This is a genomic window from Streptomyces sp. PH9007, from assembly GCF_059813725.1.
Window position 1 is genome coordinate 115344 of record NZ_CM187440.1, and the last position, 55692, is coordinate 171035.

Sequence of the window (55692 nt, forward strand, 5' to 3'; positions counted from 1 at the left end):
TGGTCACGGTGATGCGCGCGGCGGTGAACCAGGTGGGGACGGCGTGCGGAAGGCCTACCTTGACGTAGGCCGTCCATGCGGAGCCGCCGAACGCCCGGCACACGTCCAGATCGGTCCGCGGGGCGGCCCGCAGCCCCTGCAGCATCGTCAGCAGGGCGGGGACGAAGACGACCGCGGCGCCGATGAAGGCCGTCCCGGCCGTGCCGCGCCCCAGGGCCAGCACGATGATCGGGGCAAGCGTCACCATGGGTATGGCCCGCAGCGTGGTCAGGGTCGGGAGGAACATCTCCTCCAGGGGGCGGGAGAAGGCCAGGAGTGTGGAGACGGCGGCGGCCAGCAGCAGCCCGGAGGCGAAACCGAGGGCGGCGTCCGTGAGGGTGCGCCCCAGCAGCGGCCACATGGCGGCGCGGTGCTCCGCGACGGACAGGTAGTTCCACACGTCGAGCGGCGACTTGGCGACGTACGGGCTCACGTCCACCGTCCGCAGGAAGATCATCCAGCCGGCGACGATGGCGGTCAGGCTGCCGAGGAGGACGAGGGTGCCGCGCGCGGTCCGGCCGGCGGCCCGGCGGAGCCGGCTCTGGAGGGACGGGGTGATCATGACGCCTCCCGGGCCTGCGCGGCCCACGGGGTGGCGAGGCGTTCCACGAGGCCGACCGCGAGGAACGCGATCAGCGCCACCGTGGCGCACACGAGGGTGATGCCCCAGGTGCGTTCCACGTCGCTGGTCTGCTGTGCGACGACGAGTGCCGCGCCCAGGCCGCGTTCCTGGCCCATGAACTCACCGATCACCGTGCCCAGCAGCGCGGCGGGTACCGCGATGCGCAGAGCGGTGAGCATGCCCGGCAGCGCGGCCGGCGACTGGACCTTGCGCAGCACCAGGTAACGCCCGCCTCCGTAGGCCCGCACCAGGTCCTCACTGGTGCGGTCCGCCCGCCGGAGACCGTTGACCGTGCTGACCAGAGTGGTGAAGAAGACCGACAGCCCCGCCATGATCGCCGAGGTCCCCGGACCGCTGAACATCGCGGCCAGGATGGGCGCCACGGCGATCAGCGGGACGCAGGCCGAGGCGATCCCCACGTGCAGGATGACCTTCTCCATCCAGGGGACGGCGATGACCGTCGCAGCGCAGGCGATGGCGATCAGATTGCCCCACAGGTAGCCGACGGCCGCGGACTGGAGCGTGATGGGGATGTGCGCACCGTAGAAGGCGGCGCCGTCGGACAGCATGCCGGAGACGATCTGCGTGGGCGACGCGATCGCCGGTCCCATGACGCCCGTCACCCCGGCGGCCTGCCAGGCGAGGAGTACCAGTGCGGTGCCGGCCATGCGCAGCGCCGGTGCCACGCTCACCGGGGACCGCCCGCCCCTGCGGTCGTGCGGGTGGCGTCGCCCGCGTCCTGGAACAGGAGGGCGGAGAGCCGGTCCACGTAGCCGTGGAATTCCGGGGTGCGCGTCAGCCCGGCCGTCCGCGGACGGGGGAGGTCGATGCGTACCTCCTCCTGAACCCGCCCCGGACGGGCCGACATCACGACCACGGTGTCGGAGAGGAACACCGCCTCGGCGATGCCGTGGGTCACCATCAGCGTGGTGGCCGGCCGCTCGGTCCAAATGCGCAGCAGCTCGTGGTTGAGGTTCTGCCGGGTCATGTCGTCGAGCGCCCCGAAGGGTTCGTCCAGCAGCAGGATCCGGGGCTTCACCACCAGGGCACGGGCGATCGCCACCCGCTGGCGCATGCCGCCGGAGAGGTGGCCGGGACGGGCGTCCTCGAATCCGGTGAGGCCCACCAGGTCGATCAGCTCCTGGATCAGGCCGTCGTCCTCCCGGCGGCGGGCGATCTCCAGCGGCAACCGGATGTTGGAGCGCACGGACCGCCATGGCAGCAGGGCGCTGTCCTGGAAGGCGATGCCGAGATGGTGGTGTTTGCGCATCTCGGCAGGGGTCTCGCCGTGCACCAGCGCCTCGCCGGACGACTGCGACTCCAGCCCGGCCAGGATGCGCAGGATGGTGCTCTTCCCGCACCCCGACGGCCCCAGGAGGGAGACGAATTCTCCCTCCCGGGAGTGAATGCGGACGCCGTCCAGGGCGCGGACTTCGCGACGTCCGGCGCGGAATGTCTTCGTGAGGTTCTCGAGGTGAATCCCGGGGGCCGTTGGCGGAAGCATGTCCCTCCTCGCTTTGGATCCAAGATTGGATCCAAAAGCTACGAGGCGCGTATTACAGGCGAATGACACGGCGAGCGGTGCGTGTAACGGTTTCCCGCGTGCGGTCATGACCGGCGCGGGAGCGAGGTGAGGGGGCCCGGTGGGCTCGCCCGTCACCGCCGGCTACAGCACCGCGATGTCCAGGGGGCGGTGGCCGGCCGGGAGTCGCCGGGTGGTGCCGGCGGCCAGGTCGACGACCGTGATGCCGTCCCAGTGGCCGTCGCGGGTGAAGCCGCCGGTGACGAACGCGGTGCCGCCGTCCGCCGAGAGCACGACGTTCTCGTGCGGGCCCTCCAACGGGATCAGCCGTTCGCGGCCGTCCGGTGCGCGGACGGTGAGGCTCGGCTCGACCGTGGCGGCACCGATGGGACCGGTGCCCACCACCAGCAGGGTGCCGTCCGGTGCCACGGTGACGCCGTGCTGGTGAGTGTCGGCAGTCATCGGCTCGACCGTCGACTCCTCGGTGTGCGGGTCGACAACAACGAGCCGTTCGCCTTCGAAGGGCAGCAGCAGATGTCCGTCACCGGGGCGCACAGCGGCGTAGTGCGGCTTGAGCCAGGAGGCGAGGCCGCCCTCGGTGCCGTAGGGCGCGACCTCGATGCGGCGCGGAGGGGAACCGTCCGCACGCACGACCGTCACGTCGAACGAGTCGTGATTGGTGACGTACACCTGCGACCCGTCCTGCGCCACGTCGACGTCGAAGGGCCGCCGGCCGACCGGGACAGTGCGGGTGACCTGGAGCGAGGCGGTGTCGATCGTCTCCAGGACTCCGCTGTCGCCGGGCACGTTCACCCCGACATGAACTCGCGACCCGTCGGGGGAGAGCGCGATGCCCATACCGCCACCCCGGTACTCACCGGTGGCCGGCGGCCCGGTCGGTGTCCGGTACGGGACGAGGGCCAGCCGCTTCCGGTCACGGGTGTCGACCACCGCGACTCCTTCCGCGGTCGCGACCCAGGCCCGGCCGTCCCCGCCGACGGCCAGGCCGTACGGCGCGGTGCCCACCCGCACGGAGTCGCTGTCTCCCGTGGCGGGGTCGACGAACGACACACTGTCGCTCCCGAAATCGGTGACGAGCAGCGTGCCGGCGGCGGCTGTTTCCCCCGGTGTGGAGGGGAGGGCCGCCGACTGCGGGTCGGCGGACGTCACCGGGCGCGGTGGCTCCCCGGCGCATCCGGCGAACAGCACTGCGGCCGCGGCGAGGAGCAGTGCCCACCTCATCCGCCGGCCTCGCGCAGCAGGGCCGCCAGGGAGGAGAATCCCCGGTGCTCGGCGTGCTCCAGGGGCGTGCGACCCTCGCCGTCGGGCAGGCCGGGGGTCGCGCCGGCGGCGAGCAGCAGGCCGACGATCTCCTCGTACGCAGAACCCCCGTCGCCCAGGATCACCGCCTCCAGCAGAGCGGTCCACCCCAGCCGGTTGACATGGTCGACATCCATCTCCGTCTCCCGCAGCACGGCCCGTACGTACGCCGTGTGACCGCGTTCGCACGCGGGGATCAGGGCGATGCCCCCGAAGCGGTTGGTCCGCTTCAGGTCGGGTCCGGCCGGCAGCAGGGTCCGCATCATCGCGACACTGCCGGTCACCCCGGTCACCAGCCAGGCGCTGTCCCGGCGATCGTCCTGCGCGTTCGGGTCCGCTCCTGCCGCGACCAGGGCCCGTGCCACGTCGACACGGTCGGCGAGCGCGGCGAGCAGCAGGGGCGTGCGCCGGTGGTCGTCGGTGACCTCCAGCGGGGCACCGGCGCGGATCGCCGCGCTCACCGCAGCGATGTCTCCGCGGTGAGCGGCTTGGAGCAGGTCATGGCCTTCGGCGTGCACAGGACGTCCCTTCGGGTGCGGGTGGAACCGGGCTCAGCGGAGACCGAGCGCGGCGGCGCCGGCGCGCGCGAACTCCTCGTCGAGATCGCCCCTGGGCGCGCCCGCGACGCCGATGCCGGCGACGGGGCCCCCGTCGGCGGTGACGGGCACGCCGCCGGGCAGGAACAGTGTCCCCGGGATGTCCCGCAGCGTGGGGGCGCCCTCCAGGCGCTCCACGAGATCCGAGGTCGGGGAGTTCCAGGACACCGCCGTGTACGCCTTCCGCTCCGCGGACTCGTAGGACTGCGGCCCCGCGCCGTCGCCCCGCAGCGTCACGACGGTGTTGCCGTCGCGATCGACCACCGCGACCGTCACCCGCTGGTCCGCCTCCTCGGCGGCGTCCAGCGCGGCCTGGGCGGCGAGGGTGGCCGCGGCGACGGTCAGGCGTTCGCTCTCCCGGAGGTGCCGGTCGTCGGCCCCGTCGCGCTGGGGGGCCGCGGGGGAGGCGGCGTCGGCCGGGGCATCGGCTTGGGCGGCCACGATGCCCATGGTTCCGGCGGCCAGGGCCACCACGGTGACGGTGACGGTCAGCGCACGCTTCATGTCGGGGTCTCTCCTCGTCCTGCGCGGCGGTGGCCCGCTGCCGTCCGCCCGCCGTCGATCCTCCGGCCCTTCCCACCCCCGCCGGGTCGTCCGATCGGATGACCCGGCGGCGCGCGGTACACGGCACCATGGGAGTGTTTGCGCAGTTCGGGCGAGTGGGGCGGAGGAACCGGTGACGCACGAGGAGGCCGCAGCGGAAGCGGACACCCGCCGGCTCGCGGCCGTCATGCACACGGCGTTCGCGCTCCTGCTGAGCGCTTCGCTGGTCCGGTTCCTGCTGCGCCACCCCGGCGAGCCGCGCACGCCGTGGATCATCGCGCTTTCGCTCACCCTGGCCGTTCTGTACGTGCTCGGCTCCCTCCCCGGCCTCCCCGCGGGCAGCCGGCTGGCCCGGCTGGCCGCCGTGGTGGCCGTCTGGGCGGTGCTCGTCGTCCTGGCGCCGAGCTTCGCCTGGTGCGCGGTACCGCTGCTGTACACAGGGTTGCGTGTGCTGCCCCCGCGTCCCGCGCTCGCCCTGGTCGGCCTGCTGACCGCGCTCGTCGTCGCCGCGCAGCTCCGGCTCGCCGACCGGCTCGACCCCACCGTGCTGCTGGCCCCGCCGGCGATCGCCGCCATCGCCACTGCCGTCTTCGAGCAGATGCGGCGGCAGGCCGTCCGGCAGCGCGAGCTCATCGGAACGCTGCTCCGCACCCGCCGCGACCTGGCCGCGACCATGCGCAGGGAGGGGATCCTCGCCGAACGCCAGCGCCTGGCCATGGAGATCCACGACACCCTGGCCCAGTCCCTGTCGAGCCAGCGGATGCTGCTCCAGGCGGCCGACCGCCTCTGGGAGACCGACCGGGCCCAGGCACGTGCCCACGTCCGCACCGCCGGGACGGTCGCCGACCACGGCCTCACCGAGGCGCGGCGCTTCGTCCACGACCTCGCCCCCGCCGACCTGGCCCGGGCCGACGGCCTGCCCGAGGCGCTCGGCGCCCTCGCCGCCCGTACGAGCGGGCCGGAGCTGAGCGTCCACTGCCACATCGAGGGCGCCCGCGACCTCCCGGACGACGCGCAGTCCGCGCTGCTGCGCATCGCCCAGGGCGCCCTCGCCAACGTCCGCGAGCACGCCGGCGCGACCACCGCCGTACTCACCCTCACTTTCCTGGAGGACCGTGTGCTGCTCGACGTGGCGGACGACGGCCGCGGCTTCGACCCCGCCCTCGCCCGGCCCGGCGAGGGGCCGGCACCGCGTGGTCACGGTCTTCCCGCGATGCGGGCTCGGGCCGGGCGGCTCGGCGGCACCCTCACCATCGAATCCGCGCCGGACCGGGGCACGGTCGTGTCCGTCACCATCCCCCTGGAGGCGACGCGGTGAGCGACGGGCCCCTCGCTGCCGTGTCAGGGACGAGCGTGCGCGTTCTGGTGTGTGACGACCACGCCGTGGTACGCGCTGGGCTGCTCGCCCTGCTGGGCAGCGCTCCCGGGCTGGAGGTCGTGGGTGAGGCCGCCGGCGGCGAGGAAGCCGTCGCGGTGGCCGCCCGGCTGCGGCCGGACGTCGTGCTGATGGACCTTCAGCTCGGTGGCGGGATCGACGGCACCGAGGCCACCCGCCGCATCACGGCCACCCCCGGCCACGGCCGCGTCCTGGTGCTGACCACCTACGACACCGACGCCGACCTGGCGCGCGCCATCGAGGCCGGGGCCACGGGCTACCTGCTGAAGGCCGAACGTCCGGAGGAACTGTTCGCCGCCATCCACGCCGCGGCCACCGGGCGCACCGTCCTGTCCCGGCCCGGTCCCGGCCGCGCCGCGGGCCGGGACCGGGCCACGCGTCCGCCGCTCACCGCCCGTGAACGCGACATCCTCGCCCAGCTCTCCCAGGGCCTGGGCAACCGGGACATCGCCCGCGCCCTCTTCATCAGCGAGTCCACGGTCAAGACCCATCTGGGCCGCATCTACGACAAGCTCGGCGTCGACACCCGCGCCGGTGCCGTGGCGGTGGCCAAGGAACAGCGGCTCCTCCCCTGACCGCCGCGGCCTCTGTGGCGCGGCACGGTCGGGCGGTTGCCGGCTGGAGCGCCTCCTGGCTCGGCGGGCTCCTGTGTGGGCGGGGCGCTTCGGGGCCCGGTGGTTCATGGCGCCGGCGGGATTCCGCGGTGATCGGCCCGGGCCGGGTACGAATCATCACCGGCCGGAACCGTGTAATGGGGCAACCCACGCTCCGGTTGCCGGCTCGTGTGCCGTTCGCTCCCGGTGTACCGCCCGTGGCCCAAGGAGGTGCCGTCGGCCGCGGGGTCGAGTCCCACCCGCCCCACATCAGAATGATCAGGGTCATCCCAGGAAGGTCAGGCGGACTTGGCGGTGGAGGTTGTCCTTGTTGGTGTCCACCAGGCAGACCGACTGCCACGTGCCCAGTTGGAGGCGGCCCGCCAGGACCGGGAGGGTGGCGTGCGGTGGGACCAGGGCGGGCAGGACGTGGTCGCGGCCGTGGCCGCGGGAGCCGTGGCGGTGGCGCCAGCGGTCGTCCGCCGGGAGCAGGTCATTGAGGGCGGCCAGCAGGTCCTCGTCGCTGCCCGCGCCGGTTTCCAGGATGGCGACGCCTGCGGTGGCGTGCGGGACGAAGATGTTGAGGAGTCCGTCCGAGCCCGGTGCGACGTCGGCGAGGAATTTGTGGCAGCGGTGGGTCAGGTCGATCACCGCCTCGGCGGATCCGGTGGTCAGCTGGAGCACGCTCGTGTGGAAGAAGTCGCTCATGATCCACACGCTAGAGCCTGAGCGCCCGGCGCGGGACAGGCGGGTGAGGCGCTCGGAGTACCGGGGGCGTACGCCGGGCGCGGGCGTCAGGTCTCAGTGATGCGGCGCCAGGGTGGAGTCACGGATGATGAGTTCGGGCTCAAGGACGATGCTCTGGTGCCGGTGACGGTCGGCCTCGTCGCCGGTCTCCTCCAGCAGGAGTTCGGCGGCCTGGCGGCCCATCCGGACGGCGGGCTGGCGTACCGAGGTGAGCGGCACGGCGGCGGCCGCGGCGAACTCGATGTCGTCGTAGCCGACCAGGGCGACGTCCTCGGGCACCCGCACGCCCTCGGCGAACAGGGCCTGGAGCACGCCCAGGGCCAGCAGGTCGTTGGCGCAGAAGACGGCCGAGGGCCGGGGGTCCATGCCCAGCAGCCGGGCGCCGGCGTCGCGGCCCTCGGGGACATCGAGGCGATCGGCCTCCACCACGCGCAGCGCCGACGCGTCGAGTCCGGCGTCGGTCAGCGCGGCGAGGGCGCCGTCGCGGCGGTCCCGGCACTGCTGGAGCGACATCGGGCCACTCACATAGGCGATCGACGAGTGCCCCTGGTCCAGCAGGTGCTGGACGGCCAGCCGGCCGCCCAGGATGTCGTCGACGGAGACCGAGCAGCCCTCGGCGCTGGGCAGCACGCGGTCCACCAGGACGAAGGGGATGCGGTGCCGGCGGAACTCGGCGAAGTTGCGGCCGGTGAGATCGGCCGGGGTGACGAGGACGCCGCGCACCCGCTGTTCGGCGAAGAGCGAGAGGTAGTCGGCCTCCTCGGTGACGCTCTGGGCGCTGTTGCACAGCATCACGCCCAGCGAGGCGCCGCGCGCGACGCGTTCGGCGCCGGAGGCGACGTCCACGAAGAACGGGTTCGCCATGTCCAGCACGAGCAGCGAGATGATGCGGCTGCGGCCGGCCCGCAGCTGGCGGGCGGACTCGCTGCGGACGTAGCCCAGCTCGCTGATCGCGCCGAGCACCCGCTCGCGGGTCTCCTCGGCGACCATGTGGGGGCGGTTGATCACGTTCGAGACGGTGCCGACCGACACCCCCGCATGCCGGGCGACCTCTTTGATGCCCACCGTCTGTGCCATCCGACCTGCCCCGTTCTTCGCTCCGCCGCTCCCTGCCGCCGGGCCATGGTATGTGCTCAGGGGAGGTGGAAGACCTCGGTGAGCGGGCGCATCGCCTCGTCGGGCCGGGCGCCGTCCAGCGCTTCGAAGTACTCCCCCATCGCCGCCTGCCAGCGGGCGTTGACCTCGGTGGCGGCCATGGCGCGCTGGGCCGCGGCGAAGTCGTCGGTCTCCAGGTAGCCGACCAGCAGCCCGTCCTCCCGCAGGAACAGGGAGTAGTTGTGCCAGCCGGACTCGGAAAGCGCCTGCTTCATCTCGGGCCACACGTCGGCGTGCCGTTCGCGGTACTCCTCGGCGCGGTCCGCGCGCACCTTCAGCAGAAAGCACACTCGTGGCATGGACCCGACCTTCCTGAAAGGTTTCATATTGGCTCTCGGCAAGCTAGTCATCCGCTCCCCCGGCGTCAAGATCGTGGCCTGCCGTTCCCTTGACAGCGATCGAGGCGCCTCATAGCGTCTCTATGAAACGATTCACAGCTGCCCGGGAGCCCTGATCGCATGACCGCTCCATCCGCCGTCAAGGCGGCCCTGACCACGCAGTCCATCGAGACCCCGTCGTGGGCTTACGGAAACTCCGGCACCCGCTTCAAGGTGTTCGCGCAGCAGGGTGTGCCGCGCACCCCGCGGGAGAAGCTGGACGACGCCGCCCAGGTGCACCGGTTCACCGGTGTGGCGCCCACCGTGGCGCTGCACATCCCCTGGGACACGGTCGACGACTACGCCGGCCTCGCCGCGTACGCGGGCGATCTCGGGCTGCGGCTCGGCGCCATCAACTCCAACGTCTTCCAGGACGACGACTACAAGCTCGGCAGCGTCACCCACCCCGACGCCGCCGTGCGCCGCAAGGCCCTGGACCACCTCCTGGCCTGTGTCGACATCATGGACGCCACCGGCTCGCGGGACCTGAAGCTGTGGTTCTCCGACGGCACCAACTACCCGGGGCAGGACGACATCCGGCTGCGCCAGGACCGGCTCGCCGAGGCGCTGGCCGCGGTGTACGAGCGGCTCGGGGACGACCAGCGGATGCTGCTGGAGTACAAGTTCTTCGAGCCCGCCTTCTACACCACCGATGTGCCGGACTGGGGCACCGCGTACGCGCACTGCCTGAAGCTGGGCCCCAAGGCGCAGGTGGTGGTGGACACCGGGCACCACGCCCCGGGCACCAACATCGAGTTCATCGTCGCGCTGCTGCTGCGCGAGGGGAAGCTGGGCGGCTTCGACTTCAACTCCCGCTTCTACGCGGACGACGACCTGATGGTGGGGGCGGCCGACCCCTTCCAGCTCTTCCGGATCATGTACGAGGTGGTGCGGGGCGGCGGCTTCACCAGCGACGTGGCCTTCATGCTCGACCAGTGCCACAACATCGAGGCGAAGATCCCCGCGATCATCCGCTCGGTGATGAACGTCCAGGAGGCGACGGCCAAGGCGCTGCTGGTGGACGCGGCGGCCCTCGCGGCGGCGCAGACCTCCGGTGATGTGCTGGCCGCCAACGCCGTGCTGATGGACGCCTACAACACCGACGTGCGGCCGCTGCTGGCCGAACTGCGTGAGGAGCAGGGTCTCGACCCGGACCCGATGGGCGCCTACGCCCGTTCGGGCTGGGCCGAGCGCATCGTCGCCGACCGCCAGGGCGGTCAGCAGGCCGGATGGGGGGCCTGATCACCATGACGCACTCGGACATCGTGGCGCAGCTGCTGGAGCGTTCGCACCGGCTGGGCGCCGATCCGCGCAACACGAACTACGCGGGCGGCAACACCTCCGCCAAGGGCACCGCGAGCGACCCGGTCACCGGCGGCGACGTGGAACTGATGTGGGTCAAGGGCTCGGGCGGTGATCTGGGCACCCTGGCCGAGGGCGGTCTGGCGGCCCTGCGCCTGGACCGGCTGCGGGCCCTGAAGGACGTGTATCCCGGTGTGGACCGGGAGGACGAGATGGTGGCGGCCTTCGACTACTGCCTGCACGGCCGGGGCGGGGCGGCCCCCTCCATCGACACCGCCATGCACGGTCTGGTGGAGGCGGCGCACGTGGACCATCTGCACCCGGATTCGGGGATCGCGCTGGCGTGTGCGGCCGACGGCGAGGCGCTGACCAAGGAGTGCTTCGGCGACAAGGTGGTGTGGGTGCCGTGGCGGCGGCCCGGTTTCCAGCTGGGTCTGGACATCGCGGCGGTACGGCGGGCGCACCCCGAGGCGATCGGCTGCGTCCTGGGCGGGCACGGGATCACCGCCTGGGGCGCCACCAGCGAGGAGTGCGAGCGCAACTCGCTGCACATCATCAGGACCGCCGAGGCCTTCCTGGCCGAGCGCGGCGCGGCGGAGCCGTTCGGGGCCGAGCTGCCCGGGTACGGGGCGCTGCCGCAGGACGAGCGCCGGGCCAGGGCGGCCGCGCTGGCGCCGGTGATCCGCGGGCTCGCCTCCACGGACAAGCCGCAGGTGGGTCACTTCACGGACTCCGAGCCGGTGCTGGACTTCCTGGCCCGTGCCGAGCACCCGCGGCTGGCGGCGCTGGGCACCTCCTGTCCCGACCACTTCCTGCGCACCAAGGTCGCGCCGCTGGTGCTCGACCTGCCGGCGGACGCCCCGCTGGAGGAGGCCGTGGCGCGGCTGAAGGAGCTGCACGCCGCGTACCGCGAGGAGTACCGGGCGTACTACGAGCGGCACGCCGAGCCCGGTTCGCCCGCGATGCGCGGCGCGGATCCGGCCATCGTGCTGGTGCCGGGGGTGGGGATGTTCTCCTTCGGCAAGGACAAGCAGACCGCGCGGGTGGCGGGCGAGTTCTATGTGAACGCGATCGCCGTGATGCGCGGGGCCGAGGCGGTCTCCCGCTACTCCCCCATCGAGGAGTCGGAGAAGTTCCGCATCGAGTACTGGGAGCTGGAGGAGGCCAAGCTGCGGCGGATGCCGCCGCCGGCTCCGCTGGCGACCCGCGTCGCGCTGGTGACCGGTGGTGGCAGCGGCATCGGCCGGGCGACGGCGCTGCGGCTGGCGGCCGAGGGCGCGTGCGTGGTGGTCGCCGACCGGGACGAGGCGGCGGCGCGTGCGGTGGCGCAGGAGCTGGGCGGCGCGGACCGGGCTGTCGCGGTGGCCGTCGATGTGACCTCCGAGGAGCAGATCGCGGCGGCCTTCGAGGCGGCGGCGCTGGCGTTCGGCGGGGTGGACCTGGTGGTCAACAATGCCGGGATCTCCATCTCCAAGCCGCTGCTGGAGACCACGGCGGCCGACTGGGACCTGCAGCACGACATCATGGCGCGCGGTTCGTTCCTGGCCTCCCGGGAGGCGGCGCGGATCATGATCGCGCAGGGCATGGGCGGTGACATCGTCTACATCTCGTCGAAGAACGGGGTGTTCGCGGGGCCGAACAACATCGCCTACGGCGCGACCAAGGCCGACCAGGCGCACCAGGTGCGGCTGCTGGCGGCGGAGCTGGGTGAGCACGGCATCCGGGTCAACGGCATCAACCCTGATGGTGTGGTGCGCGGTTCCGGCATCTTCGCCGGTGGCTGGGGTGCCAAGCGGGCCGCCGTGTACGGCGTGGACGAGGAGAACCTGGGCGCGTTCTACGCCCAGCGGACCCTGCTCAAGCGGGAGGTGCTGCCGGAGCACGTGGCGGCGGCGGTCTTCGCGCTCACGGGCGGGGATCTCACCCACACCACAGGTCTGCACATCCCGGTCGACGCCGGGGTGGCCGCGGCGTTCCTGCGCTGAGTCCCATCAACCCCTGAGGAGAGTTGTGTCCGCCTCTTCCCCCACCGGCGCCGCGCGGGATTTCGCCGCGGTGGATCTCGGTGCCTCCAGCGGCCGGGTGATGCTCGCGCGGGCCGGCGGCGGTGAGCTGTCGCTGCGCGAGGCCCACCGGTTCGCGAACCGTCCGGTACGGGTCCTGGGCACCTTGCACTGGGACGTCCTGGCGCTGTGGGACGGGGTGCTGACCGGGCTGCGGGCGGCCGGCCGGGAGGCCGGCGGCCCGCTGGCCGGGGTCGGCATCGACTCCTGGGCGGTCGACTACGGGCTGCTGGACGCCTCGGGCGCGCTGCTGGGCAATCCGGTGCACTACCGGGACGGCCGGACGGACGGGGTGGCGGCCCAGGTGGCCGGTGTGCTGCCGCCGCGTGAGCTGTACGCGGCCACCGGCCTGCAGGAGCTGCCGTTCAACACCGTGTACCAGCTGGTGGCGGCGCGGGGTTCGGCGCAGCTGGCGGCGGCGCACCGGCTGCTGCTGATACCGGATCTGATGGCCTACTGGCTGACGGGCCGGGCCGGCACCGAGCTGACCAATGCCTCCACCACGCAGCTGATCGATCCCCGGACCCGGACCTGGTCGCCGGTGGTGGCCGAGGCGCTGGACATCGATCAGGGGCTCTTCCCGCCGCTGCGGCTGCCCGGTGATCCGGCCGGGGAGCTGACGCCGGAGGTGCTGGCGGAGACGGGCCTGGCGGGCCCGGTGCCGGTGTGGGCGGTGGCCTCGCACGACACGGCCTCGGCGGTGGTCGGGGTGCCGGCGGAGGGGGAGCGGTTCGCGTACATCGCCACCGGTACCTGGTCGCTGGCTGGCCTGGAACTGGACGCGCCGGTGCTGTCGCAGGAGAGCCGCCGGGCGAACTTCACCAATGAGCTGGGCGTGGACGGCACGGTGCGCTATCTGCGCAACATCATGGGTCTGTGGCTGCTCCAGGAGTGTCTGCGGGAGTGGGAGCGCACGGGTACCCCGTACGGGCTGGAGCCGCTGCTGCGCGACGCCGCCCGGGCCGAGCCGCTGCGTTCGGTGGTGGACGCGGGTGATCCGGAGTTCATCGCGCCCGGGGACATGCCGGGCCGGATCGCGCGGGCCTGTGCGCGTACGGGTCAGCCGGAGCCGAGAGACGCGGCCGAAACCGTACGCTGTGTGCTGGATTCGCTGGCGCTGGCCCACCGGGTGACGGTGCGTGAGGCGCAGCGGTTGTCGGGGCGGAGTGTGGACACGGTGCATGTGGTGGGCGGCGGGGCCAGGAACGAGTTGCTGTGCCAGCTGACGGCGGACGCCTGCGGGCTGCCGGTGGTGGCGGGTCCGGCGGAGGCGGCGGCGCTGGGCAATGTGCTGGTGCAGGCCAGGGCGGCGGGGGTGCTCGGTGGTGGACTCGCCGAGCTGCGGGGCTTGCTGCGCGCCACCGCGCCGCTGCGGCACCATGAGCCCATGGGTGACGCGGGCGCGTGGGACCGGGCGGCGGCCCGGATCTCCGGCGGCCGGGAGGTGGGGCGGTGATGCGGGTCGCGCTGTTCGTCACCTGTGTGAACGACACCCTGTATCCGCAGACGGGGCGGGCGGTGGTCACCCTGCTGGAGCGGCTGGGGGTGAGCGTGGACTTCCCCGTGGAGCAGAGCTGCTGCGGGCAGCCGCAGTTCAACACGGGCTACCGGTACGAAAGCGAGCCGCTGGTGCGCCGCTACGCCAAGGCGTTCGAGGGGTACGACTACATCGTGGCGCCCTCGGGTTCGTGCGCGGCGATGGTGCGGGACAACTACCCGCGTATCGGCAGCAAGGCGGCGGCGGAGGGGCGTGGCGGGGAGCTGGCCGAGCTGGCGGCCTCGGTGGTGCCCAGGACGCTGGAGCTGACGGAGTTCCTGGTGGATGTGCTGGGGGTGACGGATGTGGGGGCGTACTACCCGCACCGGGTCACGTACCACCCCACCTGTCACGGGCTGCGGATGCTGGGTCTTGGCGAGCGGCCGCGCCGTCTGCTGTCGGCGGTGCGGGGGCTGGAGCTGGTGGAGCTGCCCGGGGCGCAGGAGTGCTGTGGTTTCGGCGGCACGTTCGCGGTGAAGAACGCGGCGGTGTCGGCGGCGATGGGCGCGGACAAGGCCCGCAACATCGAGACGACCGGTGCCTCGGCGGTGTGCACGGTGGACAACTCGTGCCAGATGCACATCGGGGGCACGCTGTCCCGGCTGGGTTCGCGGGTGCGGCCGGTGCACATCGCGGAGATTCTGGCGAACACCGAGGAGGTGCCGTTCCGGTGAGCGGTGGTACGGGGACGTATCTGGGCATGCCGCCGTTCCCCCGGGCGGCCAAGGACGCGGTGGGCAACACGACGCTGCGGGGGAATCTGCGGCACGCCACGCACACCATCCGCGACAAGCGGGCGGCGGCGGTCGCCGAGTTGCCGGACTGGGAGCGGCTGCGGGCGGCCGGGGCGGCGATCAAGGACCGCACGCTGCGCCATCTGGACCGCTATCTGGAGCAGTTGGAGGCGTCGGTCACGGCGGCCGGCGGGATCGTGCACTGGGCGGCGGACGCGGCGGAGGCCAACCGGATCGTCACCGATCTGGTGCGGGAGACCGGGGAGCGGGAGGTCATCAAGGTCAAGTCGATGGCCACCCAGGAGATCGGTCTCAACGAGGCGCTGGAGGCGGCCGGCATCCGTGCCAACGAGACGGATCTGGCCGAGCTGATCGTACAGTTGGGCGACGATCTGCCCTCGCACATCCTGGTGCCGGCCATCCACCGCAACCGGGGCGAGATCCGGGACATCTTCACGGAGAAGATGGCGCGCTGGGGGCGGGCGGCGCCCGAGGGGCTCACGGATTCCCCGGCGGAGCTGGCGGAGGCGGCGCGGCTGCATCTGCGGGAGAAGTTCCTGCGCGCCAAGGTCGGGATCTCCGGGGCGAACTTCATGGTCGCCGAGACCGGCACGCTGGTGGTGGTGGAGTCCGAGGGCAACGGCCGGATGTGCCTGACGCTGCCGGAGACGCTGATCTCGGTGGTGGGGATCGAGAAGGTGATTCCGTCCTGGCAGGACCTGGAGGTGTTCCTGCAGACGTTGCCGCGCTCCTCGACGGCGGAGCGGATGAATCCGTACACCTCGATGTGGACGGGGACGACGGACGGGGACGGGCCGCGGGTCTTCCATCTGGTGCTGCTGGACAACGGCCGCACCGACACGCTGGCCGACGAGGTGGGCCGGCAGGCGCTGCGCTGCATCCGCTGTTCGGCCTGTCTGAATGTGTGCCCGGTGTACGAGCGGGCCGGCGGGCACGCGTACGGGTCGCCGTACCCGGGGCCGATCGGGGCGATTCTCACCCCGCAGCTGCGCGGGACGGCCAGTGAGCTGGACGCGTCGCTGCCGTACGCCTCCTCGCTGTGCGGGGCGTGCTACGAGGTGTGCCCGGTGGCCATCGACATCCCGGAGGTGCTGGTGCATCTGCGGGAACGGGTGGTGCAGGGCGGTCCGGTGACGGTGCGGGGCACCCGGACCCGGATCCGTCCGGCGAAGGGGCACGCGGCGGAGCGGGCGGCGCTGCGGGCGGCGACCTGGGCGCTGGACCGTCCGGGGGCGCTGCGGGCCGGTCAGCGGCTGGCGGGACGGGCGCGGCGGCTGGTGCCGCGGCGGCGGCTGCCGGGGCCGGGACGGGCGTGGACGGCGAGCCGGGACGTGCCGGCGGTGCCGGCCGAGCCGTTCCGTGACTGGTGGCAGCGGCGGACGCGAGAGGCGGGCGGGGAATGAGCGCGCGGGAGATGGTGCTGGCGCGGGTGCGGCGGGCGCTGGCGGACGTGCCGCGCGAGGAGACGCCGGATCAGGTGCCGGTGGTGCGGGACTATCTGGCCAGTCACTCACCGGCCGACCCGGTGGGCATGCTGGCGGAGCATCTGGCGGACTACCGGGCGCTGGTGCACCACACGGACGAGGCCGGGCTGCCGGCGCTGATCGGCGGGCTGCTGACGGCGCGCGGCGCGCGGTCGGTGGTGGTGCCGCAGGGGCTGCCGGATGCGTGGCTGGTGGCGGACGGGGTGCGGCAGGTGCCGGACACCGTGGAGCTGACCGCCGCCGAACTGGACGCGGTGGACAGTGTGGTGACGGGCTGCGCGGTGGCGATCGCGGAGACCGGGACGATCGTGCTGGACGGCGGGCCCGCGCAGGGGCGGCGCCGGATCACGCTGGTGCCGGACCATCACGTGGTGGTGGTGCGGGCGCCGGAGCAGGTGGTGGACTCGGTCGGGCAGGCGCTGCCGCGGCTGGTACCGGGCCGGCCGCTGACGTGGATATCGGGTCCTTCGGCCACCAGTGACATCGAACTCGACCGGGTCGAGGGCGTACACGGGCCGCGCACGCTCGAGGTGGTGCTGGTCCGGGGGTGACGTTTGCGGGGGGTATCACACACACGCGACAAGGAGGTACCCCATGCGGCTGACGGAAGCCTATGAGCGGGCGCTGGCGGGGTTCGACCGCCGGGTGCGGCTGGTCGGCGCCGGGCAGTGGGACGCGCCCACGCCGTGCGCGCAGTGGTCGGTGCGGGATCTGGTCAACCATGTGACCGGGGAGCAGTTGTGGGCGCCGCATCTGCTGCGCGGGGAGACGCTGACCGAGGTGGGCGACCGGTACGACGGGGACGTGCTGGGCGATGACCCGGTGGCGGTCTGGGAGCGGGCGGCACGCGAGGCCCGGGCGGCGTTCACCGGGCCCGGGGCGCTGGACGCCCCGGTGCACACCAGTGGCGGGCTGACCCCGGCGGAGGACTACGCGCGGCAGATGACACTGGATCTGACGGTGCACGCCTGGGACCTGGCGCGCGGCACGGACACCGATGACCGGCTCGACGAGGAGGTGGCGGAGATGGTGCTCACCTACGTGGAGCCGCAGATCGGCGGCTGGCAGGGGTTCGGGATCTTCGACCCGCCGGTGGAGGTGGCGCGGGACGCCCCGGTGCAGGAGCGGCTGGTGGCGCTGCTGGGGCGCGACCCGGCCTGATCGGCGGGTGGGCCGTTGTCCGCCGCCGCCCCGCTCACATCCGTGGCCGGTCCGGGGTGAGCAGGGCGGTGTCGATCGCCGTGGTGTGCGGGGTGAGCAGGGCGAGGAGTTGTTCGGTGGCGGCGGCCAGGACCTTACGGCCGTTGCCGGGTTCGACGGACTCCATGAGGAAGAGGACCTCGCGCGAGTGCGGGGGTGACCTTGGTGCGGTCGGAGTCGCGGTGGTTCCAGTGCCGAGTGAGGACGGCGGGGCCGCCGGTGTGCTCGTCGGCGTAGACGACCTCGCCGGGGCGGGCGGCGTCGGTAGTGTCCGGCTCGCCGAGCGGGGTGAACGTGTCGCCGTCGGTGGCGAAGCGCACGGGCGCGGGTACGGGACTGCGGGCGATCCAGCTGATCGAGCCGGACCAGCGTCCGGACCGTGCCCCGCCCCCGTCGTCGTGGGGGCGGGGCACCGGTCGCGGTGGGTCAGCCGGCCAGCAGGGTGTCGATGCGGGCCAGTTCGTCCTCGGTGAGCGGCCCGGCCTCCAGGGCGGCGAGGTTCTGGTCGAGCTGGGCGACGCTGCTGGCGCCGATCAGCACCGAGACCACCCGGGGGTCGCGCAGGACCCACGAGAGCGCCAGCTGGGCCAGGGTCTGGCCGCGTCCTTCGGCGACCTCGTTGAGGGACCGCAGCAGGGTGAGCCGCTCGGCCGGGAGGGCGTCGCGCTTGAGGAAGTGCCCCACGGCCATCCGGGAGTCCTGCGGCACCTCGCCGGAGAGGTAGCGGTCGGTGAGCAGGCCCTGGGCGAGCGGGGAGAAGGCGATGAGGCTGGTTCCGGTCTCGCCGATGGCGTCCAGGACGCCGTCCTCCAGGGCCCGGTGCAGCATGTTGTACGGGGACTGGTGGATGAGCAGCGGGGTGCCGAGTTCGCGCAGGATCTGCACGGCGCGGCGGTGCTGCTCGGCGGGGTAGTTGGAGATGCCGGCGTACAGGGCCTTGCCGGAGCGGACCGCGTGGTCGAGGGCGCCGAGGGTCTCCTCGAGCGGGGTGTCGGGGTCGTAGCGGTGGGAGTAGAAGACGTCGACGTAGTCCAGACCCATGCGGGTGAGGGACTGGTCGAGGCTGGCGATCATGTTCTTGCGCGAGCCCCATTCGCCGTACGGGCCGGGCCACATGTGGTAGCCGGCCTTGGATGCGATGAACAACTCGTCGCGGTAGGGGCGGAAGTCCTGGGCGAACAGCGTGCCGAAGTTGATCTCGGCCGAACCGGGGGGCGGGCCGTAGTTGTTGGCGAGGTCGAAGTGGGTGATGCCGCGGTCGAAGGCGCGGCGCAGCACGGCCCGCTGGGTCTCCAGCGGGCTGGTGTCACCGAAGTTGTGCCACAGCCCCAGGGACACGGCGGGCAGCAGCACGCCGCTGTGGCCGGAGCGGCGGTACTGCATGGTGTCGTAGCGGTCGGCGGCGGCGGCGTAGGGCACCGGGTCTCCTCGCGAGGTTCAACGTTTTCTTTCATCCTGGCACAGAATCGATCAGATCATCGATCTTTTTCCGGGCGCTCGGTGACCCAGTCCAGGGCACCGCGCAGATGGCCCCGGAACGCCTCGTCCCCGTACGCCTCGGCGGTGTGGCCGAGCGAGGTGTAGAAGGAGCGGCCACCGGTGTTCTCGTGGCACCACACCAGAGGGTGGTCGGCGCCCATCCGGCCGCCGGTGTAGGTGGATTCGTCGGCGGACGCCAGGACGCGGACCCGGCCGCGCGGGCTGGCGGTGAAGTGGTACCACTCGTCCGTGAAGGTCCAGCGCGCCGGCAGATGGGCCGTGGCGGGGTGGTCGTGGTCCTCGACCTCGACCACGCCCGGCTGGAGTGCGGGGTGGCCGTCGAAGCGGGCGCCGACCAGTTCGCCGTACCACGGCCAGTCGTACTCGGTGCCCGAGGCGGAGTGCACACCGAGGAAGCCGCCGCCCGCCTCCTGGTGGGCGCGCAGGGCGTCCCGGGCCGGCGGGGTGAGGACGGCACCGGTGGTGGACAGGAAGACGGCCGCGGCGGCGCCGGGCAGCGCGGCGGCGAGCGTGTCCGGGTCCTCGGTGGCCACGACGGTGCGGCCTCGCTCGGCGGCCAGTTCGCGCAGGGCGTCGATGCCCTCGGGGATGGAATCGTGGCGGAATCCGGCGGTGCGGGTGAACACGACGAGATGCTCGGAAGTCATGGATCCCTATGCTAGAAGGCGCTTCGCCGCACGGGCGGTGCCGGGCGCCGGGGGGCGCTTTCTCCGGCTGGGGGGTGTGCGCCGTACCTCCGCGCTTCAGATCCGCCGGATCGTGGGAAATCAGATAACAACCCGCCCAAGTGTCTTCCGTTGACCGCCTTCAGGGCCCCATGATCTTGGGCATTCCCGAGTGAGGAGTACGGATGCCCCGTGATCAGGTTGCCCTCGTCTTCAGCAAGCAGGCCGTCGCCTGCGCCCGGTTGGGCTCCCCGCTGTACGGGGCTCTGCTGGAACGGGTGGCCCGGGACATCCGGGAGGGCGGCCCGTGCGCGGACGTGCTCGACGGGTACGGCGACCTCGGCGAGGCCGACGCGCTGCCGCTGCGGCTGATGGGCGCGGTGCACGCCCTGGTGCTCACCGGGCGGGCGCCCGAGCTGGCCGAGCACTATCCCAGCGCGGGCGGGGTCTTCGATCCCGGGCGTCCGGACGCCGGCTGGTCCGCCTTCCTGGCGACCGTGACGGCGGAGCCCGGCTGGGTGCGCGAGTGGCTCGGACGGCCACCGCAGACCAACGAGGTCGGCAGGGCGGTCCTGCTGCTGGCCGGGCTGCTGTACGCCATTCCCACCGCCGCGCTGCCCGTCCGGCTGTTCGAGCTGGGTTCCAGCGCGGGACTGAATCTGCGGGCCGAGCAGTTCCGTTACCGGGCCCCGGACTTCTCCTGGGGCAACCCCGACTCGGCCGTGCAGCTGGACCCGGTGTGGAAGGGCGAGGCGCCCGGCTGGCTGACCGAGGGCGTACGGCGGCATCAGGCGCTGCGCATCGTGGAGCGCAGGGGCTGCGACCTGACCCCGATCGACCCGCTGTCCCCGGACGGGGCGCTCGCCCTGCGCGCCTACGTGTGGCCGGACCAGACGGCCCGGGTGCGCCGGCTGGACGGGGCCCTGCGGATCGCCGCCAAGGTGCCCGCCACGGTGGGCGCGGCGGGCGCCGCGGAGTTCCTGTCCGGCGTGCGCCTGGAGTCCGGCACCATGACCGTGGTGTGGCACTCGGTGATGCGCCAGTACGTGCCGGACGCCGAATGGGCCCTGGTGGAGCGGGAACTGGAGCGGCTGGCCGAGGCGTCCACGGCGGACGCGGGGTTCGCCTATCTGTCGTTCGAGCCGCGCACGGTGGGTGAGCTGAAGCGGTTCGCGCTCTCGGCGCGGCTGGGCCGGGCGCCTGAAGAATTCCTGGCGTTCGCCGCGCCGCACGGTCTGCCCGCGTGGTCCCCCGGTCAGGACTGACGCACGATGGGCCCATGGGACATCTGATGACTGCGGACGAGTGGCGGACCTTCCTCAGCGCGGGAACCAGGACCGGGAAGCTGTCGACGGTGAGCGAGGACGGCGGCCCGCACGTGGCGCCGGTGTGGTTCGTGGTGGACGGCGACGACATCGTCTTCAACACCGGCAAGGGCACCGTCAAGGGCCGCAACCTGGCCCGGGAGGGCCGGGCGGCGCTGTGCGTCGACGACGAGCGCCCCCCGTTCAGCTTCGCCGTGGTGCGCGGGCGGGTGAGTCTCAGCGAGGAACCGGGTCAGCTGCGGGAGTGGGCCATCCGGATCGCGGAGCGGTACATGGGGGCCGACCGGGCGAAGGAGTACGGCGAGCGCAACGGCGTACCGGGAGAACTGCTGGTGCGGCTGCGGGTGGAGCATGTGTCCGCCGTCGCCGATCTGGCGGAGTAGGCGGCGTACGCGCCGGCGTGTTCACGCCTCGCGCCAGGTGCGGCGGTCACGGGCCACGCCGTGGATGGCGCCGACCCGGTCCGGGGTGAGGACGGCCCCGTACCGGGTGAGCCGGTCGAGGTCACCGTCTCGCAGGATCCGCACGTCGGAGGGCACCGTGCCGTACCCGATCCGCCCGGCCGCCACGCAGATGAGCACCGGGGTCACCGGTACCGGAAAGCCACAGCCCCGGGTCAGGGCGTGCGCGGCACGCGCCGCGCCGCGGCGGCAGTGCCGCAGGTGGGGCTCGGTCCGCCGGGCCCCGACCCGCACCAGGTCCTCGTCCGGGTCCCCGATGCGCAGCGGGCGGCCGCGGTGGCCCACGGTGTGGCAGCCGAAGACCCCGGCCGGGCCGATCGCCAGGTGGGGCAGGGTGGCGGCGCCGGGCAGCGGGATGGAGTGCAGCACCTGCCAGCCGGCGCCGGTGAGCCGGTCGAGGGCGGCCCCGGCCGACTGTTCCCCGGCGAGCCGCCGGCGCAGCGCCACGGCCTCACCGTCCCGGCCGAGCAGGGCGCGGGCCAGCCGGCGCGCGGGGTGCGCGGGACGGCGATCGAGGAGCCCGTACAGCGTCTCGCCCGGCCGGTTGGGGGCCAGATCGTCGTCCGGATGCAGCCACAACGGGCCGCTGTCGCGCCGCCGGGCCGGGTTCGGTTCCTGACCGGGCTCCATCCGTCACCCCCTCGGGTCCATGACACCATCGTCACGGTCCGGCGGCGAACAGGCATCCCGCCGGGGACGGGTACCGGCGAAGGAGAGTGCGGCATCGTGGCGGGGCTGATCGACACCGTGGCATGGGTGCATCTGGACCAGGGGCGGATTCTGGGGGTGCGTTCGCGGGGCAAGCGGCTGTTCTACATCCCCGGCGGCAAGCGGGACGGCGCGGAGAGCGACCACGAGACACTGCTGCGGGAGGTGCGCGAGGAGCTGACGGTGGCACTGGTGCCCGAGACGGTGGCCCATGTGGGGACGTACGAGGCGCAGGCGGACGGCTATCCGGCCGGGACGATGGTGCGGATGGCCTGTTACACGGCGGACTTCCACGGGACGCTGAGCGCCAGCAGCGAGATCGAGGAGATGGCCTGGCTGTCGCTGGCGGAGAAGGAACGCACGGCGCCGGTGGATCACGCGGTCTTCGAGGATCTCGCGGCGGCCGGACGGCTGCGCTGAGCCTTACCATGGCGGTTCGTGGAGAAGGGTGAGCGGGTGGTGGAAGCGGCGGCGCACAGCGACGGGCGGGTGGAGCGCGGGAACGCCACGCGCCGCCTGGTGCTGCGCAGGACCATGGAGGTCGCCTCCGTGGAGGGCCTGGGGGGCCTTTCGATCGGTCGGATCGCCGGCGAGCTGGGGCTGAGCAAGAGCGGGGTGTTCGCGCTCTTCGGGTCCAAGGAGGAGCTGCAGCTGGCGACGGTGCGGGCGGCGAGGTCGGTGTTCGTGAAGGCCATCGTGCAGCCGGTGCTGGAGATGCCGGAGGGCGTGGCGCGGGTGCTGCGGCTGTGCGACGGCTATCTGGAGTACTCGCGCGGCCGGGTGTTCCCCGGTGGGTGTTTCTTCCTCGCCGTGGCCACCGAGTTCGCGGCCAGGGAGGGCGCGGTGCGCGACGCGGTGGCTCTGGCCCGTCAGGAGTGGGACCAGCTGATCATGGACGCGCTGACGGCGGCACGGGCGGCCGGTGAGCTGCGGGCGGACACCGACGCGGCGCAGCTGGCGTTCGAGCTGGTGGCGCTGCTGGACATGGCGAACACGACGTCCGCGCTGCTCGGGGACGAGACGGGGTACGAACGGGCGGCGGCCGCCGTCCGCGGGCGGCTGCGGGCGGCGGCCGTGACCGGGGCCGGGGTCTAACGGACCGGGTCGGTCGCCGAGACGAAGTCCAGTACCGCCTCGATGACCCGGGGGTCGGCGAGGATCCGCCGATGGCCCAGGCCCCGCGTGATGAGCAGGTCGGCCTGGCTGCCGTAGGTGTCGGCGATGCGGCGGGCGTGGGAGACCGGGATGATGTCGTCGTCCTCGTCGTGGACGACGAGGATCGGCAGGGTGAGCCGGGCGGGCTGGTAGGTGGCCGAGAAGCGCTCCCAGACGTTGGGTACGCCGGCGAAGATGTCCTCCTCGACGTGGGTGCGCAGCACGTCCTTGGCCCGCCCGGTGAGGCCCGCGCCGGCGCAGAAGGAATCGACGAGGTAGGCGAAGTCGGGTATGGGGGCGAGGGTGATCAGCCGGGTGGCGGTGACCTCTTCGCGGAGCGCCCAGAAGGCGGCGAGCCCGCCGAGGGAGTGGCCGACGACCGCCTCGTAGTGGCCGTCGTCCGGTGCGAGACGGCGGGCCATGTCGCCGTACTGCAGGATCGTGGGCTCGCCGTCCGAGGACTCGCCGTGTCCCGGGGCGTCGAAGCCGACGGGGCTGTACCCGCGTTCGGTCAGCGCCCGGATGAGCGGCACGAAGCGGGAGGTGCGGAACATCCAGCCGTGCAGGAAGAGGACCGGACGTTCCCCGTTGCCCCAGCGGAAGACGACCACGTCCCGGCCGGCCACGCTGACGGTTTCGCGGCGTGCGGCGCGCATCAGCGCTTCTTCGTCCGGGCGTGGCCGGGCGGAGGTGTGCGGCCGGCGGAAGGCGGGCAGAGCGGCGCTCACGGCCAGGGAGGGGGATATCCGGGAGGTGAGGCGCAGGGCGGCACGGGACAGGTCGGCGGTCAGAGCCATGCTGAATCCCCTCGGTGGGACGGTCGATGGGCGAGATATTAGCACGATCGTTCGCACAGTTTTCCGGATCGGCGACGCCGCCGTCAGCCCGGCCACTCCGGGCCGGGCCCGCACCCGTCAAGGCGTCAGATCGAGGGCCTCCCGCTCCCCGACGGCCGCCCCGTCGCGGCGCACCAGTTCGGCGTAGCGGCCCTGGAGAGCGAGGAGTTGGGCATGGGTGCCACGCTCGGCGATCCGGCCGCCGTCCAGCACGACGATCTCGTCGGCATCGCGGATGGTGGACAGCCGGTGCGCGATGGTGATGGTCGTCCGGCCGGCCGACAGCGCGTCGATGGCCCGCTGGACCTCGCGTTCCGTCTTGGTGTCCAGCGCACTGGTCGCCTCGTCGAGCACCAGCACCGGGGGGTCGCGCAGGATGGTCCTGGCCAGGGCCAGGCGCTGCTTCTCACCGCCGGAGAACCGGTAGCCGCGCTCGCCGACCACGGTGTCGTAGCCCTGCGGGAGGGCCGCGATGTGGTCGTGGATCCGGGCCGTGCGGGCGGCGGTCTCGAGTTCCGCGTCGGTCGCGTCCGGCTTGGCGAAGCGTAGATTGTCGGCCACCGAGGCGTGGAAGAGGTAGGTCTCCTGGGAGACCACTCCGATCGCGCGGGCCAGCGAGGCGAAGTCCAGCTCCCGTACGTCGATGCCGTCCAGCCGTACCGCGCCCGAGGTGACGTCGTACAGGCGGGGCAGCAGATAGCTCAGGGTGCTCTTGCCTGACCCGGTGGCGCCGACGACCGCGAGCGAGGCGCCGGCCGGGACCGTCAGGTCAATGCCGCTGAGCGTGGGCGGGGCGGTGGGCTCGTACCCGAAGGACACTCCCTCCAGCCGGATCTCGCCCTTGGCGCGCCGCAGTTCCAGCGCGCCGGGGCGCTCGGTGATGTCCACGTGGAGATCGAGGTACTCGAAAATCCGCTGGAAGAGGGCGAGCGAGGCCTGGATGTCGACGCCGGTGGACAGCAGGGAGACGGCCGGGCGCAGCAGTCCCTGCTGGAGGCTGACGAAGGCGACCAGGGTGCCGATGGAGGGCGGGGTGCCGCCGAGTTGCAGCAGCACGCCGGCCGACCAGTAGAGCAGGGCGGGGATCGCCGCCATGATCATGCCGATGGTGGCCATCCGCCAGCGGCCGGCCATCGAGGCGCGGATCTCCAGGTCGGCCAGCCGGGTCGACTCCTGGGAGAAGTTCCGGGTGAGGCCGGCGGAGCGGCCCATGGTGCGGCCCAGCAGGATGCCGCTGACCGACAGGGACTCGGTGACCATCGCGGCCATCGTGGCCATCTGCTTCTGGCGCTGCGCGGTGATGCGTTTGCGCTCGCGGCCGACCCGGCGGGCGAGCCAGACGAAGAAGGGCAGCAGGGCCAGGGAGAGCAGGGTCAGGCGCCAGTCGAGGGCGAGCATGGCCACGAGGGTGGCGACGACGGCGGTGACGTTGGAGACCAGGGAGGTCGCGGTGGAGGTGACGGTGGCCTGCATGCCGCCGATGTCGTTGGCGATGCGGGACTGCACCTCTCCGGTACGGGTCCGGGTGAAGAAGGCCAGCGGCATCTGCTGGAGCTTGGCGTAGACCTGGGTGCGCAGGTCGTGCATGACGTGCTGGCCGACGGTGGTGGAGATGAGCGTCTGGAGCACGCCGAAGACGCTGCTCATCACGGCGGTGACGATCATGCCCAGGGCCAGCAGGGCGAGCAGGGTGGTGCGCTGCTGGGGCAGCGCGGTGTCGATGATCTCGCGGAGCAGGAACGGGGAGGCGACGGCCACCAGGGAGGAGGCGCCGACGAGCAGGGCGACGACGGCAAGGCGCGCCCGGTAGGGACGGAAGAGGGTGAGGATGCGGCGGATCTGAGCGGGTGACTGCGGGGCGGCCGGATCGCCGGCCTGTTCGCCGGTTCGCAGTGCGGTGTCGTGCGGCATGTGCTCCTTCGGAGGGTGTCATGGGGGGACAGCCCTCCAGCCTACGGCGCGGTGGCCCCGCCGGGCGGGGTGGCGCCCGGCGGATGCCCCCGGTTCAGCCGACGCGCACGGCGTGCGGGGTGATCCGTACCAGACGCCGTGGGCCCCCCGTCCACGCCACCGTGATCTCGTGGACGGGCCCCGGGCCGTCGGGATCGGTGGGGGTGGCCACCCGTACCCCGGCCTGTGCGGACAGCGCTGGGGGCGCGTCGTCGCCGGTCAGCCGGGCGAGGGCGATGAAGAGCCGGTCCTCGGGCGCCGTACCGGTGTCTCCGGTGAGGACGGGCACCCGGGCCTCCGGGGTGAAGGCGGTGGGGAGCGCGGACAGCGGGGGTTCGAGGGTGTAACCATGCACCGGGTGCAGCTCGGAGCGCAGCCCCTCCCCCGCTGCCCAGCCGGTGTGGCGGACCGCCACCCCCGGCTCACTGTCGATCATCAGATGAATACGGACCTCGGTGGCGCCGTGGGCCAGCACCACGGAGATCACCCGGTGCCCGCCCGCGTCGTGGGCGGAGGCCGCCCAGCCCTCGCCCGCGCCCAGCGGCTCGATCACGCTACGGGGGGCGGGCTCGCCGCCGACGAGCGGGCCGAAGTGGTTGTCGGTGTCCGGGCCGGTGCCGCCCTGCGTGGGGCCGGTCACCGTGGAGTAGCCGAGCCGGGTGTAGTACGGGTCGTACCGGGCGTCCTCGCTGCCGTGATTGTGCAGCCGCACCACCCCGTCCGAGACGGTGGACTGCAGCAGCCAGCCCGGCACCGGCAGCGGGGTGACGGCATCGGCCCGCTCGGCCGGTCCCGGCTCCTCCGTCGCCGTCCACGCCGGGTGGCCGGCGGGCAGCAGCAGCCCGGCGAACGCCTTGCTCGCCCAGTACGGCGAGGCGGGCCCGGAGTAGCGCTGGAGCACCCCCCGGTAGGGTCCGTGCCAGCCCAGCGACAGCAGCCCCTGGGGGCTGACCGCGCCCCGGTCCAGGAAGTAGCGCAGCGCGCCGGAGGCCAGCCGACGGGTCGTACCGGGTGCCAGCGGGGTGTGGCCGGTCAGCGCGCCCAGCCACAGCGGGGTGGTGGTGGCCATCCGGTAGGTGAGGGAGCGGCCCTGGTGCATGGGGGCCCCGTCGCCGCCGAACAGCCGCGCGTAGTCGTCGAGGTGGGAGGCGAGCCGGCCGCCGTACCGGGCGAGGAGGGCGGGGTCGCCCGACTGCCAGGCGTGCAGCACCGGGTAGAGGTGCATGGCCCAGCCGTTGTAGTAGTCGAAGTGCCGCAGCGGGCCGTCGCTGTACCAGCCGTCGCCGCGGTACCAGGGCTCGATGCGGTCCAGGCCGCGGGTGACGGCGGCCTCGGCGGCGGCCGTCTCGATGCCGGCCTCGGCGAGGAAGCCGCCCACGGTGACCGGGAACAGCTCCCAGTTGCACTCCCAGGCTTCCGCGGTGAGCGCGTCCGACAGCCAGCGGGCGGCGCGTTCCCGTACCCCGGCGGGCAGTTCGTCCCACAGCCAGCGCCGCGTCAGCCGCAGTGCGAACGCGATGGAGGCGGCCTCCACCAGCGGCTGGCTGCGGTCGGTGATCAGCGGCCAGTCCTCGGGGCCGTCCCCGCCGGGCGCGCGGGTGCCGGCGGCCAGGCCGGTGGCGTACCGCTCCAGGAAGCCGTGCGGGTCATTCCCCTGCGCCCCGGCCACCCGGAAGGCCGCCAGCAGGAAGATGCGCGCGTACCCCTCCAGTCCGTCCGAGCGCGCCCCGGAGCCGCTGGGCGGGCCGCCGGGCAGGTGATAGAGCGCCCCGCCCCCGGTGGCGTACGGGGTGACCGCGTGCAGCAGGCCGTCGGCGACCGCCTCCCAGTGGGCACGGGTCCAGCCGGTGTACGGGCTCAGCGCCCGGTCCTCGTCCGGAAGGGTGAAGGGGTGGTTGGCCATGCGTGTGCCGCCTGATCGTTCGGGGGCCGGTCCGCCGGGCACCCTATGCCAGGACAGCAAACGCTTTCCAGACCCCGGCCGGGACGCTGGCCGGAAAGCGGCGGACATGCTAGTCAGACCCCATGCCTGCCCATACCTCGTACGACGCCGTGATCGTCGGCGGTGGCCACAACGGTCTGGTCGCCGCCGCCTACCTCGCCCGCGCCGGGCAACGCGTACTGCTGCTGGAGCGTCTGGCGCACACCGGGGGCGCGGCGGTCTCCGCCACCGCCTTCCCGGGCGTGGCCGCCCGGCTGTCGCGGTACGCCTACCTGGTGAGCCTGTTGCCGGACCACATCGTGCGGGACCTGGGGCTGCGGCTGACCCCGGCCAAGCGTGAGTTCTCCTCGTACACGCCGGTGGTGCGCGAGGGGCGCGCCACTGGGCTGCTGGTCGGGGGCGGTACCGAGCGCACCCGGGAGGCGTTCGCCCGGCTGACCGGCTCGGACCGGGAGTTCGAGGCGTGGCAGGACTTCTACGCGATGACCCGGCGCCTGGCCGCGCGGGTCTTTCCCTCCCTCACCGAACCGCTGCCCACCCGCGCCGAACTGCGGGAGCGGGTGGGCGACGAGGCGGCCTGGGAGGCGGTGTTCGAGCGGCCGCTGGGCGAGACGATCGAGGAGAGGTTCGCGGACGACCTGGTGCGCGGGGTCGTGCTCACGGACGGTCTGATCGGCACGTTCGCCTCGGCACACGATCCGTCGCTGCGGCAGAACCGCTGCTTCCTCTACCACGTGATCGGTGGCTCCACCGGTGACTGGGACGTGCCCGTGGGCGGTATGGGCGCGGTCACCGACGCGCTGGCGGCGTCGGCCCGGCGGGCCGGGGCGGAGCTGGTGACCGGGCACGAGGTCACCGGCCTCTCACCGGACGGCGGTCCGGGCGGGCGCGCGGAGGTGCGCTTCACCGACGAGGAGGGGCGCGAGGGCGCGGTGGGCGCGGACCGGGTGCTGGTCAACGCGTCTCCGCAGGTGCTGGCACGGCTGCTGGGGGAGGCCGCGGGGCAGCCCCCCGAGCCCGTGGAGGGCGCGCAGCTGAAGGTGAACATGCTGCTGCGCCGGCTGCCCCGGCTGCGGGACGCCTCGGTCGACCCGCGGGACGCCTTCGCCGGGACGTTCCACGTGGCGGAGGGATACGCCCAGTTGGAGACGGCCTATCGGGAGGCCGTGGCCGGAACGGGGCCGGCGGCACCGCCGAGTGAGCTGTACTGCCACTCGCTGTCCGATCCCTCGATCCTCTCCCCCGAGCTGGCCGGGGCCGGGTACCAGACCCTGACCCTGTTCGGACTGCACACCCCGGCGCGGCTGTTCGCGGGGGGCGGAGACAGCGAGGCGGAGGTACGCGACCGGCTGCTGGCGGCGGCGCTGGCGCAGCTGGACGAGCAGTTGGCGGAGCCGATCGCGGACTGTCTGGCGGTGGACGGGGAGGGCCGGCCCTGTCTGGAGGTGAAGACGCCGCTGGATCTGGAGCGCGATCTGTGGCTGCCGGGCGGCAACATCTTCCACGGGGACCTGGACTTCCCCTTCCGGGAGGAGGACGGTGCGCGGGGGCCGGCGGAGCGGTGGGGAGTGGGGACCGGTCACGAGCGCGTCCTGGTGTGCGGTTCCGGCGCCGCCCGGGGCGGCGGAGTGAGCGGGATCCCGGGCCACAACGCGGCGATGGCGGCGCTGGGCCGGTAGGCGGGGAGCGCGCGGCGGGTGGCGGCCGGCCGACCCCCGGGTACGGCGTGGGTCGTCGCCGCTGGGGCCGGCCTCCCGCCCGCCGTCGTCGTGGCGGGCGGGAGCCGGTTGCGGCGATGTCCGGCGGCGTGTCCGTGGCCGTGTCGCGACCCCGGACACGCACCCCTCAGGCCGGGTGGATGGGCAGGGTGCGGCCCTCTCTGACGTACAGCGGGATGCGTTCCAGCGGAGCCGCCGCCCGGACCGTACCCCCGCCCTCGTGCACCGTGCCGTCGTGGGCGTCCAGCCAGCGGGTGCCGGCCGGCAGGCGGACGCTCCGCTCCCGGACGCCCGGCTCGGCGACGGGTGCCACCAGCAGATCGGGGCCCAGCAGGAACTGGTCCTCCACCTCCCAGGCTGCCGCGTCCTCGGGGAAGTCGTAGAACAGCGGGCGCATCGGCGGGGTGCCGGTGCGGTGGGCGATGTCCATCTGTTCCTGGACGTACGGGCGCAGCCGCTCGCGCAGCAGCATCTGTTCGCGGATCAGGGGGTAGGCCGGGCCGTAGGACCACGGTTCGTTGGGCCCGCCGGTCATCGTCACGCCGAAGGGCTGGTTCGGGTCGCGGTCCCCGTGCAGCCGGAACAGCGGGCAGTGCACCCCGTACTGGAACCAGCGCACCATCAGTTCCTGGTAGGCGGGGTCCTCGGGGTCGCCGCCGTGGAAGCCGCCGATGTCGGTGGTCCACCAGGGGATGCCGCTGAGGGCGACGTTCAGTCCGGCGCGGATCTGGACGCGCAGCGAGTCGAAGGTGGCGGGGATGTCACCGGACCACAGGGCGGCCCCGTACCGCTGACTTCCGGCCCAGGCCGAGCGATTGAGGGTGATGATCTCCTCCTCTCCCTCGGCGGTGAGCCCTTCGTGGAAGGCCCGGGCGTGTTCGCGGGGGTAGAGGTTTCCGGTCTGCCGGCCACCGCCGATGGCGTACTCGGCGCGTTCCTGCAGGGGCGGGGCGATGTCGGGTTCGCAGGCGTCCAGCCAGAAGACGCTGATGCCGTGCCGGTGGTAGCCCTCGCGCACCGCGTCCCACAGCAGCCGGCGGGCGGCGGGGTCGGTGGGGTCGATGTAGTGGGTGGGGGCGAAGCCGCCGGGTGCGGGCCAGTTCTGGGCGAGCAGTCCGCCGTGCCGGTCGGCGACCAGACCGCGGGTAGCGCGCAGCGCGTCGTGGTGGGCGCTGTCGGGGTGCACGGTGGGCCAGATGGAGACCATCAGCCGGACCCCGAGGGATTCCAGTTCGGCGACCATGGCCGCCGGGTCGGGCCAGTCGGCGGGGTCGAAGCTCCAGTCCCCCATCTGGCGCCAGTGGAAGAAGTCGCTGACGATGACCGAGAGCGGCAGCTCACGGCGGGCGAACTCGCGTGCCACCTCCAGCAGTTCCTCCTGGGTGCGGTAGCGCAGCCGGGACTGCCAGAAGCCGGTGGCCCAGTACGGCAGTGGTGGCGGGTGTCCGGTGGCGGCGGCGTAGGAGGCCATCAGGTCGGCGGGGGTGTCGCCCGCGGTGACCCAGTAGTCGATCTGTTCGCTGCGCTCGGCCACCCAGCGGGTGGCGTCGTGGGCGAGCTCGACGCGGCCGAGGGCGGGGTTGTTCCACAGCAGCCCGTAGCCGCGGGAGGAGATCAGCAGCGGGATGCTGACCTCGGCGTTGCGCTGGGCGAGTTCGATGACCAGGCCCTTCTGGTCGAGCCGGCCGTGCAGATGCTGGCCGAGCCCGTAGAGCCGTTCGTCGGGGTGGGCGGCGAAGCGCTGTTCGAGGCGGTAGCCGCCGTCGCCGTGCGGGGTGTGGGTACGGGGTGGCGGCCAGCCCTTGTACGGTTCGGCGTCGGCGAGCAGTTCCTCGCCGGTGGCGGTGCGGGTGAAACGGAGCCGGCCCCGGGCGTCGAGGTGGGCGGTGATCCGGCCGTTGACGAGCCGGCCGCCGCCCGCGTCGGCCGGTTCGGTGTGCGCGGTCCCGGTGTCGGACGGCGGGTTGTCGAGGGCGCCGGGGGTGGCGGCGCGTATTCCGGCGGCGCCGGCGCGTACCCGCACGGCGTCGTGCCCCCAGGGCTCGATCCGGAGCACCTCCCCCGGTGCGAGCCGCTCCAGATGCCGTGGGTGGACGGTGACGGTGGTGCTCATACGTGCTGTCCTCCGGTGTGTGGGCCCTTCTGTGGATCATGGTGGCCCCGGGGTGAGGGGGCGGAAACCGCGTCGGAGGTGCCGAAACTTTCGGGCTCCGGTGCGGTGGACGCCGATCCGGCGGTCCGCGCAGAAGTGCGTCCAGAGGGTGCCGTCGCTCGATGACGGCCGGGGTCCGGGCGTGCCGTTCGGCCCGGCGGATGTCGGCGAGGCCGGGAACGGTGCCGTGGGCCGTTCACGTGAGCGGGGCGGCGAGGCGAGGACGGTGCCGAGGGTGCCCGGTCAGCCGGGGGCGCCGTCGGTGGTGGGGCGGAGCCACCGGCGGCCGGAGGTGAACAGGATGTCGCGGTCGGCCTGGTGGCCGGTCCGGGCCGGGCGGGTGCCGGTCACGCCGGTTCCCCGGTCGGGGCGGATGGGCCCTGGCGGGTCGGGGGCGGGGCGGTGGAGTCGCGGATGACGACGTGGGTGCCGAGCACCGCGTGCTGGGCGGCCGAGGAGACCTCGCCGGCGCGCAGGCCGAGCGCCAGGCGTACGGCGGTGCGGCCGACCTCCTCGTACGGCACGTGCACGGTGGTCAGCTGCGGGCGCAGGTCGGTGGCCGGGTCGACGTCGTCGTAGCCGGTGAGCGAGACGTCCTCGGGGACGCGCAGGCCCCGGTCGCCGAGTGCCGCCAGGGCGCCGGCGGCGACGGTGTCGGTGACGGCGCACACGGCGGTGAAGTCGCGGCCCTCGCGCAGCCGGGCGGTCAGCTTGTCGTAGGCGTCGGCCCGGCTGAACTCGGTGGCGACGACGAGGGCTTCGTCGGCGGGCACGGCGTGGTCGGCCAGGGCGCGGCGGTAGCCGGCGAGGCGGCCGGCAGCCGTGGTGGAGCCGTTGGCGGCGGCGCCGAGGAAGAGGACGCGGCGGTGGCCCTGGGCCAGCAGCCGGCTGACCACGGCGTAGGCGCCGCCCTCGTTGTCGTACTCCACGACGGTGGCGGGGACGTCGGGGCCCAGCGGGGGGCGTCCGCACAGCACCAGCCGGGACCCGGAGGCATCCAGGGAGTGCGCGATGGCCGTCATCTGGCTGCGGTAGGCGGCGTCGTCGACGACGCCGCCGATGAGGATGACGGCGCCGGCGCCCTGTTCGCGCATGGTGCGCACGACGGACAGTTCGCGTTCGGGATCGCCCTGCGTGGTGCAGATCAGGCAGATCCTGCCGCGTCTGGCGGCTTCCTGCTCCACGCCGTGGGCGACCGAGGCGAAGGAGGCGCCGCGCACGTCGTTGAGGACGAAGGCGACGGTGGGGGTGCCGCGGCCGCGCAGCGCGCGGGCGTGGGTGTTGGCGACGTAGTCGAGGTCCTTGATGGCGCGCAGCACCCGCTGGCGGGTGCGCTGGGCGACGGGGTAGTTGTCGGCGAGGACGCGGGAGACCGTGGCCATCGACACGCCGGCCCGCAGCGCGACGTCGCGCAGCGTGGCCGGTGCTCCGCCGGCCGGCGTCATGGCCGCGCTCCGCAGAAAGCGTTTCTCCTCATTCGGCGCAGTCTAACGGGAGGGCCCGGCGCGGGACTTCGCCGCTTCACGCCCTTGACGTGCCCTTGGGCCGGTGTTCAGGCTGGGCAGACAACGTTTTCTGTCATGGGGAGCTGACCAGCACCAATGCCCAGCATCAACAACGGCGCGGCGCGTCCCGCCGCGCTGTTCGTCATGGACCCGGCCCATCTCCCCCGGCTCTTCCCCCCGGGTGTGCGCGAGCGGCTGTCGGGTGTGCTGCGGCTGCCGGACGATGCCGCGCCGCACCCGGTGGCGGCCGGTGGCATCGACCCGGCGGAGGTGGAGGTCCTGATCACCGGCTGGGGCTGTGCGCCGCTGACCGAGCCGGTGCTGTCGGGGCTGCCCCGGCTGCGCGCCGTGCTGCACGCGGCCGGCAGCGTCAAGCACCACATCACCGAGGCGTGCTGGGAGCGCGGCCTTTCGGTGTCCTCGGCCGCCGCCGCCAACGCGCTGCCGGTGGCGGAGTTCACGCTGGGCGCGATTCTGCTGAGCGGCAAGGACGCGCTGGGCACGGCGGCCAGGTACGCGGCCGAGCGCCGCCCGCCGGCGGCGGCGCGTACCCACACCATGGGCAACTACCGGCGGCGGGTCGGCATCGTGGGCGCGTCCCGGATCGGGCGCCGGGTGATCGAACTGCTGCGCCCGTTCGACTTCGAGGTGGCGGTGCACGATCCGTATCTGCGGGCGGAGGAGGCGCGCGAGCTGGGTGTGACCCCGCTGCCGCTGGACGAACTGTGCGCGGTCAGTACGGTGCTGAGCCTGCACGCCCCGGCCGTGCCCGCGACCCGGCGGCTGCTGGACGCCCGGCGGCTGGCGCTGCTGCCGGACGGCGCCACCGTGATCAACACCGCGCGCGGGTCGCTGGTGGACCAGGACGCGCTGGAGGCCGAGTTGGTCTCCGGCCGGATCTCGGCGGTGCTCGATGTGACCGACCCGGAGCCGCTGCCGGTGGACTCACCGCTGTTCGGGCTGGAGGGTGTCCTGCTCACGCCGCACATCGCGGGGGCGCTGGGGAACGAACTGGAGCGGCTGGGCGAGGTGGTGGCGGACGAGGCGGCAGCGCTGTGCGCGGGCCGGCCGCTGCGGCACCGGGTGCACCGATCGGATCTGGACACGATCGCCTGAGCGCCGGTCCGGGCGGCAACCTCTGCCGCGCGGGCGGCGACGGACAGGCGGACGGGGCGTTCGGGCGACCGGGTTCGGCACGGCCGCGCGAACGCCGTCGTCCGTCGCCCCTGTCCGTCGTTCCTCTCACGCTAGGAGAGTGCATGTCCCCCCTGAGGTCTGGGCGCAGATGGCGCGCCACAGTGGTGATCGCGGTGGCCGCGGCCGCCATGGGTCTGGGTACGGCGCTGACGGCTCCCGCGACGGCGGCCGAACTCGCACCGGCCGCCGTGCAGCCGGAGGTGACGCAGGAGAGCAGCGCGGCGCCGCAGGCGGCGACGGCGGGCCGGCAGGCGCCGCCGGACATCGGCACGGCGGCGGAGTGGAATCCCCCCGCGCACCTCGTCCAGCCGCTGAACGAGGTCTGGCAGCACGTGGAGCAGACCTATCCGGATCTGTACGGGTTCCGCAACTACGGCTGGGACCAACTCATGGCCAACGGTGGTGGCTACCTCAACTACTGCGTGCGCTGGGAGTCCAACGCGCCGGTGAGCGCGCAGCTTCGGGACCAGGTGCACCGGGTCCTGCAGGAGCAGTCGGACAAGTGGTACGACCAGTTGCGCGGCTTCGACGGATTCCCGCAGGCGCGGGTGCAGATCAATGTGGTCGGCTGGGCCACGGCCAACCGGTCCACGTTCCAGTGGGACGACAACTCCGTGGATCTGTACATCGGCAATCTGGACGGCGGCGGGGCACCGCAGTGTGCCCCGGAGTGCGGGCGCTTCTTCAACCAGAACGGCAGCTACCCGCGGTGTCCGGGCGGGGTGGCACGCCACTACGACCAGTCGCTGTGGCTGACGGACGGCTTCGGCGGCGGGGCCGGCGGGGACTGGGGCCAGCGGATCGGCCGGGAGTACTTCGTCGGCGCGATCAACCAGCCGAACATCCACATCCTGCTGCACGAGATCGGGCACACGCTCGGGCTCGACGACTTCTACGACTGGACGCCGACGGGGGTGCCCAACTTCTTGATGAAGGCGGGTTCGGCGAGCCAGGTGACGGAGTTCGACGTCTGGATGGCGCGTGACTTCTGGCGGCACATGAAGTACCGCTACACCGTGTAGGGCGTGTCCGGCGGCCGGCACCACGGGGGCGGGCGGGGCCGGTGAGGCCCGGCCCGCCCCCGCTCGTATGGCGGCGCGCCGGATCCGCGCCCCGGTCCGCACATTGGTCTGGACATGGCGCATCGCCCGGCGCTACCGTCGGAGTTGGTCTAGACCGCAGCACTCGCACCCGTGCACGGAGCTCTCCACCCCCCACATCTCCGGGAGCGAAGCATGCGCAGAAAGATCACCGCCGCCGCCACGGGGCTCGGGCTCGCCGCGATCACGGTGCTCGGCACCGGCGGCACCGCCCAGGCCCACGGCTACAGCACGGCGCCGACCAGCCGTCAGTCGTACTGCGCCCAGGGCGCGGTCAGCAACTGCGGCGAGATCCAGTGGGAGCCGCAGAGCGTCGAGGGCCCCAAGGGCTTCCCGCAGGGCGGCCCCGCCGACGGACAGATCTGTGCCGGCGGCAACGCGCGGTTCGCCCAGCTGGACGACCCGCGTGGTGGCGGCTGGCCGGCCACCCGGCTGACGCCGGGTCAGGGCTACACCTTCAGCTGGACCTTCACGGTCACGCACAGCACCAGCGACTTCCGCTACTACATCACCCGCGACGGATACAACCCCAACCAGCCCCTTACCCGGGCCGACCTGGAACCGCAGCCGTTCATGACCGTGCCGCTGGGCGGCCGGCACCCGGCCGCCAACGAGCAGCACCAGGGCACCGTGCCCACCCAGAAGTCGGGACGCCACATGATCCTCGCGGTCTGGGACGTCGCCGACACCCCGAACGCCTTCTACTCCTGCGCGGACGTGGACCTGTGAGGCGAGCGGTGACCGGTCGCTGACCGGGCCACCTCCGCGCCACTCCCCCACCGACCGCCGCTGCCGCCGGGTGCCACGCGATGACACCCCGGCGGCAGCGGCCACCAGTCAACGCGGCGGGACGCACCGGGCGTGCGGCGTCACCGCGCACCGCGTGATCCACCCGCGAGCCGGGACCGTTCGGGCGGCCGCCGGCGCGCGGGCCCGGGCCCGGTGACGGGGAACGGCGGCCGGGCGCTTCGGCGTCGGGCGGAATCCCGTACGGCCGACCACGTCGACCGCAGCGCCCCGCTGTGACGGCGTACCGGGCTCCCCGGCACCGCGCGTACCCGCCCCGGCTCGCGGCAACGCCCGGCGAGGGAAACCGCCGCGCCGGGGGCCGTGAACAGCCCCGGGACCCGGTGCTCCGCGCCGCCCGTGGGCGGCGGCGCGGTGCGCCGGGCCGGGGATGGAGCGGGCGCGGGAGGAGGCCGTCACCCACTCCCCGCGCGCCCGCGGTCTCTCATCGCAGCCAGGGGTGGCGGGCGACCAGCGGCAGCCGGGCCCAGGCGCCGCCGAGCCCCCAGGTCCGGCCGGCCGAGCACAGCGCGAGCACCACCAGGGCGGCGATGTAGACGAGGTGCTGGTCCACCAGCGGGTTCGGCGACATGCTCGGCGAACCGTCCGACAGATGCCGGGCCGGCGGCCACTCGGCCACCCACAGCGTCAGCATCATCAGGCCGCCCGCCAGCGCGGTGATCCGCAGCGCGACCCCGGCCAGCAGCGCGGCCCCGACGCCGAGCATGCCGGCCATGTAGGCCCAGTCGACCCAGACCTGCCCGGCCCAGGAGTGGAACACGGACTCCAGCGGCCCGGAGTTGACGCTGAGCAGATAGCCGCGGGCCGGCGAGCCGCCGTTCAGCCAGGAGTTCTGCGATGCGGTCGCGTAGCCGAGGCCGAAGGTCTTGTCGATGAAGGCCCACAGGAAGATGGCGCCGGTCACGATCCGCAGCGCCGCCAGCGCGCGGCGGACCGGGAGCGGCAGCGGGAGGTCGGCCGCCGGTGGTGAGGAGGAGTGCCGGGACGTGCGGACGGAAGGATCCGCGGTGATGGGGGATGACATGGCGAGAGGCCCTTCTCGGTCATGGTCGTGGTGGGGGGTGGCCGTCGGCCGGGGCCTCGTGAACGGCGTCGGAAGGTTCCGCGCGGTTGGGAGCGCTCCCAGACGACGGCGCACTACTGGCACATCATGCGGAGCGGCGCCGCGTCCGCCCCGGACGGCCGCCCGGCTGGAGGCGGCGGTCGTCCGGGGCAGGTCCGCTGCGGTCCCTGCCGTCCCTGACAGGACCGGAGCGGCGCGGCACCCGCGACCCGCCGGGGCTCCCCCGTACAGGGGTCCGGAGCGGCGGCACGACGGCGGGCGCGGAGGTCGGTGTGCGGTACGACGGCCGCACGCCTCGCGGCGCGGCCGTCTTGGTGGGGCCGGGGCTACAGCCCCTCGGCCCGGCTTCGGCGGTTGAACGCGCTGCGCCGGTTGGCCTCGCGGAGCCGGGCCCGCAGCAGCGGGCGGTGGTCCGGGGCCGGCCGGACGGCCGGGCGTTCACAGGGAATCCGGGGCACCGGCCCGGTGATCATGGAACGGCCCTGCTGGGCAGGGTGCGGCGTGACGTGGGGGATGGCATGGCTGCGGCCCTTCTCCATCGTGCGCGGCGAGCTGAACCGCCGCTGAGCGGGGGCGCGCCACGCGACCCGGATGGGAGCGCTCCCACTCAGCGGGGATGCCCCTCATGGTGGAAGCAGGGGTGTTCTGCGTCAACACCTCGCGCATTACTTTTCTGAAGGGGAATCAGCCCGCCGGGCGCGGATCGGGGGGTGCCGGCTTCGCATTGCGCAGCCGGATGCCGCTGAACCCCAGGCCCGCGGCGGTCACCGCCCTCCAGTACGGCCAGAGGTTGTCGAGAACCCGTAGCTGGATCCCGGCCGCCCGGTGCAGCTCCAGCAGGTTCCCCACCGGCTCCGCCGGCCCCAGGGGCTCCACGGTGACGGTGGCGACATGGGCATGCGGAACCGGCTGCCCGAAGGGGCGGAAGACGGCGGCGGGCAACCGGTACGCGTACAGCCGGGTGGTGCGCATCCGCTCCAGCCATTCGTACTCGATGGCGTGCACGCGTTCCCCGCCGCCCGGGCCGATCAGCCGCTCCCGGTCCTCGACGGTGGCGCCGGGAACCGTCCAGACCATGGCGCGCGGGCACTCGCGGGGGAACCAGTAGTCGGGGGCCCGGGCCGCGTCCACGGCCCACACGTACGGCTGCGGCTGCCGGGCGGTGCGGGCCACATGGGGTGCGAAACGGGCGATGGTGGGGTCCTCGGAGAAGTGCAGCACCTCACCGGGATCGGGGCGCATCTGTGCGGGCCGGATCTAGGAGGGCTGCGGGTCCCGGTCGCGCAGGCCCAGGCGCCGGTGCTCGATGTGGTAGACGGCCTCGTCCAGCAGTTGCGCCACGTGGTGGTCGTGCAGGCTGTAGACGATGCGGCGGCCCTGCCGGCTGCCGCTGACCAGGCTCAGGGTGCGCAGCAGCCGCAACTGGTGGGAGACGGCGGACTGTTCCATGCCGACCGCCGCCGCGAGTTCGGTGACCGGCAGCGGGCCCTCGCGCAGCCGGGCGAGGATCAGCAGGCGGGAGGGAGTGGCCAGCGCCTGGAGGGTCGCGGCCACGGATGCGGCGCTCTCCGCGTCCAGTTTGGCGGCCGGGGCGCCCCGGCGGTCGGCTCCATGTCCCATCCCCGCATGGTACGTGCCGGGCCCGGTGGTCCGGGAGCGCGGCTGTCGGGGAGAAAGCATTTCCGGGGGATTATCGGCGGTTTTCCGCGCGTGCTGGTGAATTGCGGTGGTGGCCGGGAAAAACCCGTTGATTTTGGCGGGTGCGGGCCGTGAGGCTTGGCAGGTTGCCCAGTTCCGCACGTACTGACTCTGGGATGTCATGCACATTCGCGATCTTCCGCATTCCGACCCCGGCGAACCCGACGTACGGTCCGGTTTCCGTTTTCTGCTCTGGCTGTTCCGCAAACAGGTGGGCGGTCAGGCACAGGCCCTGCTGTGGGGCATTCTGCACCAGGCGAGCATCGCCATGCTGCCGCTGGCGCTCGGCCTGGTGGTCCAGGCGGTGGTGAACCAATCGGGCCGGGACCTGGCCCTCACCGGCCTGCTGATGCTCGGTATCACGCTCTCCATGACGCTGGCGGACACGATGCTGCACCGCCGCGCCGTCACCAACTGGATCACGGCGGCCGCCCGGGTCCAGCAGTTGCTCGCCCGGCGCGCCACCCAGCTGGGCGGGATGCTCACCCAGCGGGTCGCCGCGGGTGAGATCGTCAAGGTCTCCACGGGTGACGTGGAGAAGATCGGCTGGTTCGTCGAGTCGGTCTCCCGGTTCGGCGCCGCCGTGGTGGTGGCCCTGTCGGTGTGCACGGGTCTGATCATCTTCGAGCCGCAGCTGGGGCTGCTGGTGTTCGCGGGGGTGGCGGCCGTGGTGCTGTCGTTCGTCCCGCTGCTGCCGGCCGCCGTGCGCCGCGCGGACGCCGAGCGCGGCAAGTCCGGGCGGGCCACCGAGCTCGCCTCCGACACCGTGGCCGGGCTGCGGGTGCTGCGCGGCATCGGTGGCGAAGAGCTGTTCCTGGACCGCTACCGGCGGGCCTCCCAGGAGGTGCGGGCGGCTTCGGTGCGCAGCGCGCGGATGTGGTCGCTGATCGACGCCGTGCAGGTGGTGATGCCGGGACTGCTGCTGATCGCCGTGGTGTGGCAGGGGGCCGGGATGGCGAGCGAGGGCCGGATCTCGACGGGTGCGCTGGTGACCGTGTACGGGGCGGCCACGTTCTTGATGTTCCCGCTGCGGCTCTTCCAGGAGACGGCGATGGCGTTCACGTTCTCGCGGCCCTCCGCCAAGCGGGCGGTACGGGTTCTGGGACTGCTGCGGGAGACCGGCGGGACCGACACGGGGGCCGGGCAGCAGGGCCCGCTCGGTGGCGATCTGAGTGATCCGGCCAGCGGTGTGGTGGTCCGCGAAGGACTGCTGACGGCGGTGGTGTGCGGCGATCCGAACACGGCCGAGCTGCTCGCCGAACGGCTCGGCGGGCATCCGATCCACGGCCGGGGTGAGCCCTCGGCGCTGCTGGGCGGCGTACCGCTGGACGAGGTGCCGCTGGCCACGGCGCGTACGGCCGTGCTGGTGCAGGACAAGGATCCGGTGCTGATGTCGGGGACGCTGCGGGAGCTGCTGGCGGTGCCGTCCTCGGGGAAGGTCGAGGTGGCGGCGGCGTTGGCGGCGGCGCAGTGCGAGGACGTGCTGGCGGCGCTGTCCCGGTCGTCCGCGGGCCCCGCGGGCGACCCGATGGAGGCCAGGATCACCGAGCGGGGCCGTTCGCTGTCCGGGGGGCAGCGGCAGCGGCTGGCGCTGGCCAGGTCGCTGGTGACCGACCCCGAGGTGCTGGTGCTGGACGAACCGACCTCCGCGGTGGACTCGCACACCGAGGCGCGGATCGCGGAGGGGCTGGTGGAGTTGCGGGCCGGGCGCAGCACGGTGGTGTTCACCTCGTCGCCGCTGCTGCTCGACCGCGCGGACGAGGTGGTGTTCGTGCCGGACGGGCGGGTGGCCGCCACCGGCGGGCACCGGGAGCTGCTGAGCTCCCACCCGGAGTACCGGGCGGTTGTCACCCGGGAACCGCAGACGAGTCACTACGCCGAGGAGACCGCATGATGGGCGTTCCGCCCCCCGAGTACGATCCGGCGTCCGTGGAGCACGCCACCATCCTGCCCGTGGCGGGCCAGCACACGGTGCGGGCGTACGTCAGGGAGCTGCTGCGGCGGCACCGGGGGGCGTTCGCCCTGCTGGTGGGGGTGAACACGCTGGCGGTGCTGGCCTCCATGGTGGGCCCGTACCTGCTGGGGCGGGTGGTGCAGGATCTGGCGGCGGGCGCCGAGGAACTGCATCTGACGCGGACGGTGGCGCTGTTCACGGTGGCGCTCGCGGTGCAGGCGTTCTTCGTACGGATGGTGCGGCTGCGCGGCGCGGTGCTGGGTGAGCGGATGCTGGCGGATCTGCGCGAGGACTTCCTGGTGCGGTCGGTGGCGCTGCCGCCGGGGGTGCTGGAGCGCGCGGGAACCGGGGATCTGCTGGCCCGGATCAACACGGACGTGGACCGGCTGGCGCAGGCGATGCGCGAGGCGGTGCCGCAGCTGGCGATCGCGGTGGTGTGGGCGGGGCTGCTGCTGGGCGGCATCGTGGTGACGGCGCCGGCCCTGGGTCTGGGGGTGCTGATAGCGCTGCCGGTGCTGGTGGCGGGCTGCTGGTGGTACTTCCGGCGGGCACCGGCCGGCTACCGGGCGGAGGCCGCTGGGTACGCGGCGGTGGCCGCCGCGCTGGCGGAGACGGTGGACGCCGGGCGCACGATCGAGGTGCACCGCCTGGAGTCGGCGCGGGTGGAGCTGTCGGAGCAGCGGGTGCGTGAGTGGACCCAGTGGGAGCGGTACACGATGTGGCTGCGCACCATTCTGATTCCGACGATCAACGTGTACCACGCGCTGATTCTGTCCGGGGTGCTGATGATCGGCGGCGTCTTCGTGCTGAACGACTGGATGACGGTGGGTCAGCTGACGACGGGGGCGCTGCTGGCGCAGATGCTGGTGGAACCGGTCGGGATGATCGTGCGCTGGTTCGACGAGCTGCAGGTGGCGCAGGTGTCGCTGGCCCGGCTGGTCGGGGTGCGGGAGATCGAGGACCCCGACGCGGATGCCTCGCTTTCGCCCGACGGGCGGGAGTTGACGGCCCAGGAGGTGCGGTTCGGTTATCTGGCCGGGCGTGATGTGCTGCACGGGGTGTCGCTGCGGGTGCCGCCGGGGACCCGGATGGCGCTGGTGGGCCCGTCGGGGGCGGGGAAGTCCACGCTCGGCCGGCTGCTGGCGGGGATCTACGCGCCGGGCAGTGGGGACATCACGCTGGGCGGTGCGCGGCTTGCGGGGATGCCGGCGGAGCGGGTACGGGAGCAGGTGGCGCTGGTCAACCAGGAGCATCACGTGTTCGTGGGGCCGCTGCGGGACAATCTGCGGCTGGCCCGGGAGGGGGCGACGGACGCCGAGCTGTGGGCGGCGCTGGGCGCGGTGGACGCGGACGGCTGGGTGCGGGAGCTGCCGCAGGGCCTGGACACCGAGGTGGGCTCCGGCGCGGTGGCGGTGACCCCGGCGCAGGCGCAGCAGATCGCGTTGGCGCGACTGGTGCTGGCGGATCCGCACACGCTGGTGCTGGATGAGGCGACCTCGCTGCTCGACCCGCGGGCGGCACGTGACCTGGAGCGTTCGCTGGGCCGGGTGTTGCACGGCCGTACGGTGATCGCGATCGCACACCGGCTGCACACCGCGCACGACGCGGATGTGATCGCCGTGGTGGAGGACGGCCGGATCAGCGAGCTCGGCAGCCATGACGAACTGGTGGCGGCGGGCGGGGCGTACGCGGCGTTGTGGCGCTCCTGGCACGGGTCCCCCGCGCGGGAGGAGGACGCCGGGACGGTGCGCTGAGGGGCCGGCCGCGGAACGGGGTCGCCGTCCGCGGGCGCCGGGCCGCGGCCGGGGTGGCCCCGAGGCCGGGGTGGCGGGTCCCGCGGGACCCGCCACCCCGGCCTCGGGGAGCCGGTTCAGGCGGCCAGCACCAGGGCTCCGATGCCGCTGGCGGCGCCGACGACCATGAAGACCGGCATCAGCACCTTGTTCTCCACCCAGGCGCCGGCCTTGAAGCGCATGAAGGAGGGGGTGCCGATGGGGTACCAGCGGCGGCCCTTGATGGTCAGCGGCCACAGCATGGGGACGCCGGAGATGGTGAGGGCGTCCCCGAAGTTGTGGACCATGGCGCCGAGCACGATGGGGATGCCGAGCCACAGGTAGGGCTCGCTGAACAGCCAGGTGGAGCCGTTGCCCGGCTCGTCCAGGACGGCGGCCAGGATCCAGGCGCTGGTGGCGCCGAGCAGCCACACCAGGACGTCGCTGGACATCCGGGCCATCTTCCACAGCAGTCCCTCGACGGCGAGCACCATGTGGATGAACAGGATGATCAGCACCGCCCACCGGCCGAAGAGGACGGCGGCGGCGGAGAAGCCGACACCGACGGCCAGCGCCCAGGGGAAGGTGTGGGTGAGGGTGCGGTGGCCGCCGGAGCGGCGCCTCTCGCGCTTGGCCTTGGTGGCGTTGTAGACGGCCACCGAGAGCTTGTCGATCAGTCCGGCCAGCCATTTGGAGGGTGGTCCGAAGGCGCGGGAGATCGTGGCGCCCTTCTGGTCGAGATCGGGTGCGAGGGCGGCGCCCGCGCAGATCAGCGTTCCGGCCAGCAGGACGGGCCAGGGCATCGGGTGATCGGCGGCAGCTGCTGCCAGGCCCACCCCCAGCCAGGCCATCGCGCCGGACAGTGAATGCGCCGGTCCCATCATCTGGTAGCGCCCCCGCCTTCTACTCGTCGTCTGTGGAGTTCTGTTGGCGGCACAGCGTAGTCCCATGTGATCTTGGGATGAGCAGCCGGTTGCGGTTTCGCGCCTGGGTGCGGGCAGTATGGAGCGGTGACCCTTATCGATCAGATGCCTGCCGACAACGACCCCGATGCCCTCTTTGACGCGTTCTCGTCATGGGCGGAAGAGCGGGGAATCTCCCTGTACCCCGCTCAGGAGGAGGCGCTGATCGAAGTGGTCTCGGGCGCGAACGTCATCCTGTCCACGCCCACCGGGTCCGGCAAGTCTCTGGTGGCGGCCGGCGCGCACTTCGCCGCGCTCGCCCGGGACGAGGTGACCTTCTACACGGCGCCCATCAAGGCCCTGGTCTCGGAGAAATTCTTCGATCTGTGCAAGATCTTCGGCACCGAGAACGTCGGCATGCTCACCGGTGACGCCTCGGTCAACGCGGACGCGCCGGTGATCTGCTGCACCGCCGAGGTGCTGGCCTCCATCGCGCTGCGGGACGGCGCCGAGGCGGACATCGGCCAGGTGGTGATGGACGAGTTCCACTTCTATGCCGAGCCGGACCGGGGCTGGGCGTGGCAGATCCCGCTGCTCGAGCTGCCGCAGGCCCAGTTCGTCCTGATGTCCGCGACGCTCGGCGACATGACGCGGTTCGAGGAGGATCTGGCCCGCCGCACCGGCCGCCCCACGGCGGTGGTCCGCTCCGCCACCCGTCCGGTGCCGCTGAGCTACGAGTACCGGACCTCCTCGCTCACCGACACCCTCACCGAGCTGCTGGAGACGCATCAGTCCCCGGTCTACATCGTCCACTTCACGCAGGCACAGGCGGTGGAGCGGGCCCAGGCGCTGATGAGCATCAACATGTGCACCCGGGCGGAGAAGGACCAGATCGCGGCGCTCATCGGCAATTTCCGCTTCACCACCTCCTTCGGCCGTAATCTCTCCCGGTTCGTGCGGCACGGCATCGGGGTGCACCACGCCGGGATGCTGCCCAAGTACCGGCGGCTGGTGGAGAAGCTGGCCCAGGCCGGGCTGCTGAAGGTCATCTGTGGCACCGACACCCTGGGGGTGGGGGTGAACGTCCCGATCCGCACGGTGCTGTTCACGGCGCTGACCAAGTACGACGGCAATCGCGTACGGGTGCTGCGGGCCCGGGAGTTCCATCAGATCGCCGGCCGGGCCGGACGGGCCGGCTTCGACACGGCGGGGTTCGTGGTGGCGCAGGCGCCCGAGCACGTGGTGGAGAACGAGAAGGCCCTGGCGAAGGCGGGCGAGGACCCGAAGAAGCGGCGCAAGGTGGTCCGAAAGAAGGCCCCCGAGGGCTTCGTGAACTGGAGCCAGTCCACCTTCGAGAAGCTCATCGCCTCCGAGCCCGAGCCGCTGACCTCCCGGTTCCGGGTCACTCACGCCATGCTGCTGTCGGTCATCGCCCGCCCGGGGAACGCGTTCGAGGCGATGCGGCGACTGCTGGAGGACAACCACGAGCCGCGCCGGGCGCAGCTGCGGCACATCCGGCGGGCGATCGCCATCTATCGCTCGCTGCTGGACGGCGGCGTGGTGGAGCGGCTGCCCGAGCCCGACGCGCAGGGCCGGATCGTGCGGCTGACCGTTGATCTCCAGGCCGACTTCGCGCTCAACCAGCCGCTGTCCACCTTCGCGCTGGCCGCCTTCGAGGTGCTGGACCCCGAATCGCCCTCCTACGCCCTGGACATGGTCTCCGTCGTGGAGTCCACGCTGGATGACCCCCGCCAGATCCTCGCCGCACAGCAGAACAAGGCGCGCGGTGAGGCGGTCGCCGCCATGAAGGCCGACGGCGTGGAGTACGAGGAGCGCATGGAACGGCTGATGGACATCAGCTATCCCAAGCCGATGGAGGAACTGCTCTTCCACGCCTACGGCGTCTACCGCAGGAGCCACCCGTGGGTCGGGGACCACCCGCTGTCCCCCAAGTCGGTGGTGCGGGACATGTACGAGCGGGCGATGACCTTCTCGGAGTTCGTCTCGAACTATGAGCTGGCCAGGACCGAGGGCATCGTGCTGCGCTATCTGGCCGGGGCCTACAAGGCGCTGGAGCACACCGTCCCCGAGGACCTGAAGTCGGAGGATTTCCAGGACATCACGGCCTGGCTGGGCGAGTTGGTCCGCCAGGTGGACTCCAGCCTGCTGGACGAGTGGGAGCAGCTGGCCAATCCGGCCGAGGAGGACGCGGAGGAGGCCCAGGAGCGGGCCGACCAGGTCAAGCCGGTCACCGCGAATGCCAGAGCCTTCCGGGTGCTGGTGCGCAACGCGCTGTTCCGCCGGGTGGAGTTGGCGGCCTGGGACCGTACCGCCGAACTCGGCGCGCTGGACGGCGACGCCGGCTGGGACGCGGAGCGCTGGGCGCGCGCGATGGATGCCTACTGGGACGAGTACGACGAGCTGGGGACCGGCCCCGATGCCCGCGGCCCGAAGCTGCTGAGCATCGAGGAGCGGCCCGAGGACAGCCTGTGGAGGGTGCGGCAGACGTTCGCCGACCCGGCGGGCGACCACGACTGGGGCATCACCGCCGAGGTGGATCTGACCGCCTCGGACGCCGAGGGGCGGGCGGTGCTGCAGGTCGTGGATGTCGGCCAGCTCTGAGCGGTGCGCGCCCATCAGGCGTCGCACGGTGCCGGGACCGTTCCGGGTGCGGGGCGGGCGGCCCTGGCGCCGGCGAGGTGGCGTTCCAGCAGGGACCGGTACCAGCGGACCTCTTCGGGGTCGGTGGCCCGCAGTACGTCGCGGATCAGTTCGGTGCGGGTGCCTCCCGATGGGAGGCTGAGCAGCGGCGGGCGCAGCAGGGCGAGGTGGGCGCGCTCGTCGGGGTCCGGGACCACCTCGCGCAGCACCGGGGGTTCCAGGACGGCGGCGGGCACCGCCGCCTTCTCCCAGGGGTCGGCGGCCTGCCGCATCAGCAGCGCGGTGCGTCGGCCGCGCCATTTCCTGGGCCGCCAGTCCTGCCCGGCCGCGAGAGCTCTGCGCAGCCCCTCGGGTGCGGCGCCGCGCAGCAGTTCGGGGCTGTGCGCGGCCAGGTCCCGCAGCTCGCCCGCGGCGTAGCGCCAGACGAGGGCGTGGTAGCGGTTGAGGTGGAAGCCGACCGGGCTGAAGCAGCCGCCCCTGGCCAGCCGGGCGAAGCGGGCGGTGCTGATGCCGAGCAGGTCGGCACCGCCGGAGGCGTTGACCAGCCGGATGCGGTCCCGGAGTCCCGCGCGGGTGCGGCGGTCGCCGCGCAGCCGGTCGAGTGCGGCGCACGGCACCCTGCGGCGCCAGGGCGCGCCGGCGCAGTCCACGGTGGGCAGCTCGTCCAGGTCGAGAGCGGCCTCGAACTCGTGTCGGGTGAGGCCCAGTTCGCGGACGGTGGTACGGATGGCGCGGCTCCACAGGCCGACGGGCACGTCACCGGCGCGCGGCCCGGTGTCGTCCTCGGCGACGAGCAGCGGCAGCGCGGGAGGGGCCTGGGTGGGATCGGGGTCGGGATCAGCGGCGGGCGGCAGCCCTCCCCCGGGCCAGGTGGCACCAGGCAGCGATCGTGGCCGGTCGGCGGTTGCCCCGCAGGTGTCCGCCGCGCGACGGACAACACGAAAGCAGGCGGCGGGGCGGAGGGCGTCAGCTCCCGTGCCGGGCGCACCGTGGGGGTGGTCCGTCACCGGGACCGCGCCACGGGGCACGTTCGTGCCGGTGCACGCCCCGGCCTGCGGCGGAGCGACCGCGGCCCGTTCGTCGAGCCGCGCCGACGCCGACGTCCCACAAGGACGCGGCCCGCCCTTCCCCCGCCCCGGCGGACCGTGGAGAGCCTCGGCCAGTGCGGAGCCGGCGGAGAGAGCGGAGCCGAGCGAGCCGTCGGGAGCGTCGGCCGGGACCGGAGCGATGGCGGGAGGCTCGTCGGCCTCGGCACACACCGCCGCCGCGCAGGGGACCGGAAGCCCGTCCCCCAGCACCGGTGTGCCGTTGAGCGTCCGCTGCGAGCGGCCGGCCGGAGCGGACCCGGGCACAGCGACCGGCTCGCCCGTCAGGGCCGGCACGGCGGCCTCCTCGGCGCGCGGCGCGCCGCCGTACGGGCCTCGCGCGGCACCGGAGCTCCCCGGGGCCATGGACCGGCCAGTACGGCCAGTACGGCCGGCAGCAGGCGCCGGCCCGTTGGCCCCGGTGGACATCGGGCTCTGCGTCGTCTCGGTGTGCTGGTGGGTGGGGCGGGGGGACATGGCGGCCTCTTCTCCTGAACTCCGATTACGCTGTGTAATCAGAGTAGGCCGCCCCCTCACCCACTGCAACAATCTGTGGTGATATCACTCCATGGAGTGACTAGGGCGTCTCGCGGGCCGGCAGGCCCATGTGTTCGCCCACCTTGTTCACCAGCAGCGTCATCTCGTACCCGACCTGCCCGATGTCCGCGTCCGAGCCCGCCAGCACACACAGACAACTGCCGTCACCGGCCGCCGTCACCAGCAGTACTCCGTCGTCGAATTCGATCATCGTCTGCCGTACGCCGCCGCTGCGGAAGTGCTCTCCCACTCCCTTGGCGAGGGAGTGCAACCCGGAGGCCACCGCCGCCAGATGTTCGGCGCTGTTGCGCTTCAGCCCTCTGCTCACCGACGTCACCAGTCCGTCGCTGGACAGCAGAAGGACATGCCGCACCCGCGGCAGGCGCTTGACCAGATCGTCCAGCATCCAGTCGAGTGTGGTGCTCAGTGCCATCCCCAGCTCCCCCTTCTCGTAAGGCGACTGCTGTGTCAGCCTTCCCCAGGAAGAGGCCGTCGGCAACCACCTGTTCTCAGCGCCATCCGGAAGGGACCGTACCGTTTCCGCTCCGCCGCCGCACGTGCGGGTGCCGCGGCGGGCACGCCATGAGGGATCTCACACCGTCACCGGCCGAAGGCGCCCGGTGGGCGCCCCGGTTCAGCGGCCCAGCTCCTTGCGCCCCACCCGGCGCACCCGGCGCCGCTGAGAAGGGTCCAGCAGCAGATACGCGCCCGCCGGCACCCCGAAGATCACCAGTGCCGCGATCCAGAAGCTGGTCATCCACCACAGCACGAGCCCCGCGGCGATCCCCGCGATCGCGACCTTCCCACCTGTCGACATCGTCCGATTCCTCTCCGCCGCGAGGGGCGGCGGTCGCCGCCCCTCAATTGAACGCACTCCCAGTGTCCCCCGTTCCGGCGGGAACGCGCCCCTCCCGCAACGGGGCACCCACCGCGTGCATGTGGCCCAGCGCCTGCCGGTAGGAGTCGAGCAGCCCCGTCTCCGTGTACCGCACGTCCGCCTCCCGGCAGTAGTGCCGCACCAGCGGGCGGGCCAGCCGCAGGTGCGGGCGGGCCATGCTCGGGAAGAGATGGTGCTCTATCTGGTAGTTGAGGCCGCCCATCAGCCAGTCGGTGACCAGGCCGCCCCGCACGTTGCGCGAGGTGAGGACCTGCCGCTTCAGATGCCCCCAGCGGTCCTCGGGACCCGGGATCTCCATGCCCTTGTGGTTGGGCGCGAAGACCGACCCCAGGTGCAGCCCGAACAGCGCGTGGTGGATCAGGGCGAACACCACCGCCTTCCCCGGGGAGAGCATGGTGCCGAGCAGCAGCACGTACCCGGTGATGTGGGCCGCCAGCAGCAGCCCTTCCAGCAGGCGCGGCCGCAGCCCCTGTCGCTCCCAGCCCGCCGACGACAGCACCATCTGGACACTGGAGACCTTCAGCGCGATCCCCTCCAGCAGCAGCAGCGGGAAGAACAGCCTCGCCTGGTTGCGCGTGAGCCAGCGGCCGAAGCCCTCCCGCTTCTCCGCCTGGTGGGCGGTCCACACCAGTACCCCGACCCCCACGTCCGGGTCCTTGTCGAGGTGGTTGGGGTTCGCGTGGTGCCGGTTGTGCTTGTCGTTCCACCAGGCCGAACTCATGCCCAGCAGCAGATTGCCGTGGATCAGCCCGATCACCCGGCCGGCGCGCCGCCCGGCGATCTGGGAGTGGCCGGCGTCGTGCCCGATGAACGCGGTGCGGGTGGAGAACAGGGCCAGCGGTATCGCCAGCAGCAGCGTCCACCAGGTGTCCCCCAGCCACACCATCGCCGCGATCACCGCGGCCAACGCCAGCGCGTTGACGGCGATGGAGGCCGCGTACCAGCCGCGCCGCCGCTCCAGCAGACCCTGACTCCTGATCTGCCGCAGCAGCGGCGCGAACTCGTCCCCGTGCGGCGCGGGGGCCACCGGCACGGACACGGGAAGGGGTACGGGCACGGCGGGGGCCGGGGCTTCGGGCATGGCAACTCCGGTACGGGCTGGTCGGATCGGTCGTGACGAACCTATGAACCGCCGGCGGCCCCCGGCCATGGCCGCAGCCCCCGAGCCATGGTGTACCCAGCCCCACCCCCCGGCGGGGGTTTCCACCCTCCGCCGGCTATGGGGTACCCTCGGCCGCTGCCCCGCCAGCTAGTCAACTTTGAGGAATGCATGAGCGCCGCCGTCTTTCTCCCGGCTGACCCACCGCGCGCCTCCGAGGTGGCCTTCTGGAACCCGGACGGCACGCCCCCCGAGCTGCCGGGACGTCTGCCCCCGTCCGTCACGGCCGAGCCCAGAGAGCTGACGGTGGCCCTCCCGGCCGCCGGGGACACCGTGACGGCGGTGACCGTACCCGCGCTGGTGCTGCCGGTGCGCGACGCGCTGCCGCTGCTCACCCGGGCCAGGTCGGGGTCCGCCACCGGCTCCGCCGCGTTCTGGGGCGCCGCCGCCGTCCTCGCCCTGCAACTCGCCGCCCGGGGACGGCTGCTGCCGGGGCTGAGCACGCAGGAGCACGACGCCTGGCGGCTCGGGCCGCTGGAGAGCTCCGACGCCGAGCGGCTGCGGGAGCTGGCCGACGCCATGCCGGTGCACGCCCACGCCGTACCGCTGCCCGGGCACGCGCCGGACGACCCGCCGCTGCTGCCCGCACCCCACTCCCTCCTGCGCGCCTTCCTCGACGCCGTCGCCGACACCCTGCCGCGCACCCCCGCCGCCGCGCTGGCCGCCGGCGGCCCGGCCTTCGCCGACCGTGCCGCCCGCCCCGAGCCCCGCCCCCGGCTGCGCGCCTGGGCCACCGAGGTCGCCGCGGGACAGGACGCCGGGGTACGGCTGTCCCTGCGCGTGGAGGCGCACCAGCCGGACCTCCCCGGCGGCCGGTTCCGGGCCGTGGCCCAGCTGCACAGCCGCACCGACCCCACCGTCGTCGCCGACGCCGCGCAGGTTTTCGCGGGCACCGCCCCCGCCGGTGCCTTCTCCCCCGCCGCCCGCACCGACGCACTGCTGACACTGCGCCGCGCGGCCGCCGCCTGGGACGCCCTCACCCCACTGCTGTCCGCCGCCGTCCCCGACGCCGTCGACCTCGCCGACGAGGAGATCGCCGAGCTGCTCGGCGCCCCGGTCAGCCGGGCGCTGGGCGCCGCCGGTGTCCAGGTGCACTGGCCCCGGGACCTGGTACGCACCCTCACCACCCACGCCGTCGTCGGCTCCGCGGACCACCCAGGGCCCGGTCCGGCACCCTCCCTGCTGTCCCCCGGCGCGCTCACCGCCTTCGACTGGCGCTTCGCCCTCGGCGACACCCCGCTGACCCGCGAGGAACTCGACCGGCTCGCCGAGTCCGGCCGTCCCCTGGTGCGGCTGCGCGACCAGTGGGTGCTGGTCGATCCGGAGGCGCTGCGCCGCGCCCGAGACCGCCCCGACCGCAAGCTGACCCCCGTGGAGGCGCTGCGCGCCGCGCTCACCGGACGGGTGGAGCGCGACGGCGGCGGAACGGAGGAGGCCGAGGACGGCGAGCCGATCGAGGTGCGGGCCATCGGCGCGCTGGAGGAACTGCGCCGCCAACTGGCCGACCCGCAGAGCCCGCTGCACCGGCCCGTGCCGCAGCCGCCCGCGCTCGCCGCCACCCTGCGCGACTACCAGGTGCGCGGTCTGGGCTGGCTGCACCGGCTCACCTCGCTGGGCCTGGGGGCGGTGCTCGCCGATGACATGGGGCTCGGCAAGACCATCACCCTCATCGCGCTCCATCTGCACCGGCACGGCACGGCGGAGCACGCGGGACCGACCCTGGTGGTGTGCCCGGCCTCGCTGCTGGGCAACTGGCAGCGGGAGATCGAGGCGTTCGCGCCCGGGACACCGGTGCGCCGCCACCACGGCGGCACCCGCGATCTGACCGGCCTGGCGGACGGCGAGTTCGTGCTCACCACCTACGGCACCATGCGGCTGGACGCCGCGGAGCTGGCCGCCGCGGCCGACTGGGGCCTGGTCGTCGCGGACGAGGCCCAGCACATCAAGAACCACGCCTCCGCCACCGCCAAGGCGCTGCGCACGCTCCCCGCGTCGGCGCGGATCGCGCTGACCGGCACCCCCGTGGAGAACAACCTCACCGAGCTGTGGGCCATCGTGGACTGGACCACGCCGGGCCTGCTGGGCCGTCTGACGGCCTTCCGTACCCGCTACGCCGACGCCGTGGAGTCCGGCGCCGATCCGGCCGCCGCCGAGCGACTGGCCGCCCTGGTACGCCCGTTCCTGCTGCGCCGCCGCAAGTCCGATCCCGGCATCGCGCCCGAGCTGCCGCCGAAGACCGAGACGGACCGGGCGGTCTCGCTCACCCCCGAACAGGCCGGGCTGTACGAGGCCGTGGTGCGCGAGACCCTTGCCGAGATCTCCGGCGCCCAGGGCGTCGCGCGGCGCGGCCTGATCGTCAAGCTGCTCACCTCCCTCAAGCAGATCTGCAACCACCCGGCGCAGTTCCTGAAGGAGGAGGACGCGCCCCGGCTGGCGGGCCGCTCCGGGAAGCTGGAGGCGTTCGACGAGCTGCTGGAGAACATCCTGGCCTCGGGCGCCCAGGTGCTGGTCTTCACCCAGTACGTCCGCATGGCACGGCTGCTGACGGAGCATCTGCGGGCCCGTGCGGTGCCCAGCGCCCTGCTGCACGGCGGGCTGCCGGTGGCCCGGCGCGAGGAGCTGGTACGGGACTTCCAGAGCGGTGCGGTGCCGGTGTTCCTGCTGTCGCTCAAGGCGGCCGGGACCGGTCTGAACCTCACCCGGGCCGAGCACGTCGTGCACTTCGACCGGTGGTGGAATCCGGCGGTCGAGGCGCAGGCGACGGACCGCGCGTACCGCATCGGGCAGGACCGCCCCGTCCAGGTGCACCGGCTGATCGCGGAGGGCACGGTCGAGGACCGGATCGCGGCGCTGCTGCGGCGCAAGCAGTCCCTCGCGGACGCGGTGCTCGGCGGCGCGGGCGAGGCCGCGCTGACCGAGCTGTCGGATGCCGAGCTGGCCGAACTGGTGACGCTGCGGAGGGTGTCATGACCTGGGACGAGGAAGCACAGCACGAGGAGGAGCGGGTGTTCGCCGCGCTGCCGCCGGCCCGTGGCCGGGGGTTCGCGAGCAGTTGGTGGGGGGTCAGCTGGCTGCGGGCGGTGGAGGACTCGGCGCTGGAGAGCGCGCGCATGGCGGACGGGCGGCGCACCGCGCGGGCCGGGGCGGTGGGCGCGGTGTCGGTACGGCCGGGGCGGCTGACCGCGGTGGTGCGCGACCGGGACGGGGTGGGATGGCGGGCCGATGTGACGCTGCGCCGGCTGACGGCGGACGAGTGGCGGCGGCTGCTGGCGGTGGTGGCGGGCGAGGCCGGGCACATCGCGGCGCTGCTGGACCAGGACATGCCCCCGGATCTGGTGGCGGACGCGGGCGCGGCCGGGGTGGACCTGCTGCCGGGGATCGGCGATCTGGAGCCGCGGTGCGAATGCGGGGAGTTCGACCACTGCGTGCACAGCGCGGCGCTGTGCTATCAGGCGGCCCGGCTGCTGGACGAGGATCCGTGGGTGCTGCTGCTGTTGCGCGGGCGCGGGGAGGAGGAACTGCTGCGGGAGCTGCGGGCGGCCTCGGCACCGGCCGGGGAGCCGGTGGCGCGCGAGCCCGCGGGGGTGCCGGCCGCCGAGCGGTACGCGGCGCGCGCGGTGCACGGCGATCCCGCGCTGCCGCCGCCCCCGCCACCGGTGGAGCGTGCGGGCACCCCGCCCGCGCTGGTGCCCTGCGACGTGCCGGGGGTGGACGCGGCGGCGCTGGAGTTCCTGGCCGCCGACGCGGCGGCCCGCGCCCGGGTGTTGCTGGCGCTGGCGCTGCGCCCCGGGCACGCCGGGCAGCCGGTGCCGCGGGAGGAGGGGGTGTGGCAGGACGCGGTGCGGCTGGCGGCGGCGGGACCGGCCGATCCGGTGGCGGCGCGGCTGGCACGCGGCTGCGGGCGTACGGCGCGGGAGTTGCGGCTGGCGGTACGGGCCTGGCGGGCGGGCGGCGGCGCGGGCCTCGCGGTGCTGGAGGATCCGCCGGGGCCGGCGCCGGTGGTGGCCGTGGAGCAGCTGGCGGCGGCGTGGGCGGACGACGCGGCGGCCCGGCCACGGCTGCGGGCGTCGGGCACGCACTGGACGGTGGTGGGCGAGGGCGCGCAGGTGCGGTACGGGGCGGACGGCCGGTGGTGGCCGTTCCGCAAGGAGGCGGGCCGCTGGGCGCCGGCCGGTGCGTCCGCCGCCGACCCGGCCGGGGCCCTGCTGACGGCCCGTGAGGCGGCGGAGCGGGGCTGAGCGCACCGGCGAGGCGCCCCCAGGGTCGGGGCGCCCCGCCGGTGCGTGCTGCCGGTGCCTCAGGCCAGGTTCTCCAGGACCGGGTAGTAGCCGCCGGACTGACCGGCCGCCGTGGGGTGGTAGGAGTCGCCGATCGGCCAGGTCACGCTGTGCAGCCAGGAGTCGGACGAGCAGATCTCATGACCGGAGAAGGCCGGGCGGACGTCGCCGTAGCCGAAGCCGTGATCCGCCGCCCGCTTGGCGGTGACCTCGCTCAGGTTGTCCGAGGCGCTGTTGATCGCGGCCCGTGCCTCCTCGCTGATGCCGACCGCGCAGGAGCCGTCGAGCTGGTACATGCGCGGGTAGCCGAGCACGACCACCTGGGCGTTGGGCGCCTTGGCCCGGATCGCGTCGTAGACCGTGTCCAGCTGCCCCGGGAGGGTGGTGGTGATGTACTCGTTGGCCGTGTTCACCGCGGCCACGCAGGCGCTGGTGCCGCTGAGCACGCAGGTCTGCATGGTGTCGGCGAAGCCCGCGTCGTTGCCGCCGATGCTGATGCTGACCAGGGTGGTGCTCGCGTTCAGCGGGCCGAGCTGGGTGTTGATGACGTCCGTCGTGCGGGCCCCCGAGCAGGCGGTGAAGTCGAAGGACGAGGGGGCGTTCGCGTTGGCCCACAGCTGCGGATAGGCGACGGTGGAGCGGCGGCAGTCACCGCTGGCGTCGTCGTAACTGCCGGCGCCGACACCGGAGGAGTACGAGTCCCCCAGGGCCACATAGGCGTCCGCCGCGGCGGCAGGGGTGTCCTGCGCGGACGCGGCGGCAGGGCCGAGGGCGGTGACGCAGAGGGCGAGGGCCGCGGTAGCGGCCACCTTCGCCATACGGCTCAACTTCATGGAGCCTCCCAAGGAAGGTCTGTGGGGGGTGGGTTGGCTGATCACTCCGCCTGCGCTGTACCCGGCGCAAGTCGCGTCCATGCCAATGGGATGAACGGCGCGTCAACGTCAACGACAAAAGGGGCACCGGAGTTGTGGCCGACGCGCACCTCTTGTCGGTTTTCCGACTTTCCCCAGGGGTTGTCGGAAGGGGGCTCGCGCTTTAGCGTGACCGAACAGCGCAGAACACATTTCAACATCACGGCGCGCGCGGCGGGCTCCGCCACGCCGCCCGAGGAGACGCATGCACACCCGGCCCAAGGACGATCCGCTCCCCTACTACGAGCAGCCCTCGCCCGGCAGCGGCACCCTCCCCGCCCGCGCCTGGTACACCGCCTCCGACGCCGCCCGCCTGAGCCTGAACGGCACCTGGGACTTCCGCCTCTCGCCCACCGCCGAGGGCGCGGACACCGCCTTCACCGCCGAGGACGCCGACCTCACCGCCGACGACTGGCACTCCGTCACCGTCCCCGGCCACTGGGTGCTCCAGGGCCACGGCGCGCCCGCCTACACCAACGTCAGCTACCCCTTCCCGGTGGACC

Annotated in this window: 51 protein-coding genes (2 of these 51 running past the window's edge); 23 read left to right on the forward strand and 28 right to left on the reverse strand. The window is 73.2% G+C overall.

Going from position 1 to position 55692, the window contains the following annotated elements:
* From ACTFAP_RS00490 to ACTFAP_RS00515, 6 genes are all read right to left on the reverse strand, one after another.
* A protein-coding gene (locus tag ACTFAP_RS00490) for an ABC transporter permease (RefSeq protein WP_400011031.1) crosses the window boundary here: on the reverse strand, positions 1–601 show its 5' portion. The gene continues 203 nt to the left of window position 1, outside the view; only the first 601 of its 804 coding nucleotides appear in the window; its start codon is at positions 599–601; its stop codon lies beyond the left edge, outside the window.
* A complete protein-coding gene (locus tag ACTFAP_RS00495) occupies positions 598–1353 on the reverse strand; it encodes an ABC transporter permease (RefSeq protein ID WP_436982120.1) in 756 nt (251 codons plus the stop codon). The genes ACTFAP_RS00490 and ACTFAP_RS00495 overlap by 4 nt, the downstream gene beginning before the upstream one ends.
* Positions 1350–2165: an ABC transporter ATP-binding protein gene (locus ACTFAP_RS00500; protein WP_436982119.1), complete on the reverse strand. Its 816-nt coding sequence runs from the start codon at positions 2163–2165 to the stop codon at positions 1350–1352. Before ACTFAP_RS00500 ends, ACTFAP_RS00495 begins: the two co-directional genes overlap by 4 nt.
* A gap of 162 nt (positions 2166–2327) precedes the next feature.
* On the reverse strand, positions 2328–3425 hold the full coding sequence (locus ACTFAP_RS00505) for a YncE family protein (protein ID WP_500467932.1): 1098 nt from the start codon (positions 3423–3425) through the stop codon (positions 2328–2330).
* Positions 3422–4021 carry an ankyrin repeat domain-containing protein gene (locus ACTFAP_RS00510; protein ID WP_451751755.1) on the reverse strand — a complete coding sequence of 200 codons (600 nt, stop codon included), beginning with the start codon at positions 4019–4021 and terminating at the stop codon, positions 3422–3424. Before ACTFAP_RS00510 ends, ACTFAP_RS00505 begins: the two co-directional genes overlap by 4 nt.
* Before the next feature lie 33 nt (positions 4022–4054).
* Positions 4055–4603 carry a GlcG/HbpS family heme-binding protein gene (locus ACTFAP_RS00515; RefSeq protein ID WP_500467933.1) on the reverse strand — a complete coding sequence of 183 codons (549 nt, stop codon included), beginning with the start codon at positions 4601–4603 and terminating at the stop codon, positions 4055–4057.
* 226 nt (positions 4604–4829) lie between these two features.
* On the opposite strand from ACTFAP_RS00515, the gene ACTFAP_RS00520 reads away from it, so the two are divergent.
* Together ACTFAP_RS00520 and ACTFAP_RS00525 are read left to right on the forward strand one after the other, a co-directional pair.
* A complete protein-coding gene (locus ACTFAP_RS00520) occupies positions 4830–5960 on the forward strand; it encodes a sensor histidine kinase (RefSeq protein ID WP_500469594.1) in 1131 nt (376 codons plus the stop codon).
* A gap of 20 nt (positions 5961–5980) precedes the next feature.
* On the forward strand, positions 5981–6613 hold the full coding sequence (locus ACTFAP_RS00525) for a response regulator (protein ID WP_500467934.1): 633 nt from the start codon (positions 5981–5983) through the stop codon (positions 6611–6613).
* Positions 6614–6916: 303 nt separating this feature from the next.
* Here the strand turns inward: ACTFAP_RS00525 and ACTFAP_RS00530 are convergent, their stop codons facing one another.
* The 3 genes from ACTFAP_RS00530 to ACTFAP_RS00540 form a co-directional block, all read right to left on the reverse strand.
* The gene (locus ACTFAP_RS00530) at positions 6917–7339 is read right to left on the reverse strand and encodes a secondary thiamine-phosphate synthase enzyme YjbQ (RefSeq protein WP_390115531.1); all 423 of its coding nucleotides are present in this window, start codon (positions 7337–7339) and stop codon (positions 6917–6919) included.
* 93 nt (positions 7340–7432) lie between these two features.
* Positions 7433–8455: a LacI family DNA-binding transcriptional regulator gene (locus ACTFAP_RS00535; RefSeq protein ID WP_500467935.1), complete on the reverse strand. Its 1023-nt coding sequence runs from the start codon at positions 8453–8455 to the stop codon at positions 7433–7435.
* Between the two features lie 56 nt (positions 8456–8511).
* Positions 8512–8832, reverse strand: coding sequence for an L-rhamnose mutarotase (locus ACTFAP_RS00540; protein ID WP_390115528.1), 321 nt, complete (start codon positions 8830–8832; stop codon positions 8512–8514).
* A 159-nt stretch (positions 8833–8991) separates the two neighbouring features.
* Between ACTFAP_RS00540 and rhaI the strand changes: the two genes are divergently transcribed.
* From rhaI to ACTFAP_RS00575, 7 genes are read left to right on the forward strand one after another with little or no spacing between them, the layout of a single operon-like run.
* The gene (gene rhaI / locus ACTFAP_RS00545; protein ID WP_386539678.1) at positions 8992–10152 is read left to right on the forward strand and encodes an L-rhamnose isomerase; all 1161 of its coding nucleotides are present in this window, start codon (positions 8992–8994) and stop codon (positions 10150–10152) included.
* 5 nt (positions 10153–10157) lie between these two features.
* Positions 10158–12197 carry a bifunctional aldolase/short-chain dehydrogenase gene (locus tag ACTFAP_RS00550; RefSeq protein ID WP_500467936.1) on the forward strand — a complete coding sequence of 680 codons (2040 nt, stop codon included), beginning with the start codon at positions 10158–10160 and terminating at the stop codon, positions 12195–12197.
* A gap of 25 nt (positions 12198–12222) precedes the next feature.
* Positions 12223–13731, forward strand: coding sequence for an FGGY-family carbohydrate kinase (locus ACTFAP_RS00555; protein WP_495683052.1), 1509 nt, complete (start codon positions 12223–12225; stop codon positions 13729–13731).
* The gene (locus ACTFAP_RS00560; RefSeq protein ID WP_390115523.1) at positions 13731–14486 is read left to right on the forward strand and encodes a (Fe-S)-binding protein; all 756 of its coding nucleotides are present in this window, start codon (positions 13731–13733) and stop codon (positions 14484–14486) included. The genes ACTFAP_RS00555 and ACTFAP_RS00560 overlap by 1 nt, the downstream gene beginning before the upstream one ends.
* Positions 14487–14512: 26 nt before the next feature.
* Complete coding sequence (locus ACTFAP_RS00565; RefSeq protein ID WP_500469595.1) at positions 14513–15970, forward strand: lactate utilization protein B; 1458 nt, start codon at positions 14513–14515, stop codon at positions 15968–15970.
* Positions 15967–16602: an LUD domain-containing protein gene (locus ACTFAP_RS00570; protein WP_495683053.1), complete on the forward strand. Its 636-nt coding sequence runs from the start codon at positions 15967–15969 to the stop codon at positions 16600–16602. The genes ACTFAP_RS00565 and ACTFAP_RS00570 overlap by 4 nt, the downstream gene beginning before the upstream one ends.
* 43 nt (positions 16603–16645) lie before the next feature.
* A complete protein-coding gene (locus ACTFAP_RS00575; RefSeq protein WP_400011050.1) occupies positions 16646–17212 on the forward strand; it encodes a TIGR03086 family metal-binding protein in 567 nt (188 codons plus the stop codon).
* A 34-nt stretch (positions 17213–17246) separates the two neighbouring features.
* Here ACTFAP_RS00575 and ACTFAP_RS00580 read toward each other — a convergent pair whose 3' ends face one another.
* From ACTFAP_RS00580 to ACTFAP_RS00595, 4 genes are read right to left on the reverse strand one after another with little or no spacing between them, the layout of a single operon-like run.
* Positions 17247–17378 carry a hypothetical protein gene (locus tag ACTFAP_RS00580; RefSeq protein WP_500467937.1) on the reverse strand — a complete coding sequence of 44 codons (132 nt, stop codon included), beginning with the start codon at positions 17376–17378 and terminating at the stop codon, positions 17247–17249.
* The gene (locus ACTFAP_RS00585; protein WP_500467938.1) at positions 17347–17664 is read right to left on the reverse strand and encodes a hypothetical protein; all 318 of its coding nucleotides are present in this window, start codon (positions 17662–17664) and stop codon (positions 17347–17349) included. The genes ACTFAP_RS00580 and ACTFAP_RS00585 overlap by 32 nt, the downstream gene beginning before the upstream one ends.
* Before the next feature lie 13 nt (positions 17665–17677).
* Entirely contained in the window at positions 17678–18670 is a 993-nt protein-coding gene (locus tag ACTFAP_RS00590) for an aldo/keto reductase (protein WP_390115519.1), read from the reverse strand.
* A 56-nt stretch (positions 18671–18726) separates the two neighbouring features.
* Positions 18727–19398, reverse strand: coding sequence for a ThuA domain-containing protein (locus ACTFAP_RS00595; RefSeq protein ID WP_500467939.1), 672 nt, complete (start codon positions 19396–19398; stop codon positions 18727–18729).
* A gap of 203 nt (positions 19399–19601) precedes the next feature.
* On the opposite strand from ACTFAP_RS00595, the gene ACTFAP_RS00600 reads away from it, so the two are divergent.
* The gene (locus ACTFAP_RS00600; protein ID WP_495683056.1) at positions 19602–20681 is read left to right on the forward strand and encodes a DUF2332 family protein; all 1080 of its coding nucleotides are present in this window, start codon (positions 19602–19604) and stop codon (positions 20679–20681) included.
* A 14-nt stretch (positions 20682–20695) separates the two neighbouring features.
* The gene (locus ACTFAP_RS00605; RefSeq protein ID WP_495683057.1) at positions 20696–21124 is read left to right on the forward strand and encodes a TIGR03618 family F420-dependent PPOX class oxidoreductase; all 429 of its coding nucleotides are present in this window, start codon (positions 20696–20698) and stop codon (positions 21122–21124) included.
* Positions 21125–21145: 21 nt separating this feature from the next.
* On the opposite strand, the gene ACTFAP_RS00610 is transcribed toward ACTFAP_RS00605, so the two are convergent.
* A complete protein-coding gene (locus tag ACTFAP_RS00610; RefSeq protein ID WP_495683058.1) occupies positions 21146–21832 on the reverse strand; it encodes an NERD domain-containing protein in 687 nt (228 codons plus the stop codon).
* Between the two features lie 96 nt (positions 21833–21928).
* Between ACTFAP_RS00610 and ACTFAP_RS00615 the strand changes: the two genes are divergently transcribed.
* Both ACTFAP_RS00615 and ACTFAP_RS00620 read left to right on the forward strand, forming a co-directional pair.
* Positions 21929–22330: an NUDIX hydrolase gene (locus ACTFAP_RS00615; RefSeq protein WP_386539687.1), complete on the forward strand. Its 402-nt coding sequence runs from the start codon at positions 21929–21931 to the stop codon at positions 22328–22330.
* Between the two features lie 18 nt (positions 22331–22348).
* The gene (locus ACTFAP_RS00620) at positions 22349–23005 is read left to right on the forward strand and encodes a TetR/AcrR family transcriptional regulator (protein WP_390115509.1); all 657 of its coding nucleotides are present in this window, start codon (positions 22349–22351) and stop codon (positions 23003–23005) included.
* On the opposite strand, the gene ACTFAP_RS00625 is transcribed toward ACTFAP_RS00620, so the two are convergent.
* The 3 genes from ACTFAP_RS00625 to ACTFAP_RS00635 form a co-directional block, all read right to left on the reverse strand.
* A complete protein-coding gene (locus tag ACTFAP_RS00625; protein WP_500467940.1) occupies positions 23002–23862 on the reverse strand; it encodes an alpha/beta hydrolase in 861 nt (286 codons plus the stop codon). The two genes, ACTFAP_RS00620 and ACTFAP_RS00625, sit on opposite strands and share 4 nt — an antisense overlap.
* A 117-nt stretch (positions 23863–23979) precedes the next feature.
* Positions 23980–25812, reverse strand: a complete 1833-nt coding sequence (locus ACTFAP_RS00630; RefSeq protein ID WP_500467941.1) for an ABC transporter ATP-binding protein — start codon at positions 25810–25812, stop codon at positions 23980–23982.
* Positions 25813–25906: 94 nt separating this feature from the next.
* Positions 25907–27754, reverse strand: coding sequence for a DUF2264 domain-containing protein (locus ACTFAP_RS00635; RefSeq protein ID WP_500467942.1), 1848 nt, complete (start codon positions 27752–27754; stop codon positions 25907–25909).
* Positions 27755–27876: 122 nt separating this feature from the next.
* Between ACTFAP_RS00635 and ACTFAP_RS00640 the strand changes: the two genes are divergently transcribed.
* Positions 27877–29472, forward strand: coding sequence for an FAD-dependent oxidoreductase (locus tag ACTFAP_RS00640; RefSeq protein WP_495683062.1), 1596 nt, complete (start codon positions 27877–27879; stop codon positions 29470–29472).
* Between the two features lie 166 nt (positions 29473–29638).
* Here the strand turns inward: ACTFAP_RS00640 and ACTFAP_RS00645 are convergent, their stop codons facing one another.
* Together ACTFAP_RS00645 and ACTFAP_RS00650 are read right to left on the reverse strand one after the other, a co-directional pair.
* Positions 29639–31624, reverse strand: a complete 1986-nt coding sequence (locus ACTFAP_RS00645) for a TIM-barrel domain-containing protein (RefSeq protein ID WP_495683063.1) — start codon at positions 31622–31624, stop codon at positions 29639–29641.
* Positions 31625–32010: 386 nt separating this feature from the next.
* The gene (locus tag ACTFAP_RS00650; RefSeq protein ID WP_495683064.1) at positions 32011–33108 is read right to left on the reverse strand and encodes a substrate-binding domain-containing protein; all 1098 of its coding nucleotides are present in this window, start codon (positions 33106–33108) and stop codon (positions 32011–32013) included.
* Positions 33109–33264: 156 nt separating this feature from the next.
* On the opposite strand from ACTFAP_RS00650, the gene ACTFAP_RS00655 reads away from it, so the two are divergent.
* From ACTFAP_RS00655 to ACTFAP_RS00665, 3 genes are all read left to right on the forward strand, one after another.
* A complete protein-coding gene (locus ACTFAP_RS00655) occupies positions 33265–34284 on the forward strand; it encodes a hydroxyacid dehydrogenase (RefSeq protein WP_500467943.1) in 1020 nt (339 codons plus the stop codon).
* 143 nt (positions 34285–34427) lie between these two features.
* Complete coding sequence (locus ACTFAP_RS00660; RefSeq protein ID WP_495683066.1) at positions 34428–35387, forward strand: hypothetical protein; 960 nt, start codon at positions 34428–34430, stop codon at positions 35385–35387.
* 213 nt (positions 35388–35600) lie between these two features.
* Positions 35601–36194 (forward strand): lytic polysaccharide monooxygenase auxiliary activity family 9 protein, encoded by a 594-nt coding sequence (locus ACTFAP_RS00665; RefSeq protein WP_500467944.1) that lies wholly within the window; start codon positions 35601–35603, stop codon positions 36192–36194.
* A gap of 502 nt (positions 36195–36696) precedes the next feature.
* Here the strand turns inward: ACTFAP_RS00665 and ACTFAP_RS00670 are convergent.
* The 3 genes from ACTFAP_RS00670 to ACTFAP_RS00680 form a co-directional block, all read right to left on the reverse strand.
* Entirely contained in the window at positions 36697–37296 is a 600-nt protein-coding gene (locus ACTFAP_RS00670) for a hypothetical protein (protein WP_500467945.1), read from the reverse strand.
* Between the two features lie 723 nt (positions 37297–38019).
* Complete coding sequence (locus tag ACTFAP_RS00675; RefSeq protein ID WP_500467946.1) at positions 38020–38577, reverse strand: DUF6886 family protein; 558 nt, start codon at positions 38575–38577, stop codon at positions 38020–38022.
* A gap of 15 nt (positions 38578–38592) precedes the next feature.
* A complete protein-coding gene (locus ACTFAP_RS00680; protein ID WP_495683070.1) occupies positions 38593–38955 on the reverse strand; it encodes a metalloregulator ArsR/SmtB family transcription factor in 363 nt (120 codons plus the stop codon).
* Between the two features lie 199 nt (positions 38956–39154).
* On the opposite strand from ACTFAP_RS00680, the gene ACTFAP_RS00685 reads away from it, so the two are divergent.
* Both ACTFAP_RS00685 and ACTFAP_RS00690 read left to right on the forward strand, forming a co-directional pair.
* Entirely contained in the window at positions 39155–40927 is a 1773-nt protein-coding gene (locus ACTFAP_RS00685) for an ABC transporter transmembrane domain-containing protein (RefSeq protein WP_495683071.1), read from the forward strand.
* Positions 40924–42741, forward strand: a complete 1818-nt coding sequence (locus tag ACTFAP_RS00690; protein WP_500467947.1) for an ABC transporter ATP-binding protein — start codon at positions 40924–40926, stop codon at positions 42739–42741. The genes ACTFAP_RS00685 and ACTFAP_RS00690 overlap by 4 nt, the downstream gene beginning before the upstream one ends.
* A gap of 116 nt (positions 42742–42857) precedes the next feature.
* Here the strand turns inward: ACTFAP_RS00690 and ACTFAP_RS00695 are convergent, their stop codons facing one another.
* The gene (locus ACTFAP_RS00695; protein ID WP_495683073.1) at positions 42858–43643 is read right to left on the reverse strand and encodes a metal-dependent hydrolase; all 786 of its coding nucleotides are present in this window, start codon (positions 43641–43643) and stop codon (positions 42858–42860) included.
* 126 nt (positions 43644–43769) lie between these two features.
* On the opposite strand from ACTFAP_RS00695, the gene ACTFAP_RS00700 reads away from it, so the two are divergent.
* Positions 43770–46283, forward strand: coding sequence for a DEAD/DEAH box helicase (locus ACTFAP_RS00700; RefSeq protein WP_436982074.1), 2514 nt, complete (start codon positions 43770–43772; stop codon positions 46281–46283).
* Between the two features lie 14 nt (positions 46284–46297).
* On the opposite strand, the gene ACTFAP_RS00705 is transcribed toward ACTFAP_RS00700, so the two are convergent.
* The 4 genes from ACTFAP_RS00705 to ACTFAP_RS00720 form a co-directional block, all read right to left on the reverse strand.
* The gene (locus ACTFAP_RS00705) at positions 46298–47773 is read right to left on the reverse strand and encodes a DUF6397 family protein (RefSeq protein WP_500467948.1); all 1476 of its coding nucleotides are present in this window, start codon (positions 47771–47773) and stop codon (positions 46298–46300) included.
* Between the two features lie 211 nt (positions 47774–47984).
* Complete coding sequence (locus ACTFAP_RS00710; protein ID WP_030738511.1) at positions 47985–48377, reverse strand: roadblock/LC7 domain-containing protein; 393 nt, start codon at positions 48375–48377, stop codon at positions 47985–47987.
* A gap of 201 nt (positions 48378–48578) precedes the next feature.
* Positions 48579–48761, reverse strand: coding sequence for a tail-anchor membrane protein (locus ACTFAP_RS00715; protein WP_390115479.1), 183 nt, complete (start codon positions 48759–48761; stop codon positions 48579–48581).
* A 43-nt stretch (positions 48762–48804) separates the two neighbouring features.
* Positions 48805–49923, reverse strand: a complete 1119-nt coding sequence (locus ACTFAP_RS00720; RefSeq protein WP_495683075.1) for a fatty acid desaturase — start codon at positions 49921–49923, stop codon at positions 48805–48807.
* 138 nt (positions 49924–50061) lie between these two features.
* Here ACTFAP_RS00720 and ACTFAP_RS00725 point away from each other — a divergent pair, with 138 nt between their 5' ends.
* A complete protein-coding gene (locus ACTFAP_RS00725) occupies positions 50062–52971 on the forward strand; it encodes an SCO1167/SCO6262 family helicase (protein WP_500467949.1) in 2910 nt (969 codons plus the stop codon).
* Positions 52968–54239, forward strand: a complete 1272-nt coding sequence (locus tag ACTFAP_RS00730) for an SWIM zinc finger family protein (protein ID WP_500467950.1) — start codon at positions 52968–52970, stop codon at positions 54237–54239. Before ACTFAP_RS00725 ends, ACTFAP_RS00730 begins: the two co-directional genes overlap by 4 nt.
* Positions 54240–54298: 59 nt before the next feature.
* On the opposite strand, the gene ACTFAP_RS00735 is transcribed toward ACTFAP_RS00730, so the two are convergent.
* On the reverse strand, positions 54299–55111 hold the full coding sequence (locus tag ACTFAP_RS00735; protein WP_390115473.1) for an SGNH/GDSL hydrolase family protein: 813 nt from the start codon (positions 55109–55111) through the stop codon (positions 54299–54301).
* A 283-nt stretch (positions 55112–55394) separates the two neighbouring features.
* Here ACTFAP_RS00735 and ACTFAP_RS00740 point away from each other — a divergent pair, with 283 nt between their 5' ends.
* A protein-coding gene (locus tag ACTFAP_RS00740) for a glycoside hydrolase family 2 TIM barrel-domain containing protein (RefSeq protein ID WP_500467951.1) crosses the window boundary here: on the forward strand, positions 55395–55692 show its 5' end (the start). It continues 2666 nt past the right edge of the window; the window shows 298 of its 2964 coding nt (coding positions 1–298); its start codon is at positions 55395–55397; its stop codon lies beyond the right edge, outside the window.

What these genes read in the sequence shown, in the direction of transcription:
- rhaI (WP_386539678.1), top strand. Translation starts at nt 8,992, where the DNA reads ATGACCGCTCCATCCGCCGTCAAGGCGGCCCTGACCACGCAGTCCATC.
- ACTFAP_RS00725 (WP_500467949.1), top strand. Translation starts at nt 50,062, where the DNA reads ATGGGGTACCCTCGGCCGCTGCCCCGCCAGCTAGTCAACTTTGAGGAA.
- ACTFAP_RS00730 (WP_500467950.1), top strand. Translation starts at nt 52,968, where the DNA reads ATGACCTGGGACGAGGAAGCACAGCACGAGGAGGAGCGGGTGTTCGCC.
- ACTFAP_RS00530 (WP_390115531.1), bottom strand. Translation starts at nt 7,339, where the DNA reads ATGAGCGACTTCTTCCACACGAGCGTGCTCCAGCTGACCACCGGATCC.
- ACTFAP_RS00630 (WP_500467941.1), bottom strand. Translation starts at nt 25,812, where the DNA reads ATGCCGCACGACACCGCACTGCGAACCGGCGAACAGGCCGGCGATCCG.
- ACTFAP_RS00690 (WP_500467947.1), top strand. Translation starts at nt 40,924, where the DNA reads ATGATGGGCGTTCCGCCCCCCGAGTACGATCCGGCGTCCGTGGAGCAC.
- ACTFAP_RS00640 (WP_495683062.1), top strand. Translation starts at nt 27,877, where the DNA reads ATGCCTGCCCATACCTCGTACGACGCCGTGATCGTCGGCGGTGGCCAC.
- ACTFAP_RS00565 (WP_500469595.1), top strand. Translation starts at nt 14,513, where the DNA reads ATGCCGCCGTTCCCCCGGGCGGCCAAGGACGCGGTGGGCAACACGACG.
- ACTFAP_RS00505 (WP_500467932.1), bottom strand. Translation starts at nt 3,425, where the DNA reads ATGAGGTGGGCACTGCTCCTCGCCGCGGCCGCAGTGCTGTTCGCCGGA.
- ACTFAP_RS00635 (WP_500467942.1), bottom strand. Translation starts at nt 27,754, where the DNA reads ATGGCCAACCACCCCTTCACCCTTCCGGACGAGGACCGGGCGCTGAGC.
- ACTFAP_RS00500 (WP_436982119.1), bottom strand. Translation starts at nt 2,165, where the DNA reads ATGCTTCCGCCAACGGCCCCCGGGATTCACCTCGAGAACCTCACGAAG.
- ACTFAP_RS00685 (WP_495683071.1), top strand. Translation starts at nt 39,155, where the DNA reads ATGCACATTCGCGATCTTCCGCATTCCGACCCCGGCGAACCCGACGTA.
- ACTFAP_RS00540 (WP_390115528.1), bottom strand. Translation starts at nt 8,832, where the DNA reads ATGCCACGAGTGTGCTTTCTGCTGAAGGTGCGCGCGGACCGCGCCGAG.
- ACTFAP_RS00695 (WP_495683073.1), bottom strand. Translation starts at nt 43,643, where the DNA reads ATGATGGGACCGGCGCATTCACTGTCCGGCGCGATGGCCTGGCTGGGG.
- ACTFAP_RS00515 (WP_500467933.1), bottom strand. Translation starts at nt 4,603, where the DNA reads ATGAAGCGTGCGCTGACCGTCACCGTCACCGTGGTGGCCCTGGCCGCC.
- ACTFAP_RS00650 (WP_495683064.1), bottom strand. Translation starts at nt 33,108, where the DNA reads ATGACGCCGGCCGGCGGAGCACCGGCCACGCTGCGCGACGTCGCGCTG.
- ACTFAP_RS00570 (WP_495683053.1), top strand. Translation starts at nt 15,967, where the DNA reads ATGAGCGCGCGGGAGATGGTGCTGGCGCGGGTGCGGCGGGCGCTGGCG.
- ACTFAP_RS00610 (WP_495683058.1), bottom strand. Translation starts at nt 21,832, where the DNA reads ATGGAGCCCGGTCAGGAACCGAACCCGGCCCGGCGGCGCGACAGCGGC.
- ACTFAP_RS00715 (WP_390115479.1), bottom strand. Translation starts at nt 48,761, where the DNA reads ATGTCGACAGGTGGGAAGGTCGCGATCGCGGGGATCGCCGCGGGGCTC.
- ACTFAP_RS00720 (WP_495683075.1), bottom strand. Translation starts at nt 49,923, where the DNA reads ATGCCCGAAGCCCCGGCCCCCGCCGTGCCCGTACCCCTTCCCGTGTCC.
- ACTFAP_RS00645 (WP_495683063.1), bottom strand. Translation starts at nt 31,624, where the DNA reads ATGAGCACCACCGTCACCGTCCACCCACGGCATCTGGAGCGGCTCGCA.
- ACTFAP_RS00670 (WP_500467945.1), bottom strand. Translation starts at nt 37,296, where the DNA reads ATGTCATCCCCCATCACCGCGGATCCTTCCGTCCGCACGTCCCGGCAC.
- ACTFAP_RS00550 (WP_500467936.1), top strand. Translation starts at nt 10,158, where the DNA reads ATGACGCACTCGGACATCGTGGCGCAGCTGCTGGAGCGTTCGCACCGG.
- ACTFAP_RS00675 (WP_500467946.1), bottom strand. Translation starts at nt 38,577, where the DNA reads ATGCGCCCCGATCCCGGTGAGGTGCTGCACTTCTCCGAGGACCCCACC.
- ACTFAP_RS00660 (WP_495683066.1), top strand. Translation starts at nt 34,428, where the DNA reads ATGTCCCCCCTGAGGTCTGGGCGCAGATGGCGCGCCACAGTGGTGATC.
- ACTFAP_RS00680 (WP_495683070.1), bottom strand. Translation starts at nt 38,955, where the DNA reads ATGGGACATGGAGCCGACCGCCGGGGCGCCCCGGCCGCCAAACTGGAC.
- ACTFAP_RS00605 (WP_495683057.1), top strand. Translation starts at nt 20,696, where the DNA reads ATGGGACATCTGATGACTGCGGACGAGTGGCGGACCTTCCTCAGCGCG.
- ACTFAP_RS00710 (WP_030738511.1), bottom strand. Translation starts at nt 48,377, where the DNA reads ATGGCACTGAGCACCACACTCGACTGGATGCTGGACGATCTGGTCAAG.
- ACTFAP_RS00595 (WP_500467939.1), bottom strand. Translation starts at nt 19,398, where the DNA reads ATGACTTCCGAGCATCTCGTCGTGTTCACCCGCACCGCCGGATTCCGC.
- ACTFAP_RS00600 (WP_495683056.1), top strand. Translation starts at nt 19,602, where the DNA reads ATGCCCCGTGATCAGGTTGCCCTCGTCTTCAGCAAGCAGGCCGTCGCC.
- ACTFAP_RS00735 (WP_390115473.1), bottom strand. Translation starts at nt 55,111, where the DNA reads ATGAAGTTGAGCCGTATGGCGAAGGTGGCCGCTACCGCGGCCCTCGCC.
- ACTFAP_RS00705 (WP_500467948.1), bottom strand. Translation starts at nt 47,773, where the DNA reads ATGGCCCCGGGGAGCTCCGGTGCCGCGCGAGGCCCGTACGGCGGCGCG.
- ACTFAP_RS00655 (WP_500467943.1), top strand. Translation starts at nt 33,265, where the DNA reads ATGCCCAGCATCAACAACGGCGCGGCGCGTCCCGCCGCGCTGTTCGTC.
- ACTFAP_RS00625 (WP_500467940.1), bottom strand. Translation starts at nt 23,862, where the DNA reads ATGGCTCTGACCGCCGACCTGTCCCGTGCCGCCCTGCGCCTCACCTCC.
- ACTFAP_RS00665 (WP_500467944.1), top strand. Translation starts at nt 35,601, where the DNA reads ATGCGCAGAAAGATCACCGCCGCCGCCACGGGGCTCGGGCTCGCCGCG.
- ACTFAP_RS00580 (WP_500467937.1), bottom strand. Translation starts at nt 17,378, where the DNA reads ATGGAGTCCGTCGAACCCGGCAACGGCCGTAAGGTCCTGGCCGCCGCC.
- ACTFAP_RS00560 (WP_390115523.1), top strand. Translation starts at nt 13,731, where the DNA reads ATGCGGGTCGCGCTGTTCGTCACCTGTGTGAACGACACCCTGTATCCG.
- ACTFAP_RS00535 (WP_500467935.1), bottom strand. Translation starts at nt 8,455, where the DNA reads ATGGCACAGACGGTGGGCATCAAAGAGGTCGCCCGGCATGCGGGGGTG.
- ACTFAP_RS00575 (WP_400011050.1), top strand. Translation starts at nt 16,646, where the DNA reads ATGCGGCTGACGGAAGCCTATGAGCGGGCGCTGGCGGGGTTCGACCGC.
- ACTFAP_RS00520 (WP_500469594.1), top strand. Translation starts at nt 4,830, where the DNA reads ATGCACACGGCGTTCGCGCTCCTGCTGAGCGCTTCGCTGGTCCGGTTC.